Source organism: Alkalihalophilus marmarensis DSM 21297 (assembly GCF_000474275.2).
Taxonomy (GTDB): Bacteria; Bacillota; Bacilli; order Bacillales; family Bacillaceae_D; genus Alkalihalophilus; species Alkalihalophilus marmarensis.
Genome location: NZ_ATAE01000011.1, coordinates 1 through 48,995, shown reverse-complemented (window position 1 = coordinate 48,995; position 48,995 = coordinate 1). Strand labels below are relative to the sequence as shown.

Sequence of the window (48,995 nt, the reverse complement as noted above, 5' to 3'; positions counted from 1 at the left end):
ACTTCATTTATATTTTAGATGTCTAACTCAGTAAATGAGAAACCCCACTTTTTTAAAAAGTGGGGTTTCTCAACAATCTGTAGCTACTCCTTTAAGAGTAGCTTTTTTATTTACATTTGAATCTATTACATTTACAATTTTAGGTATAATAAGAACAGAATGGTGATTACATGGATAATATCTTAACTAATTTGCAAGAATCGATCTATAAAGGGTTTATTGACCATTCACAAGGTCGATCTTCTAAACACAAGCCAAAATTACTCGTAAATAATCCTAATACTAAAGAAACAATCTTATCAGCGGTTCAAGAGGAACTTTCACAATGTGAAGACTTCTTTTTCTCTGTTGCTTTTATAACCGAAAGTGGACTAGCTACATTAAAGTCTATTCTTTGGGACCTGCACCAAAGAAAGGTTAGGGGAAGAATTTTAACCTCAACTTTCCTCCAATTTAACCAACCAAAAGTATTTAAAGATTTATTAAAGATACCTAATTTAGATGTACGATTAACAAATCTAAAAGGATTCCATTCAAAAGGTTATATTTTTAAACACTCAACTCATTTTTCACTCATAGTAGGCAGTTCCAACTTAACTGCCCAGGCACTTAAAGCAAACTACGAATGGAACGTTAAATTAGATTCGCATGAAAATGGTGAGATCATTCGCCACTTTACTCAACAGTTTGAAGATGTTTGGGGGGATGCGATTCCTTTAAGTTTACCTTGGATTACGGAGTATGAACGTATATTTAAGAGCGAGCAATTTAGAAACAAAGATAGCATTGTTGAAATGCCCTTAGATTATAGAATTAACTCTATTGAAGATGCGCTTTCTATTAAACCGAATAAAATGCAAGAAGCTGCTCTAGAAAATATAGAAGCTGTGCGAGTAGCGGGGAATAAGAAAGCTCTTATTGTATCAGCCACTGGTACAGGAAAAACGTTTTTGTCGGCTTTTGATGTTAGGCGTTTTACTCCCAAGAAAATGTTATTTATTGTTCACAGAGAGCAGATATTACATAAAGCAAAAGAAGATTATCAACGTATACTCGGAGGCCCTGACAAAGACTTCGGAATCCTCTCTGGTAATAAAAAGGAGACAAATGCTAGATACCTTTTTTCAACAATTCAGACACTCTCAAAAGAGGATGTATTATTAACATTTACACCTGAAGATTTCGATTACATTTTAATTGATGAAGTACATAAAGCAGGGGCAAATACTTATCTAAAAGTAATGGATTATTTTCAACCAACTTTTATGATGGGAATGACAGCGACTCCAGAACGAACTGATGACTTTAATATATACGAACTTTTTGATTACAACATTGCATACGAGATCCGTTTACAAGAAGCATTAGAAGAAGATATGCTTTGTCCATTTCATTATTTTGGTGTCACTGAATACGAATATGAAGGAAAAATGATAGATGAAACAGCTGCTTTGTCTAAGTTAATAACCGAGGAACGCGTTCAACATATTCTAGAAAAGATAAATTATTATGGTCATTCAGGCGATCACGTCCGTGGATTAATGTTCTGTAGTCGAAAAGAAGAAGCAGTAAAATTGTCGGCGGCGTTGAATGAGCACAGATTAAGAACGGTTGCTTTACTCGGAAATCATTCTCCTGATGAGCGGTTACGTAGAGTTAATGAATTAGAGAATGGAGGATTAGATTACATTATTACTGTTGATATTTTTAATGAAGGAGTAGACATCCCAAGCATAAACCAAGTAGTTATGTTAAGACAAACACAGTCAAGTATTATTTTTATTCAACAGCTTGGTAGAGGTCTACGCAAACACAATTCCAAAGAATTCGTAACTATTATTGATTTCATTGGTAATTACAAAAATAATTACCTCATTCCAGTAGCATTATCTGGTGATCGTTCGCAAAATAAAGATTCAATTAGAAAAAATACCAAGGATACATGTTATATAAAAGGGGTATCATCAATAAACTTTGAGGAAATTGCCAAGAAGCAAATATTTAAGTCTATTAGTGATTCTAAGTTAACATCCATGAGGATATTAAGGGAAGCTTATATTGAGTTAAAAAATCGGCTAGGACGAGTACCTTCTTTGCTTGATTTTTATACTAACAACTCCATTGACCCTACTGTGATCATTGCAGAACATAAAAATTATTATCAATTTCTTGTTAAACTAAAGGAGGAAGTACCAATGCTTACCTCATACGAACAGGGAGTTTTAACTATGCTGTCCCAGGAAATCCTCAACGGAAAACGAAAGCATGAGATATCATTACTACAGGTATTATTGAAAGAAGGAATGGTTGAGGAGAGTACCCTACTTAAGAGATGGAAAGATAGTGACTATCTAACAGATAAAAATACATTACTATCTGTTCAACGTGTGCTTGATCTTTCTTTTTATACTTCAGCAACTATAAAAAAATACGGGGACAAGCCTATAGTAGAATATGAGATGAATCGATATAAATGGAACCGACATGTTATGGAATCGCTGCAAAATAACCCACATTTTAATGAACAGATTAAGAACATTTTACAAGTAGCTGAACATAAGAGTAAGCAATATGATAGCTCTACTCCACTTACACTTCACCAGAAATATTCTCGTAAAGATGCGTGTAAACTACTCAATTGGTTAAATGATGAAAGTTCAACAATGTATGGGTACAAAGCAAAACATGGAACATGTCCTATTTTTGTAACGTACCATAAACAGGAAGAAGAAGGATCAAGCATTAATTATGGTGATGCATTTTTAAGTCAGGATATATTTCAATGGTATACAAGAAGTAACCGTACCTTACAATCTGATGAAGTAAAAAAGATCATTAACTCTGAAGATGATAACCTTGCTTTGCATCTATTTGTGAAGAAAGACAATGCAGAAGGTACAGATTTTTATTATTTAGGAGAAGTTACTCCGGATAGAACGACCATCGAGCAAACAACTATGCCAGGAAATGACTTACCAGTGGTTCGTATGCAATTCAAGTTAAAAGAGACGGTAGAAACGTCCCTATATCATTATTTAATAGAAGAGTAGATAAAAACTATTGAATCTATCTGCTACTTATTATAACCGAATAGGTATTAGTAGATTAAATACTGAAGAATAAATTGTATTCATGAAACTGTTTGCAGAAAACTACAAGCCTTCAAGTTTGTAGTTTTTCATTTTAAGTAAAAATTCAAGCACAAGAAAGGAGCACCATTATGCAAAACACCAAATGCGCATTCTGCACCATCCAAGATTATTTATTTGAAAACAACCATGCTTACGCGATTTACGATCGATACCCTGTTACCGAAGGGCATATCCTTATCATCCCTAAGCGCCACGTAGCTGATTACTTTGAAGCAACGAGCACAGAACAGGCCGCTTTATTTGAGCTCGTGCATACTGCCAGAGCGTTCCTGAATGACACATATTCTCCAGATGGTTTTAACATCGGCATGAACTGTGGTGAGGCTGCTGGCCAGACAATTTTTCATGCCCACATCCACGTTATTCCAAGGTACAATGGAGATATGGAGAATCCTCGTGGCGGAGTTAGAGGGGTTATTCCAGCAAAACAATCCTATTAAATAGTAAAGGTGAGTGCCATGCCTATATATAACAAACTAGTAAGAGATAGAATCCCTGAGATTATAGAGAAGACTGGAAAAGAATTTCGTACGGATATTTTAAATAAAGCAGACTATGAAGGGCAGCTTAAAGTAAAACTGAGAGAAGAGATGGGGGAATTGCTTGAAGCTGATACGAAGAAAGATATTATCGAAGAAATGGCCGATCTATTAGAAGTCGTCTATGCGCTTGGTGTGATTCATGATATTTCACCAGAAGAAATGGAATCAGTGAGAAAAAGAAAGCAAAACGAGCGCGGAGGTTTTAACGAGCGAATCTTTTTAATTGATGTAGAGGATGAGTAAGAATGCGTCTAGTAACAGAACTATTAATTGATGAAATAAAAGAAACAATTGAAAAAGCTTCTTCCGTATACATAGTAACGGCTTTTCTAATGAAATCAGGTATAGATTTGTTAAAGGAACCATTAAAACAGGCACTTGATAGAGGAGCAGAAGTGAAAGTGTGTACAGGTGATTACATGTATATCACCCACCCTGATGCCCTGCGCATTTTATTTGAATTGCATGAACGTATTGAGATTAGGTTATGGAAAAGCAATGGGCGGTCGTTTCATCCCAAAGCTTATTTATTTCAATTTGAGGATAAGACAGGTCATGTAATTATCGGCTCTTCTAATATGTCCAAATCCGCTTTAACATCCGGGGTTGAGTGGAATGTTTCCATTCCATCAAAAGATAACCACATCATATATGAAGAAGCCATACACGAATTTATGAAGCTATTCTTAAGTGAACAAACCATACCGGTGAATGATGTAACGATCAAAGCATATGAAGAAATGTATCTATTACAAAACCATTCAAGAGATAATCGGTTTGTTGAATGGGACGCAGATGATGAAAAGGAATTGATGTTTGGTCAGAAGGAGGAACATACACCTATAGTTCATGACCCTCCAGAACCTTATCAAGTGCTAAAGCCAAGGCAAGCTCAGCTCGAAGCTCTAGAAGAATTAGAGAGAACCCTGGATGATGGATATGACAAATCATTAGTGGTCATGGCTACAGGGTTAGGAAAAACGTATCTTTCAGCCTTTTTTGCACGTCGTTTTAAGAGGGTGCTCTTTATAGCACATCGAGAAGAGATCTTATATCAAGCAAAGAAGACATTTAATCATGTGATGCCTGATCGAACATGTGGTATTTTCAATGCTAGAGCGAAAGAAAGGGACGCCGATTTTGTATTTGCATCAATCTTCTCAATAGCAAACCAGAAACAAGTTGAAAAATTTGATAAAGATGCCTTTGATTTAATTATCATTGATGAATTTCATCATGCAGCTGCAAGGTCTTACCAGCATGTGCTTGAATATTTTTCTTATTCATTTTTATTAGGACTTACTGCAACTCCTGATCGCATGGATGGGAAAAATGTTTATGCAATTTGTGATGGAAATGTAGCTTATGAAATAGACTTTTTGACAGCCATTGAAAAAGGCTGGCTTGCTCCTTTCCGTTATCACGGTGTCTATGATGAAATCGATTATTCATCCATAACATGGCTCGGGACACGTTATGATGAAAGTGAGCTGTTAAATAAACAGTTAAGTGATGATGTTTTTAACAATATTTATGATGCATGGCTAAAGTACAAACAAACTAGAACGCTTGTATTCTGTTCTTCTATTAAGCAATCTAACTATTTAGCAGAGTGCTTTCAACAAAAAGGTGTGTCTTGTATTAGCTTAAATTCAAATACATCTTCCACTGATCGAAAAGGGGCAATCCGTAAACTTGAGACAGGTGAGCTTGAAATTATCCTAACAGTTGATCTTTTCAATGAAGGTATCGATATTCCGACTGTAGATACATTGCTCTTTGTTCGCCCAACTGAATCACTGAGTGTATTCATTCAGCAGGTTGGAAGAGGATTGCGTTTAGCGGAAGATAAAGAAGCATGTGTGATTATTGACCTTATAGGAAATTATCGTAATGCAGACGTAAAGTTACGAGTTTTTAGACAAGAAGAAGAGGATACGAAATCAGCTAAGAAAACAGCTGCCATTCCGTCTGTGCCAGATCTATGCTCGTTTGATTTAGAAACAAAGGTAATAGACCTCTTAAATCAATTACAGTTAAAACGGAAACCTCGTCGAGAACAGATGATAGCATCTTTCCATAATGTGGTTAGAGAAATAGGTAGAAGAGCAACTTATAAAGAGTTACACTTACAAGGGAGCTTCGATGGCAATCAATATAGAGTTGAGTTTGGCTCATTTTATACTTTTCTAAAAGAAGCTAATGCTTTAGACAAGGAACAAATTGAAACATACGAACTATATTTAGATTGGTTAAAAGAAGTTGAAACTACCGATATGAATAAGAGCTATAAGATGGTTGTTTTGTCTTATATGCTTACCCGTGGTAAAGATGATTGGTTTAAAGCAATTACTCCAAGTGAGGCAGCTCCTTATTTCCATTCCTTTTTCATGGCAGAAGAATACCGAAAAAAAATAGACTTCTCAGCCAAAAATACTAGAGCTATGTGGGAATACAATGAAAAGAAGGTTGCTAAATTGATTGCAACTATGCCAATGACCATGTGGGCTGGAAAATCTAAGGGCTTAATCGAATTTGACCGAGGTCATTTCAAAATGACGTTTGATGTGCTTGATGAACATAAGGAAACTCTATTTGACTGGACAAAAGAGATTTGTGAATATCGATTACATAGACATTTCGAAATGAAAGCAAAAAACAAGTAATGATGTGGAGGAAGTGTAATGTATCAACCAGAACCCCAATCTATGACGTTTAGTACGTTAATTAGTGACATAGACAAAGGGATTATTAAAATTCCGCAATTTCAACGTGATTTTGTATGGACAATTAATCAATCTGCTAAATTGATTGATAGTATTCTAAAAGGCTATCCGATCGGAACATTCATACTCTGGGAGTCAGGAGAAGAACTGCGATCAATAAAAAACATTGGCGGGGCAGAATTACCGCCTACCCCAATAGGCTCTAAAGCTCAATATGTATTGGATGGCCAGCAAAGAATGACAAGCCTTTATGCAACACTAAAAGGACTATTGGTACAACGAGAAACTAGGAAAGATAATTTTGCTGAGCTGTACATAGATTTAGAAGCTGAGGAAGACGGCCAGCTTGTGGTTACAGACATAGAGGATCGTAATCCTAAAGAAGTAATCTCATTACGAGATTTACTAGAGGGTGATATTTCAGTTCTCATTGAGTATCCGAAGAGTTATCACAGTAAGCTAACTGATTACAAAAATAGAATGAACACATACCGCTTCTCCACGATTTTATTAAGAGATGCTACAATTGATGTGGCAACTGAAGTATTTACACGTCTGAACGTCGGCGGTAAAAGCTTAACTGTTTTTGAAATTATGGTAGCTAAAACATACGATGCTTCTAAGAACTTTGACCTGTCAGAGAAATATGATGATCTGTTAACAAGGCTGGAACAGGTCGAATATGAGACCATTCCAGAAAGTACCGTTCTACAAGTGGTTTCTACAATTCTAGTTAAAGAATGTACTAGGCAGCATATTTTACGTTTAGAAAAAGCTGATTTTATTGACGTTTGGGATGAAGCAGTAGACGCTATTGAAAGAGCTATTGAATACTTTAGAAACTATTACAGGATTCCGGTATCAAGACTCTTACCATATAACGGCTTAGTGGTGACATTCGCATATTTCTTTTACCACCATAAAAGCAAGCCAACCGGATATATGCGTGAACTATTAGATGATTTCTTTTGGAGAGTATCTCTATCAGAAAGGTATTCAAGTGCCTTAGAAACTAGATTAGGTCAAGATATTAAGCGGATTGATGTTATCTTAAAAGGTGAGCTGCCTAAATACGATTTAAAATTGAATGTAACGAAGGATTTAATTATTAATAATGGTCATTTCAGTGTGAATAGAAGCTTTATTAAATCTATCCTATGCTTGATGGCGTATCATGAGCCTAAATCATTTAGTGATAATTCAGTCGTTCGTATCAATAACAGTTTCTTGAAGCAGGCAAATAGTAAGAACTATCATCACTTTTTCCCTAAAGCATATCTTCAAAAACAAGGTGAGGATATGTTCTATATCAATCATATCGTAAATATTACAATTGTTGATGACTTCTTAAATAAGAATATAATCAGAGCAAAAGCGCCGTCCGAATACATGAAGGATTTTGTTGAGCAAAACAGCAAACTAAGAGAAACGATGAAGGATCATTTAATAGGAGATTTAAATGAGTTTGGTGTTCTTAAAGATGACTATGAAACATTCTTTGAGAAAAGAGCAGAATTGATTGCAGAAGAGCTAAATAAATGGTTGATTACTAGTAAGTCTAATCTTGTAGAAACTATGTAGTAAATAAATAAATCCCCTTACACTATAGAAAGTGAAGGGGGTTTGTTTTTACCACGTACCTAAATTTTCGCCATACTGTTTTACGTCTTCAGTCATAAACTCAATTTCTGAAGCTTCCAATACAACATCAGACATTGGAATATCATCTTGTGGAACAAATTGATCGGTATTAACTGTGAACATTGCGATTTTTACCTCGCCTTGTTTTACATTAACTGAAACCGTCTTTGCATCTTGAATCTCTTCTTGTTGCAAGAAATCATATGTTTGGTTTACCACATGTTGGGTAGCTAATCCAGGCTGGGTTTCTTCACTCATATGTACAAAAAGAGTAACATGCTCATTAATATCAATTGCGTCAGTGACATCGACTTGAGTCGCGTATTCAAAGACCTCTGTATCAATCTCATTTGATTCTACGTCCTCTGAATCAGTATTCGTTTCCTCTGAAGAAATCTCTTCCTCTGTCTGGTCTTCATTAACAGCTTCTGTTTGACTTTCCTCACTTGTTTCTGTAACTGCTTCATCCGATCCACAAGCAGATAATACAATAATTCCTGTAAAAATAAAGAATGATAGTATGTATTTTTTCACTTAAAATATCCTCCTATAATTTTATAACAAGACAATTATAACATATATCTAGAACTAACTTATAAAATATAACAAATTAAATAATATCAATATAATTAATTCCCCCTCATTAGACAGACACTCTTACCATCTTATCCAATATATAGTAGGATAAAGAGGGAAACTACAAATCACTTAGAAAACGAGGAAAAAACCATAATGAAAAAAGCAACATACACCGGACTTCTGACCAGTCTATTACTCTTAACATCTTGCAGCGAAAGTGATAAAACTAGCTTGGCTGAAGCAGAAAATATACAAATTGAACAAAACGAGTTTCTAGAGAATCCTGACTATCAAGTCATTGCAGAAGATTATAACAAGCTTGAATACATGGCAGAACATTTGCTTATACCCAAAGTGTTAACAGATATAAATGAACAATTCATTTCTACAACAATTGAAAAGCATGGCTATCTGGGACTTTCTTTAAAATTCAATACCTATGAAGGAAACGTGAGACTTTCTTATGAGGTAATTGATGACACGGAATTAAGTGAGAGAATTATTTATGATGGGCTTTATCCAACTGATAATATAAATGGTTTTACTACTTATACAGACGGGGTTGAGACATTCCATTTTAAAGATGATGAGCAAGGTCTCTATATGACTCTTCGCACTAATGACTTGAATGTAACGAGCTATGATGATTTAATTTCTTATACAACGGAATTTGTAGAGTCAGAGTTAACGTTCTATCAGCGATTAAAAGAAGAAACAAACAGTCTTTCACTGCCAAGTTATACAATAGGAAATAGCGAAATTTCGGATTATACAATGTACCATGTTCTTAATCAAGTTCAAGGTCAAACACAATCTCAATTGAATAAGATTTTAGTATATGAGGAAATCCTTTTAAGTGTCTCTAACGACATTACCAGACTTGAAAGTATTAAAGCGGAAGGTCAAGAGATCAAACTAAGTGGCGAAGCAGAATCTTTATATTACGAGCCTCACTCGCCAAGCATAAGCTTTGTTAAAAACGGATCTACCTATTTTATCCTTCCTGGTTATTCAGCTAATGAAACATTACATACAGACCATGACTATATGATTGATGAATTTATCAAAGTGTATGAATCAATAGATAATTAACGAACTAAACGAGGGGCCACATATGAAAAAATCAGCTGCAATCATCACTTTACTAATAGCCATACTACTAACCGGCTGCCTAAACCGCGGCGAGTCGATGGTGCTGCTTGAAGAGCCTATCGTCCAAATTGATGTCTCCTACCCAAGAGGGGGTATCGTAAATGCGGATGATGAAAGTCTGTATTCGTATACAGATGAAGCAACCATTCAGTCCTTTCGAAAGATCATGAAAAACACAAGGGAGCGGCCAGTTGAGGTGACTACCTACCCTGATTATGAAATCGTCGTTACCTATGCTAATGGATTGCCCATGCATGGCGTGTATGTCTGGCTTGGTGAGGAAGGTGAAGAAAGTGTCCTTACCTATTTACCTAATTTTGAAGAGACCTACATCACGAATGCAAATACAACGAAGCAGCTTCGTGAGTTAGTAGAAAGAGAATAGGGGGCCATTTTATGAAAGACCCAATTAAAGTAATGCTGCTAGGTATTTCGATCATGCTTTTAGGTTTATTTATACAAAACACTTCAAGCTGGGATGCTGGCCCAACGAATGCGGTGCAGCTTCTTATTGCTGCTGGGTTTATTACAGTACTAATTGGATTTTTTATGAATAAGGGGAAGTAGTGTCTGAATTTTGGCTGCCATTGCTAGTAAATAGAACATGGAAACAAATCACTTTGACATCATTCTAAATATTCTGTATATTCAAACTTAAGTTAATCGTTTGTGCGAAGATGTTGAGAAGCTCATTGAAATACTGCCTGGCAGTCATTTTGTGAGCTTTTTTGTGTGAACGAGCAGCTTAATTGATGGAAAAGGGGAATGTTAGATGGCTAAAAATTTGTTTCAACTCTTTATAGCAATCGCTTTCTTTTTCGTTTTGCCAGATCATTTTAAGGCTGGAGAGGCATTCTTGCTTGAACAAGGAACACCGCCACTAGGTGCAAACCTTGCCTCGTGCAAACCAGCCTCAGACAAGCCTAACCCAGTAATTCTTGTTCCAGGTACATTTGAGAGAAGTGCTCAAAATTGGCTGACTCTCTCACCCGAGCTTGCTAAAAAAGGATACTGTGTCTATGCAATGAATTACGGGTTAACTCACGCTGGACCATCCACAGGAGATATCAAAGAGTCAGCTATAGAGTTGAATGAATTTGTAGATAATGTATTGCAATTAACCGGGGCAGACAAAGTCGATATTATAGGTCATAGCCAAGGCGGGATGATGCCTCGATACTACTTAAAGTTTTTGGGCGGAGATAAATATGTGGAGAATCTGATTGCTTTTGTACCTTCTAACCACGGAACAACCGGTTTCTTTGGATTAGAACAGATCAATTCAGGAGCAGCAGATATTACCTCGTGTTTAGCTTGCCAACAGCAGCTCGTTGGATCTGAGTTCTTAGAGGAATTGAATAAAGGGAACGAAACCCCTGGGAATGTCTCCTATACTGTCATCTCTACAAAAACGGATCAAGTTGTGATTCCCTATACATCTGCATTCTTAGATGGTCCTGAAAAGCAGGTATCAAATATCACCATCCAAGACTATTACCGATTCAATTTAATTGGCCATCAGGGAATTGTTTACGATCGATTATCGTTTTCTTTTGTTTTTGATGCACTAGAACATGAAGGTCCTGCAAATCCTGAGCGCGCAGTAAAAAGGTAAGTAGAGTATGTTCATATTTCTTTGTATAATGAAGAAGAGACATACATATATCACAAAGAATTTAAGAACAAATAGTAGACGAGGAGGGATCTATGATGGCTGATAAGAAAATAAAGGTTTGTGAGAAGGGGCATGAATTTGTGAAAAGCAGTGATTGCCCTAGCTGCCCGATATGTGAGAAAGAAAATAAACCGGACAGTGGCTTCCTATCGAAACTAAGCTCACCTGCAAGAAGTGCTTTACTTCATGAAGGCATTGATACATTGACGAAGCTTTCAACCTATACAGAAAAAGAAATCCTGAAACTCCACGGCGTTGGGCCAGCATCCCTGCCAACGATGAGAGCTTCATTAGTGGAAGCAGGCTTATCGTTTAAGGAGAAATAGTATGGTCAATGAAAAGCTCATCTAGGAATGAGCTTTTTTGTTGATTTCTAAATTAAATATTGCATGCCTCTTACAATCAGTAACGTTAAGGCTCCCACAGCTAATAAAAAAGAAAACACAGCCGACCATCTATGCTTATCTTCAATCTCAATCCACATTTGATAAAGGCTTGCGACCACCTGTAATCCAAGCAGGGTGAACCAGCCGAGATGAACGTTATATGGATTGTCATCAAAGAAATAAAAACTACAAAAACGATATTAAAGAAAATCCTGACTCCCCTTTTTCTCGCTATGCTTTCATGATTAGTGTTGTCATCCATTCTCTAGGTCTCCTTCACATAACGATTCTACTCTAGGTTCAGCATAACAAAATATTGGGAATATTTGTAGGTAGTGAAACGTTTTTCCGGCTTCGTTCGTATTATAATAAAGAAACAAGGGGTGACTTCATGTATAAACGCTTTATAATAGCTTTGATTGTGCTCACCAGCTGTCTGCTCGCAGCGTGCAGTAATGAGGATCAGATACCAAATGCTGCTTTTTCAGGAACGATCGAAAGCATCCATAATGACAGTGCGATTATTGCGATTGAAGAGGGGGAGATCTTAAGCTCTGGTGATAAGGTGAGCGTGAATTTGTCAGTAAATGAAGAAGACACATTTGCGGTTGGTGACCGGGTCGTTGTTGAGTATGACGGGGCCGTGATGGAGTCTTACCCTTTGCAAGTGCACACGATTTCCGTTGAACATGTGAGTGATTAAGAATACGGACAGAGAGGAGGCTAAGTTTGTTCGTCATCATTTATATTATGGCTGGTATCCTTATCTTGGATCAATTGATTAATAGAAGACTTATAAAGAGATTACATATCACAGAAGCTGAATTGGAAAAGAAGTATGTGAACAATCCCCATAAATATGGCGAGAAGCTCCTGTACAGTATTAGTTTTATTGTCATGTTCTTTGCCATATATGAATTTCATCAGCTCAGAATATTTATTTTTATTGGAATGGCCGCATTATTTGCGTTTCGTACGTTGATGAAATGGAAGCATGCTGAGGGAAATAGAAGCTATATCTTAAGTTCAGTAACTTGTGGATTGTTTGTCGTTGGCGCGGTTGTGTATGCAGTCAGTCATGTTTTGATCACGTAGTCTAGTAAGCTAACTAAATTGAATAAGGGGTTAGATCGTGTACATAGTAAATGTTGTATTTATAGGGAGCATTTTAATCGTTGCGTATTTCATTTTTGATTTACTTAAGAATCGCAACAAACCGTTTATAAGAAGAGTCCTGTTCGCTAGTTTTCTATTTTATCTTTTTAATGTACTGCAGCAAATTACCGGAGGCATCCATATACCACCTCTTGCTGAGATGAATTACTGGAGTGTGGAATATCATATTCAACTAGTACCTTTTTATTTTATAGCTGATTTAATAAATCATTATAGTCATTCTGGTCTTAGTTGGTTCTTTTGGAATGCAGTAAAGTTATCTTTCTTTAATGTTCTACTGTTATTACCACTTGGGATTTATCTATCCATCTATAAAGTTAACAGCTTCAAAAAAGCAGGTATAATCATCATTGGTGTAAGTTTTGCATTAGAGACATTACAAATTGTATTAAGTTATTCCGGACTCACTTATCCACGTAGTTTTAATGTCGATGACTTGTTATTGAATACATTAGGCGGTTTAGTGGGGTATACCTTATTCAAACGTGTGAAAAAGCTTTTTCCTTCTCATGATTATAAAAACGAAAAAGTAGCTAGTTAATTTCAACCTAACCACCTCAGAGCCAGTAACTTTGAGGTGGTTAGTCGTGTTTATGTAGAAATGCTTATGATATTCGTGAATACGATATAAAAAGGGAAGAATGCAATCGCCATAAGTAAGCAGATTTTCCCCATCTTTTTCTTCTCCAAATCCTTCTCACCTAACCAAATCAGAGCTAAAATCACACCTATTAAAGGGAAGAGGAGGCACACAATATAAAGCAGTATTCGATCATGCCGAGATTTCAACGCAGTTCCTCCTTCAAAAAAGATTATCCTTACAACACGATACCATCTATAGGAAAATTAAGGAACTGAGGTCATGAAAGTATTTACTCTCTAATTTGAACCTTATAACCAGCTGGATTATAATGAAGAAAACGATAAGGGAGAGTTCTATGACGACTAAACATAAGATCTATACGATGAGCTTTGCAAAAGTATACCCGTGCTATGTAGCAAAAGCAGAGAAAAAGGGACGCACGAAAGAAGAAGTCGATGAAATCATCCGCTGGTTAACAGGGTACAGCCAAGAAGAGCTAGATACCCATATCGAAAAAGAGACTGACTTTGAAACATTCTTAGCAGAAGCTCCTGAGATGAATCCATCCAGAAAGCTAATCAAAGGTGTTGTATGTGGCATTCGAGTAGAGGACATTGAAGAGCCAACGATGCAGGAGATTCGTTACATGGATAAACTGATTGATGAATTAGCAAGAGGGAAGGCGATGGAGAAGATTTTGCGCGGTTGAATACAGGTTCTCGAAAAATTATTAAGGGCGGGGGATGAGTCTCCCCACATTAGTTGTTGATTTGGGCTTCAGGTACTCGCTTTCCGCGGGCGGACCGGGAGTCTCCTCGTCGCTTTTGCTCCTGTGGGGTCTCCCATGGTCAACGCTAATCCCGCTGGAGTCTCGGACCTTCCGCTCCAATCAACGTAGCGTGATGTTGTATAGTGCCCCCGCATTATAAGTAGCACTTAGTAAATAGAACTGAGCCTATTAACTACATCAATCCACTCAATTCGGGGAAAAAGCAATAACTCGTGAATGCTCCAGCGGTGTCTAGAGCAGGGCTGAGATCCCACAGGGCCAAAGCCCGAGGAAGCTCAGCAGCTCACCGCGGAAAGCGAAGCATAATTCAGAAGCGGCGAGTATACTCTGCACATCCCTACTTAACTATCGCCAAATACTTCTTCTTATACTTAGCATCCTCAACTGTTTCAATTAACTCTAGTGCTGTTTGCTTGATCTCTTCATCCTGATAATGATCATAGAGATTTCTCATATTTTGAATAATATCATTTCGAATTAACGTGTAATTTTTCTCATCTGTACCCAGTTGAAACCGTTCCATCATCGCTTCCATCACCAGTTCCTTTTGAGGAGCACCAGCAATACCAACCTTCCAAATGGCTTGAAGACTGTGCCTTGCTGTGACAAATTTTTCATCCTTGGTAACCTGCCACAGCTTAGCGAAGTCTTCCATCATCCTCATCTCAGGATCGCTTATCGCTAGATTCGCTAAATACTGTGCAGCACGTGAGCGTTGATGGCCGTCTTTATGAGTTAAATCCTCTACTAATTGATCCCACACCTCATAAGCCCAATCCACTTTTTCGTTCGTAACCGTTAATATCTTTTGGTAGGCTTCATATCGTTCATCTTTATCGCCTGATCTTGACTTTTCAAACGCAATTTTAATTTGATTGTCCATTTTTTCACCTGCCTGTTTACTGTTGTACGATTTGGATAAGGTTGCCACATGTATCATCGAAGACAGCCATCGTAATCGTTCCCATTTCTGTCGGCTGCATCGTAAACTCAACACCTTTTTCAACTAACCGGTTATATTCCTCGTGAATATTTGTCACAGCAAACATCGTTGCGGGAATCCCGTCGGCAAAGATCTTTTGTTGATACTCTTTAGCAGCTGGATGCTCATTTGGTTCTAGCAGCAGCTCACATCCGCCTTCATCTTCCGGGGAAGCAAGGGTAATCCACCTAAATTTCCCAGTAGGTATGTCATGCTTTTTTATAAAGCCCAATTTGTCGGTATAAAAAGCTAGTGCTTGGTTCTGATCTTCTACAAAAATGCTATTCACAATAATTCTCATGTCAATTCCTCCTAAGTTTCATCTATAACTGTGATAACTAAATTAGTCGACCCATCCTTTCAACAGATTTTTAAGTGGTTCGTTGGTGAAGATCAGTACTCGATATTTCCCTTTTTTCTCAGATTGCACAAGCCCGGCTTCTTCTAAAACGGAAAGGTGCTTTGCTATCGCTTGCCGTGATATAGAAAGGTTATGTTTCATAATGAGCCGAGTCGTAAGCTCATACAAAGTTAATTCATTACGATCAGATAGCTCATCTAACATAAGCCGTCTGGTGGAGTCACTAAGTGCTTTGAAAATCAAATCTTTATTCCGGTTCATGAATTAAGTATAAGCAACCAAAAAGTTGCATGTCAAGTATGAGCAACTAAATGGTTGCTCATGAAGTGAACGAATCCTTATATGTAATTTCCCTTAATAACTTAATTTATTCTGTGCATAAAGCCCATTAAATCAACCCTAAAGAAGGGAGGCAGGGTACAAATTCGAATGCAGCCATAATAAAAAACACCGATCCATTTATTAACGGACCGGCGTTTAGTCTAGCGGGAATAGCCTTAGTGATATGTATGATTCAAGTAAGTGTGTTGAGTAAGTGATCATTTTATAGATATTCTTTTAACGTTTCTTGCAGCGTCCCTCTAATGTCTGTATCATTTTCAAAACGAATTCCTGCTTTCACCATATTCTTTACGAGGTCTGGTCGTAATCCTGTAAGAACGGCCTTACATCCCATCATAGAAGCACCCGCTAAGATCTGATCTAATTGATCGATCACATTTTTCTCCATTACTGCTATTCCGGAAAGGTCTAGAATAAGTGTTTGAATTCGCGCTTCTGCGATTTCGTGTAATACTTTTTCTGCAATCACTTGAATTCTATAGCCATCAACGCTTCCTATAAGAGGTAAGACGTATACATGTTCTTGAACTGGAATAATCGGTACCGATAAATGCTCCACGATCTGTCTTTGTTTATTCAACATCTCATCTTTATAACATGAATACTTTATGAAAAAGGTGTTAAGAAACTGGTCTACCCGGTCATTGATCATTTTCTCTAATTCAAAGAAATCATTACGCGAGTCTGTATATCTTTTCGTCGAATCCAAATCATTAACAAACTTCCAGATCGTTCTTCTAATAGCCTGTACCCATTCTAATTTTAATGACAATGTTAAAGAGTGTGAGGCCCAGGCTTCACCTTCTTGATTAGCAAAAGAGATTAGCTCTTCATCTTTTTGCTCTAAAACATAACGAGTCAGTCGTTGAGCATTTTTTAATAAATCAATGTTGCCTGTCATTAAAATATCACTGATCTTACTTGATACATTCACCGCTTCTGAGAGCAGCATCTCTTTAAATTCTTCAACGTTCTCTTGAATGTAAGTATTTGCTTCCTTACCCATTCTAGATATTTCCATGTTGGATCCTCTCCTAAAATTCTTTTAGTTGTGTATTCCATAGATTGAGTGAGAAAGTACAAAGAGTGAACTTAATTAGAGGGTCTATAGAAAAGTCTATACTGAATATTCACTTAATTCAATACCAATTCGGTAACTTTTTATATAAGTATGTTGTATAATTGAAGTGAAAATAAAGTATTTACAAAAGTCAGATCATCCCATATGATAAGATCTAATTCCATATCAAAAGCGATGAAAAGAAGAGTAAGCTCATTACATTATCGACAGAGACCTCTGTTAGCTGAGAAAGAGGGATAAGAGTGTGAGTTGAACCAAGGCTTTGAGCTGTGCTTCGGATTTATGTAGTCCATAATGATGCGGCATCGGGTTCTCCCGTTACAGAGATAAGGTATCGCAGGCAGAATTTAGCCATGCCGTACTTGATAAGGCTTCTTTAGTGATGAAGAAGTGAATGGGGTGGCACCGCGACATAATCTCGCCCCCAAAACGATTAGGTTTTGGGGGTGGGATTTTTTTGTTCTTTTTCAACATTTATTGAAGGGAATGGTGTCGGTGCTGAAATGGAAAGATCCACTATTATTATTAGGCGGGATAGGCATTTCAACGATTGGAGGCTGGGTGTATCTTATTGCGATAAACCTCATTGTCTTACATGAAACAGGGTCGCCCCTTGCGATGGCGCTCCTCTATATCCTAGGCCCGATCGCAGCCGTTTGCTCAAATGCGTGGGCAGGAAGCTATATTGACCGGATGAACACGCGCACGTTAATGATCTATCTCGATGTATTTAGGGCGATTGTAATTTTCCTCATTCCATTTGTACCGTCATTACTCTATGTCTATGTGATGGCATTCATTATCCATATGGCCAGTGCCATTTTTGAGCCTGCATCCATGGTTTATATGACAAAGCTGATTCCCAAAGTTGACCGTCAGCGTTTTAATGCGCTTCGAAGCTTTATTCAATCAAGCGGAACGATCATCGGTCCATCTGTGGCAGGTGTTTTATTTATCGTCGGTACACCTTATACGGCAATCTATGTCAATGCGGCTGCATTAGTTGGATCTGCCTTTATCATTCGTTTGTTACCAAATGTCGATTCTTTGTTAGGTCAAGGCAGTTCACCAAAGGTCACATGCTCAATGATTAAAAATGATATGAAAACAGTCGTTACCTTCTGTAGATCATCTTCCTATGTAGCTAAGATCTACTTGTTAGGCTGCGGGGTAACGATTTTTATGACAGCGATCGACTCACTAGAAGCGGCTTTTGCAAAAGGGGTCTTACTGATGACGGATGCAGCGTATGGATTTTTCTTAGCAGTGTTTGGCGCAGGAATCATCGTAGGCTCCATCATTAATTCAGTTTTCGCGAAGCAGTTACGTGTGAAGTTTTTAATTGGATTCGGAACTTCGGCTGCAGCTATTGGCTATTTTGCTTTATATAGCTCGACTGATTTTTACTATGCGGCTGTTGGCTGCTTTTTAATAGGGGCTGCGATTACGTTTTCTAATACCGGTTTTTTAACCTTTTATCAAAACAATGTTCCAGTAGAAATGATGGGGAGGTTCGGTAGTATTCTAGGGATTGTAGAAGCTGTTTGTATTGTTATTTTAACGCTGACGATAGGCCTTCTAGCAGAGTTAACGTCCATACGCCCTGTAGGGTTAGTTGCGTCCTTAGGATTTTTCATGCTAGGTACCGTTACTTTACGTACGGTTATGAAACGGAAGAGTGAGATTTACTTTAGGAGCGATGGTGGGAAGGAGGAAAAGGTGATTCGCCATTCTGTGTAGCGGTGGAAGTGGTTATTATCAATTTATTCATTTACGGTAAGTAATAAATGGTCCTTTCTATTAGAAGAAGGGACCTTACTTCACTTTATAATCACGACAAGCTGATAATGTGTTTAAGAAAGAAAGTATACGTTAGCCAATATAACGGTAAATAAAACAACGCCAATAAAAACGAGATTAAAGTATACATTTTTTACTGATATATTATAGTCCCTTTTACTGAGCAAGTAATTTAGAAATACAAACGAAGCTGACCAAATAAAAAAGATCGAAGGGGTCAACCAATTAAGATAGATAAGAAGCATTAAGCCTATACAAAATAAAATATAACGAATCCCCTCAACTTTTATAAGCGACACCTAATGTACCCCACCTTTAAAAATAGCTTTTCGAATTATACCACAATTGGATTAAAGCTAATATTACTTGATAAAAAGGACAATTATTGACAATTAAATGTTAAAATATAGTAGATCGGTAGTTAAGGAGCGAATATTAGATGAAATACACTTGTCCTTGTTGCGGCTATAAAGTATTAGATGGAGAACCTCCTGGAAGTTATGAGATATGCAGTATCTGCTTTTGGGAAGATGATGGAGTCCAATTTGATGATCCTGATTTAGAGGGTGGTGCAAATATCCCGTCTTTGAGACAAGCGCAGAAAAACTATATTTCATTTGGAGCCTGTGAGAAAGGCTGTATTGAGTTTGTGAGACCACCAACTATAAATGATGTGAAAGACCCTGATTGGAAGATGCTACCTGATGTTTAGGATGATTTTTAGTATAGTAACGATTTCTTAACAGGGTATTAGCGGCTTCTTATCACCTAAATAAGGTCCATACGAAAGGAAAACATAGATGACTCAGTATATTTATATTGCTTCACCAATGAGACTGCCCAGCGGTTCATATGGTTCTAACCCCATATCAGCAGACCAGCCGAATGTATATAAAAATGAATTGGATTTCACTCATTTATATTTCGAGAATAATTATGACAGCAGCTCAAAACAAAGATTCTCATATAGCCCGCATTTTACATATAAACATCAAGTGGCCGCATTTTCTAACCATATTCCATTACCCTATCAACTAAAGGGAACAGCTGAGCAAGATAAATGTCTATCGATCCTCTATACCTACCTCGAAGAAGCGATTCAACAATGTGGAGTAGTAGAGTACTTCACTTCTTTGAACGGTGAAGAAGACTTGCCGCTTTTGAAAAAGAGAACCATTCATTGGCCAGATGTAAAGAAACCTTATGACTTGGTAATAGATGACCGTGAATTTTGGGAGATTACCTTGTGGAATGCAAATTGGTTGGAACATACGTAAAACTTATTGGATTTGATGAGGATAAGAATAAGCTGTTAGCTTGAAAGGAACCATCTATGGACATCATTACAGACAAAGTTATATTAATTGCACTATTTATCTTAATCATTCATTGTATCGAAACCTTAGCTTATTCGGTGCGGATTTCTGGCGCAAGAGTTCGGTTAATTGCATCTGGCCTCGCCTTATTTAATGTGATGGTCATCGTTTCACGTTTAGCCAATATGATGCAGCAGCCGTTTACCGGAAGCTTAATTGATACTGCTCCTCCAGAACAAGCTCTAACGCTTGTTGAGAGCCAGTATAGAGTCATTATTGGGGCTTCAACCGTTGGGACGATCGTAGGGATTCTTCTTCTGCCTACTTTTATAGCTATCTTCTCACGTTCTATCATTCATTTATCAAGACTAAATGGTTCCGTACCAGCCTTGGTTCAACAAGGCCTCAAATGGCGAATGATGAAAAGAGGCATTCGACATATCCGTTTGCCGCGGCTTACCTATCTTAACGGAATGAAGTTAAGAGACTTCCCAATAAAATTATTTCTTATAAACATGATCGTGACTTCGGTTTATACGATTGGTGTGCTGTCGGCATTATATGCATCTTTACTTGCACCGGAGAGAGCATCAACCGCTATTATGGCTTCTGGTCTTATCAATGGTGTGGCTACGATTTTACTCGTCATTTTCATTGATCCAAAGATTTCAGTGCTGGCTGATCAAGTGGTTAATAAGAAAGGGAGTTACTTATCTCTTAAAACCATCTCCATTATGATGATCACATCTCGCCTTTTAGGCACGCTGCTTGCTCAGGTGCTATTCATTCCTGGTGCTTATTATGTTGCTTGGTTTACAAAGTTTATTGTGTAAGGAGGCAGTTATGTTATCAGAAGAAGAGATCCTATGTATGATACAAGAAGATGAATGGATGATGGATACTCTCCAAACCGTCCGTACGCTGAAACTTGAAGATTGGTGGATATGTGCTGGATTTGTTCGTTCTATAATTTGGGATGTGATGCATCAGTATGAAAAAAGAACGCCCTTGCCAGATATAGATGTTATTTACTTCGACCAGCAACATGCTGATGAAAAAACAGATCGTGCATTGGAAGCCAAGTTACATACATTAAAACCTGATCTGCCCTGGTCCGTTAAAAATCAAGCAAGGATGCATACAAGAAATCAAACGCCTCCTTACAAATCGAGTGTTGATGCCATGTCGAAATTTCCGGAGACAGCCACAGCACTAGGGGTTACTCTAACTCCTCACGGCAAGCTTATTCTTGCAGCGCCTCATGGCATTAATGATGCTGTGACGCTGCAAGTAAAACCGACGCCATGCTTCCAAGAAGATCCTAAGCGCAAAGAGATCTATAGAAATAGAGTGACAAAGAAAAATTGGAAGAAGGCCTGGCCAAAGATATCAGTATATTCAATTTAATAAATCCTGATGGGGAGAAACATAAATGAAACTTTATAAATGCTGTAAATGCCACTCAATAACCAGCTTTAGTGACCGCTTTAAATCGATGTTTTTAAATAAATTTAAATGTGAGATGTGTCATTTTAACAATGAAATCTCTATTTATTCGAGAGTCATCATGAGTGTACTCACTTCATTAAGCATATCTGGTTTTGGATATTTACTTTTTAGTAGTCTGGAATCTATTTTCTTGTCTATGGTTGGATCTATCGTTTTCACACTGCTGCTCATGCCGTTGTATCCATTTTTGATTACGTATGATTGTGAAGAGATTTCGAATTCATAAAGGGATGCACTTCAAACATTAATAATAAGGGAGGATTCTCTTTGTCTAAACAACCCAAAACCCCCTATATAATCCGGCAAGCTGCAAAAGAAGATGCCGCCCAATTATCAGAAGTACGGCTGCAAATAGATGGTGAAACTGAATTCATGGATCGAGAACGAGGAGAAGCCTTCTTAAGTAAAGCTGACTTCGAACAGATCATTGAAAAAGATAATAACCAAGATACAAATTTGTTTTTGGTAGCTGAAGCCGAAGGGAAAGTGATTGGCTTCGCGAGGTGTGCAGGGAACAGCCTGAAAAGAACCTCTCACAAAGTCGATTTTGGAATTTGTGTACTAAAAGCTCACTGGGGCCAAGGAATTGGAAAATGTCTTCTACAAGAAGCGATCGAATGGTCTGATGAAAACAATATTAAAAAGATCGCTCTTCAAGTAATTGAGACAAACCATCAGGCCATAAAGTTGTATAAACGTCATGGGTTTCAGGTAGAGGGAAGGCTAAGGTTTGATAAATGGCTATCCGATAACAACTATTATGATACGTTATTGATGGGGAGGATTACCAAAGTATCAAACAACAATACTTAAGGAGGCCCAATTTGTTTAAGAAGTACAAGCTTCATATTTTGGCTTTAGTTGGATACATACTATATCTCATCATTAGGGAAGAGACGGTTACTTTTACAATGATCCTAATGATTATTTTTTCATTTGCATTTGTTGCTTGGATGCTCGAGGAGTTGGATAAACAGAATGCAAACTAACTGCGCGCGGTACATAGACCATAGTCACATTAAACATAGTCAGCTCGTCTGCTTTATATACTACATAAAGCACATATAAAAGGGGGACTACGATGAGAGAAGTTTGGAAGTATCTAGGCTGGATGCTGTTGATCGGGCTGGTTTTATGGGGCGGCTTAACCTTTCAGCACCATTTAAGATTGGAGGCCTCGAGAAACTTTGAGATGTGGCCGTTTTTTCTATTTTCAACTTTGTTTCCTATAATTCTAGGAGTTCTTCTACGTCTACCAAGGTTCATTAAAGAACACAAAGCAGGGAAAGGGTGGAAGGTCAATTGGGTAAAGCTGCTTATTGCAGGCATCCCGTTGTGTTATGTGACCGTCGTCCCGCTGCTTGCCCATTTTATCCCATTACAATATCTTCCGTTCACACTCGAGATTATGCATATTGAATCAATGGCTATCACAGGAATTATTTTAGGGTATATAGTGCTCGATAGTTTGGTTGAAAGATAAGGTTGGTGGTTATTCAAGTGTTAATTATTTACATCATTTCGGCCCAGCATAAGTAAAAAAGTTCCTTCACCTGTAAACATTACACGATGCATCTCAATAGTTCCTTTCATAGTTTAGGAGCGTTTAGTTGCTTCCTTACTAAAGCCAAACTCAGGTCTCATATAAAAAATAATAGAAAGAAAAGAGGAAATCAAATGATCACATTAACCCCTGTTGGTATTGCTTATAATCTGAGAAATGAGATTGAAGATGATTACTGGGGTGAGGTAGTTAGTAAGATCGTATTGGACTCTACCTTCCCAGAGGAAGCTTTTAATGAAATTGATTCTTTTTCACATTTAGAGATTATCTTTTATTTTCATAAGGTGGCGAAAGATAAAATAATTACAGGTGCAAGACACCCTAGGAATGATACGTCCTTACCTAAAGTAGGGATCTTTTCGCAGCGTGGAAAAAACCGCCCTAATCAATTAGGACTTACAACGGTAAAGGTAGTTGGAAGAAAAGGTAGAGAGCTAACTGTTTCAGGCCTTGATTGTATTAATGAAACGCCAATATTAGATATCAAGCCAGTAATGCAAGAATTTCTTCCTAGAGAGAAGATCTCTCAGCCAGGGTGGACAAGGGATATCATGAAGAATTATTGGAAGTAATATTGGTCATGAACATTCATATTAACGGGCATTCATATCTATTTAAATGGAGGACGCACCATGGCAATCATTTTTATTACAGGCTTATCTGGAGTCGGTAAATCAAGTGCATTGATACAGTTAGAAAAAGAAGGATACAATGTTGTCGATACGGATAATGGCTACGTTAAGTCAATAGGAAATGAGGGGGTAGAAGAAAGAATCTGGGACGTGGAAAAGATAACTCGTCTGTTAGAGCAGTATAAACATTCACATCTTTTTATCTCAGGATGCTACTCTAATCAAGGAAAATTTTATCACTACTTTGATTATGTAGTGCTGCTAAAAACTGATTTGAATGTAATGATTGATAGAATCAATAAGAGAACTCCTCATGATTATGGTAAGAGTCCAGAAGAACGAGCAGAGGTGTTAGATAGTTATGAAAACGTACTCCCCTTGTTAGAAAAAAGGTCTGATATCATCATAGACACTACCAATAACGGAATTAACGAGGTTTGTAGGAGACTTAAGGAATTAGTATAATTTCAATTTTGTCCATTTTGTTCAGGAACAAGCAGGGTTCCTCGGGATATGGCTCAAAACTATATGTGAAATGAAGGGGGGCCAAGTACAATTTGTCCCGCCCTCATCATAATGATTTTCGCTAAGAACCGTTCCTACACCTTAATGACTTGAATGAACAGTATCCAACCAATTAACAATGGTTTCTATGATTATCTCTTGCTGTTCACTAACCGTTATTTTTGCTTCATTATCTCCAGATTGGCTACCATAAACACCAAAATAGGCGTGGTTACCTCCTGGAATTTCAATAAATGTAGTTGTTTTGGGTATGTTCGAGCTGTATTCTTTTATTTTTTCAGGGGTGCTTAGACCATCGACTTCCCCGCTTATAGATAGAACCGGTAAATTTGATTCACTTAATACATCATTGCTTGCTGCATATGCGCCAAGTAATATAAGCCCGTTTACCTGGTCTAAATTTCGGTCTGCATACATAGCAGCTGCTGCCCCTCCCATTGAATGTCCGGCAATATACCATTCAATGTTCGTATCATTTTGGATTAGTTCATTTGCTTTAGACACATCAAAAATTGCCAAATTTAATCTAACCGAGGGTATCGCCACTGTAATATCTTGCTTTGATAACTCTTGTGCGAGATAAGCATACGCTTCGGGTTCAACCTTTGCACCAGGATAAAGAATGATACCTTTATCAGCATTTTCAGCTCGATAGATAGACCATCCGTCTTCTATATCCTCCATTTCCTCTATGTGGATTTGTTCTGAATCTATTGCGCTGTAGGTGATTTGAGTCCATATAAGGAATATAGATAATATCAAGATTACTAGCATACTTAAAGTGATGAATGCCAATAATACCGTTTTTTTAGTGAGAATTTTTTTCATCATTATACCCTTTTATTCACAAGCCAATTAAGTAGAGAAGCAGAGGATCTACTTAAAAATATGAATAAGAATCCTTTCTTAAATGATATTTCATAACTCAGTTCATAAGCGTACCAAAAATTAAATTAGGATCTCGTTCGTAACGAATTTCTTCACTTTATCAAATTCACTTTCCTCAATTAGTAATTTCTCAAAAGGACTTATGGCCAAGAAACTAATCGTTTCACAAACGTAGTCTTTAACAGATTCTCTAAGATCCTCTTCAATCATCGAAATTTCCTTCCAATTTCCCCAACTCATGATATCCGCTTTATCGAACTCAAATTCTCTCACTTCACTCGTTTTAGGAGTAGCAAGTTTTTGGTCGCAACAGCGACAATATTCTTCACGTGTTTGAAATTCAATAACAATTGTTTTGTCCATGAGCTCAACTCCTTATAAAAAATAATATACTATTTCCTCTAAAACATCGATATGGGTATGAAAAACAGTCATGTTCCAATTTTTCATATGTCAATTTAGACATATGAAGCTATAGATATAGTAAGCAATGATAAAACTTTGGTCAAGTAAATATGCTATAATTTTTTCATATAGACAAATTTTAAGGAATTGATGTTTATGAGCTTACGATACGCTTTATTAGGGATAATATCTAAAAAACCAGTAACCGGATACGATGTGGTAAGAATATTTAAGCAGCAGATGGTCTATTTCTGGAATTCGACCCATAGTCAAATCTATACAGAATTACACAAAATGGAAAAAGATAACTTGATTGAACACGAACTAGTTATTCAAGGAACCTCACCAAATAAAAAAATATACTCTCTTACAGATTCAGGGAAGAAAGATCTAATACGCTGGGCAATCGAGGAACCTTTAAAACAAACAAAAATTAAAGATGAATTTTTAATCAAAACGACTATTTTTCCTGTACTGTCCGTGACGGAAATCAATACCTTGTTAGACGAAGTTATAGAGAGGGAAGAGAGAATTCTAAAAATGACAAAACAATGGAAAGACCATTTTGTTAGTCAAAAGGAAAACGACACAGGCACTATGTTAACCGTTGAATATGGGATAAGGTATTCAGAAATGTACTTGGAATGGTGTAAGTGGGCAAAACAATATATAAACGAAAAAGAGTAAAAATTTATGCACATATATTTGCCATGGATTTAGAAGGGTTAAAGACCTATTTGGAGAAATAAGGACCCTTCCAGACTCAACTAAAGCAGCGTATCCCATTGTGGATACGCTTTTTTATTGTGGGAGGCAAAGGAGGATTTAAGGTTAAAGTTATAGCTAACATGGCAAAAAGAAAGAAATTTTGCGAAACGAAAAAATTTTTCACTTTTCTTTTTATTAAAATTTCAAAACCCTTAATAGAAAAGGGTTTCACTTTGGAATAAATCTTGCACTATTTAAAAATACGTTTAGCTCAATTTTCTGATTTTACAAATATCTTATGAGGGAAGGGAGATCTCCGTATGGATAGTTACAGATAAGGTGTACTTATATAGATTAATGTATCCGCTTACAAATGGAAAGGTGTTGAATGTATTAATTAATAATCACTAGAAATCACGATTAAGAATTGACAATGGATTTGGTTAAGTACATAGAGATATTAAAAAAAGGAACGGTACATTATTTAATAAAAATAGGAGGGGGCATAGTTATTATGTCTGCTATTCAAAAAGAAAAGAGAAAAATAGAAACGACCTATCAATTAAAAGATTATATGAAATTTATTATTCCCTCTTTGTTTGGAATTTTTCTATTCATGATTCCTTTAACTTATAACGGAGAGATTACCATTCCAGTGGCCTTTATGGCTAAGCAAGTCGAAGGACTATTAGGCGGAATGATACCATCTTTAATGACTTTCATTCTTCTTTTTGTAGCAATTATGACAATTGTCGTTACAAAACTCGAACCTAAAGCTTTGGTAAAAAAACCTTTAATGAAAACTCTATTTCATGTGAAGCCTGTTTGGGTTTATGTGCGAATTCTAGGTATGCTTTTTGCCGTAATGACTCTGTTTCAGATCGGACCTGAGTGGATTTGGTCAGACTACACAGGTGGTTTATTACTTTATGATTTACTTCCCATTTTGTTTACAGTATTTCTATTTGCCGGATTTCTCCTGCCATTACTATTGAATTTTGGCCTGCTCGAGCTTTGTGGTATTCTTTTAAACAAAATTATGAGACCTTTATTTACACTTCCTGGACGCTCATCGATTGACTGCTTAGCCTCTTGGATGGGAGACGGAACAATAGGTGTACTACTAACGAATAAACAGTATGAGGAAGGGTTCTATACTAAACGCGAGGCGGCAGTCATCGGGACAACCTTTTCTGTGGTATCCATTACGTTTAGTATCGTTATTTTATCGTATCTGGAATTAGAGCATTTATTTATACCGTATTACATGACAATAGCAATAGCTGGCTTCGTTGCTGCTGTCATTCTTCCTAGAATCCCGCCTCTCTCACGTAAGAAAGATGAGTATGTGGTAGAAAATAAGCAAATAGTAAAAGACAGTGATATGAAAGGTGTACCAATATTTAAGCTTGGAATGGAAAAGGCGTTAGAACGTGCCGCAACGAAAAATAATGGTATTGGGAACACAACGAGAAATGGGTTGAAAAATGTTCTTGATATGTGGTTTGGGGTCATTCCAGTTGTAATGGCTTTAGGAACCATCGCCTTAATTACTGCAGAACATACATCATTTTTTGATCTATTAGGTATGCCTTTTATACCTTTATTGGATATCATGCAAGTTCCAGAAGCGGATCAAGCTGCACAGGCAATGGTGATTGGATTTGCCGATATGTTTTTACCAGCTGTGATCGGTAGTGGAATTGAAAGTGAATTTACGCGGTTTGTTATTGCCTGCGTGTCCGTAACACAGCTGATCTATATGTCCGAGGTTGGTGGATTGTTACTTGCTTCTAAATTACCAGTTAAATTTACAGATCTTGTGGTTATCTTCCTGGAACGAACTTTCGTTACATTACCTATTATCGTATTGATCGCACATATTATTTTCTAAACTAAAACCCCTTCTTAGGGGTTTTTATCATTTAGACACCCTTAAGAAGAAGGGGCCTGTGTTCTACATTATTTCATTTAAATTAGTATTCCGTGAGAAAGTTGTAGAAGAATATTTCAAACAAACAAATGGATTTTCATGTTAATATTTACCTTTATAAGGTATTTTTCGATAGGTGTCTTTTTTTAGATACAGCACAAATTGATCTATAAGGAGAATGTTCATGAAATTATTTTTGTCTATTCGTTTATATAAAGAAATAATTCAAGTAGCGGGGGAGAAATCTTAATTATCGCCTTTTTTATAAAGTAAGTAACGAAGCAGATAATTTAATAAGTTTATTGCGCGCTTTTCACCAAATAGGAAAGAAAGTCTAAAAAAATAGTAATGTTAGATATTTTGTCAAATTAGTTCGGTAATCGAATTCATAGGATAAAATGATAGTAAGAAATATATTTATTGAGGTGATTCGGTTGATTAATAATGTACAGATTGAACAAGTGATAATTATGGATAAACACGCGGATGAACTTTCCAAACTTCTGGTAAAGGTAGTAGAAGATGACGCATCGCTTGGCTTTTTACCACCACTCCAATTATCTGATGCGAATAAATATTGGATGAATGTCTTAAATCCCCAAGTACTTTTATTCGTGGCTAAAATAAACAACCAGATTGTTGGCAGCGTACAACTACAGCTATGTACTAAGCAGAATGGTGCTCATAGAGCTGAAATTGCAAAGCTGATGACAGACCCTAATTATCGACGCAGTGGTATTGCGCGTTCACTTATGAATAAAGCAGAAGAGAGAGCCAAGCTGGAAGGGAGGTCATTATTAGTTCTCGATACAAGAGAAGGAGATCCTTCTAATCTTCTTTATTCTTCAATTGGTTATATCCAGGCTGGTAAAATCCCTCATTATGCTAGATCGGCAAATGGAGAGCTACATTCTACTGTTCTTTACTACAAATCTTTTTAATTTATCCTAGGGACTAAAAAGGTTGTAGTACAGGCAGGAGTTTCTTTTATTGGGGTACTGTTATTTACGGTATATTACTTTGAAATATTTCATGCAGGCATTAGAGAAAAAAGTGTTCTAAAAAGGGAGAAATGTTATGGCCAGTTGCAATAAATCAATATTGGATCTAGTAGAATTCGTTGAACGTGATATTCCACAATTAGTTGAACTATCTACATCAGTGGGATGGGACTATGATGAAAGAGAACTTAAAACGGTCCTTGCATCAGGTAATATCTTTGGACATAAGGATTTAGAGGAAAGAATCGTTTCAAGTGCAGCAATCATCCCCTATGGCAGATCTTTAGCTTCTATTGGCATGGTTATCGTGCATGAAGACTATAGAGGGATGGGATTAGGAGAAGAAGCCACTAAAAGGTGTATTGAAGATGTTACGACTGACACTCCAATTATGCTAATTGCCACGAAAGAAGGTTCACCCCTTTATAAAAAAATGGGTTTTAATTCGGTAGGTTATGTTGATAAATACATTTGTGATCATTATATGTTTGATCATGACCCGTTGCTTGGAAGTAACACCACTATCGAAGAGTATAGTGGTGTTGATATGGATGCAATTTATAAACTTGATGAGAGAGCTTTCGGTGCTACGAGAACTCGCTTTTTAAAAATTAGAATGAAGCAGGCTGAACAAATCTTCGTTGCCAAGGATGATCAGGGAGCTATTGTGGGATATGGTCTTTCCATTTCAGGGCCAGTTCATCTTATATTAGGCCCGATTGTAGCAAGGGATTTTCAAGTTGCTTCTGGTTTGATAGATAAACTTGCTATTAATCATCAAGGAAAAATAAGAATTGATGTTCCGTTAGAAAATAATGAATTTATGATGTTTTTGAATAGGAGAGGATTTGTTAATGTGAACCGTCCTCCAATCATGGTCATTAATTCTGATAGTCTACCTACCAGGAACAATACATTGTTCAGCATTGCAGCTCAAGTATTTGGGTAGTTTGCGTTTAGTTCAAATAGATAGATAAATAAACTTATTTGCTTACATAACTTTTCCTATAATGCAGTAAAAAAAGTACCCTGTCAGCAACTAGTATGGCAGGTGTTATAAAAGTATCTTTCATTCTCTAAAAATTAATAGTAAACTAAATATGAACTGGAAAATTGTAGCTAGGGTTCCGCTATTCAGATAGGTCAGTGACCAAGGGCTACATCTTTTACCATATGTAAAAGGCACCTATTGACATAGAAGGTCCGAGGGGAAAGGTTCAGCGTATTTGGCATGCGTTGAAATCTTTCCAATCGGTCCTTTTTTTATTAGTTAAAGGAGGACGATTGAATGGAGAAGGTTGATGATTTAAAAGCTGCTGTTGCAGTAATTATTTTGGATAAGGACAACCACGTTTTGTTACAAAAAAGGGCAGATGTTGGATTATGGGGTATTCCTTCAGGCCATATCGAAATAGGGGAAACTGTTTCAGAAGCAGCTATTAGAGAAGTCAAAGAGGAAACGAATTTGGATATAAGAATTAAGAAGCTTATTGGTGTATACTCTGATCCTCATTCACAGGTATTTACTTATCCCAATGGTAAAACAGTACATTTTATAACCACATGTTTTCTCGCTGAAATAACCGGGGGAGAACTATGTTGTAATTCGTCTGAGTCACTAGAAATTAAATTTTTTGAACAACAGAACTTACCTAAAGACTTATTGAGGATGCATCCCAGGTGGTTAGAAGATGCCCTTGCTGACAGAGAAGCCGCTTTTGTTCGTTAACTAAATTCTTCTTAAAATGCACGACTAAATAATTATATAAAAACATATAACCGCATTAAATTCTATTATTAAAAAGTGGGAATCCATAGAATTAAAAGATAACGAATGGAACATTAAGTGTAGGATGTTTGCTTTTCCACACTAGGAAAAAGCTGCCGTTACTATGATAAATTCAGAATTAGATTCTCATAGATTAAAGGGAAATTATAGGGGGAGATCTAATAATGTTTTAATTCATAAAAGTGGAAATAAAGTATCTTATATAATTATAAACACTGCTAATAATGGTGTAAATTCACGGTAAATTCTAATTACTCTTCGATTCATATTTGTGATTCTGTAAATAGCTTATCATGTTGAATAAAGACTTATAAAATTTCCCTTTCGGCTCAGTCACTTTCAGTGGCTGTTTTTTTTATAAAAAATCTGTTTACAAATTATAGAAATAATATATATACTTAGTATATAGTTTTTTTTGTGATTTTGTTTATATATAAACATTTTTATAAAAAAAAATGACTACTTAGTATAAGTATTGGAGGGATTTGATGATTAGGGTACAGAACGTAAGAAAGAGCTTTTATCAAGGAAAATTAGAATCTAAAGTGTTGAAGGGTGTGAATATTGACATTAAGAAAGGAGAGTTCGTAGCTATTATGGGCCCTAGTGGTTCAGGAAAAAGCACACTTCTTCAACTTCTTGGGGGGCTTGATGTTCCAGACGACGGAACAATAAAAATTGACCAACAAACCATTGAAAAAATGAAAGAAAAAGAAAGAACAATCTTCCGTAGGAGAAATATCGGGTTTGTCTTTCAGAACTACCAGCTGCTTCATAATTTGAGCGTAGAGGAAAATATTGCATTTCCGCTCCATGCAGATGGGAAGTTAAATCAAGAGGGTCGCCAAAGGATTTCTGAAATGATTGAAGCAGTAGGGTTGGTTGGTTTTGAAAAAAATCGTGTTTCCCTTCTAAGCGGTGGACAACAACAAAGGGTTGCAATAGCAAGAGCTCTGGTGAACGAACCAAGGGTCCTCTTGGCAGATGAACCGACCGGTAATTTGGACCGCGCAAAAGCTGAAGAGATATTAGCCTTAATGGTTTCCTTTCATCGTAAACACACTCAAACGATTGTGATGGTTACCCACGATATCTTTGCAGCTGGGTTTGCCGATCGCATTATTCTTTTTAAAGACGGAGGAATTGAACGGGTGATTTCTAGAAAGGAAGATGACTATGCTGAATATCTGGCAAATTTCATGGCGTAATTTCATGCATAGAAAAAAGAGGTTTCTCTTTACACTTACTGCGTTGGTAATGGGGGTTGCCATTACGACTTCGATGCTTGTAGCTGACAAAACAACCGAAGATGTATTTACTTACTACGAGCAAATGTATGTTGCCAACGCAGATTATTGGATACTTAGTGACAGCCATACTTTTTCAGAAGACATCATACGCGATTTGACAACTCACCCTGAAGTAAGAGAGGCCCTCCTTGCTTTAGATAAACAATCTTTCATCGAAATGGACGAAGATCGGTCGCGATATGAGAGGTCTGTTCGTATTACAGGGGTGAGCGATTTTTCTAGCTCTCTACTAAAACTTCCAGTTACCGAGGGGAGTTTGGAAGATCCAGGATTGATCTTACCGGAACCTGTTGCTAAGCTTCTAGGAAAAGGAATTGGAGACACTATACGTTTTGAAGGTATGGGTGAACTTGAAGTTTCTGCAATAGTAGCATACGTGCAGGTCTTGGCTAGTCCAAGTGATTGGGAGGCTGCGCAGTCGTCAGGATTCCGAGTGATGGTTCCCCTTGATATATTGCAGGATTGGACAAATTTGAACGATCAAATCTCTTACATGCGCTTTCAAACGGAAGGGGATGGAGAAACGCTTTTTAGGGACCTTCAGAAGGAATTTCAGGAGACCTCGCCATTCATCCAGCCGGTAGTGGCTGATGATCGACAGAGCAACGACATTGCAGGGCTCTATACGTTCTTTCATTTGATTGCAATCCTTGCAATTTTAATTAGTGGTTTTATTGTCTTTAATATGATTTATACTAATGTTATTGAAAGAAGAAAGGAATTCGCAATTATGAAAAGCCTTGGTTACCAGCAGTGGACGGTATCTAAGCTGGTTCTGACCGAAGTGCTACTTCTGTCCATAATTGCTGTGATGATTGGAGTACCTTTTGGTGTTTGGCTGGGAGACCTATTTATGGTGGCACTTCTAAGCGTGTTTGCTTTTGATATGGTATATTCCCTGAATTGGGTGATTCCAGCTTTTATTTCGACTGCAGCTGGGCTCGTGTTTCCCGTTCTCTTTACTCTTATTCCCATTTACCGTGCAGGCACCACCTCAATTTTGCTAACTTTAAAAGGAGAAGCTGCTGATGGAAAAAATACCAGTAAAAGTGTGTTTCGTTTGGTTGGCGGTTTAGCGCTACTTACTTTTTCATTGGTAGATCACTCTCTTTCCTATGCTGCAATTTTATTCGGGGTCATTCTCCTGTTTCCGTACATCCTTACCGTTACCGCATTTTTCCTTCGATCGACTTTTACATTTTTGTTTGGTTACGGCGGAACTCTAGCATTGCAAAACCTTCTATATCAAATCGGCCGTAACGCTAATACAGCCGCAATATTGGCCATTGGCATTTCTGTTGTACTGCTTCTCGGTGCAGCGGTAGAGTCAGCACCAGTCGGGTATGAGAGGGAAATCAGAAGTACGTATGGCGGGGATGTAAGAATCTCTTCTGAGACCCCATGGACCATAAATGACCAGTCTAAGATCGCATCATATGTAGGAGTGAAGGAGGTATATGAGTTATCGGAAGCAACACCTATAACGTGGAAAACGTTGAATGGAGAATATAGGCAATTTTCCATTCTTTCTGTCAGCTCGGATGGTCCAAATCTTTACGGATATCATGATGATATACTTAACAGTAAACTAAGCGAAAAAGCGTCAGTCATTCTCGGTAATCGCGCTTTTGATGAATGGGGAGGAGAAGTCGGGGACTCTATCGTCATAAATACTCCAAAAGGAGAACAGGAATTAAAGGTAGTAGCAAGTGTGTCAACCGCCCATTATTCAGGGTATGTTGCATTTATGGAGCAAAATTACATGCAGGAAGCACTTGGATGGAATGGAAGTTTCGACTTGCTTTTAACATTAGAGGGAGAGGGTACTGAGGTTATGGCAAGCGTATGGGATGATTTCTCAGACCAGCTTTCTGGTGCGGAAACAGTAGAAGATAAAATTCATTCTACAACCTCAGCGATATCTGAAATGTATAGTCTCATTTATATCCTCATGATTATGATGGTTGGTTTGGCTAGCATTGGAACTGCTAATACAGTGCTTATGAATACTTTAGAACGAACTAACGAAATTGGTACAATGAGGGCAATTGGATTTACCCGAGCGCAGGTAAAACAGATGATCCTTGCAGAAGGATTGCTTATTGGACTGACTGGTGTTGTAGGGGGCATTTTAACAGGGGTTCTCCTTATCTTCACTGCCAGCCGTTCTGAACTGATGGAAGGATTCCTTGCCTTTCATGTTCCTTTGAATTATGTATTAATTGCAGTTATCAGTGGATTAATTTTCAGTTTGTTTGCATCTTGGTCTGCCGGGAATCATGCCTCTAATGTTAAACTTCAATCATCACTTAAAGAAGGGTAATTGCTTATGTCAGTAAAATACGGGATATTAACCATCCTCTGGAATGGAAAGCATCATGGATATGACTTAAAAGTTGGAGTTGATTCTCTAATTGGAATGAAAGGAAAAATAAACCCGGGACAAATCTACACCACACTTGACCGGCTGTCCCGTGATGGTATGGTAAGCTCAGCGGGGACTGATAATCAAGAACGAAAACGGTATGCTATTGAAGAAAAAGGTAAAGAAGCCCTCGAGAAATGGTTGCTTGACCCTGTTCCTTATCATTCCACAAAGGAAGATTTCTTTTATAAATGGAATTGTGCAAGAAACATCCAATTCGATGAAGAAAAACAGATGTTGGATCAGCAGAAAACACTTATTATTAAAGAGACATTGGAACTTTCCAAGCTAAAAACAGAGTTTCTTATAAAAGGTGAAGAAGACAAGTATCTTCTGGTTACTGGAACGCTGTTACACCTTGAAGCAGACTTAAATTGGATCACAAGGGTAGAGAACCGCCTACAATAATGTAAGTATTCCCCGCCGTGCACAAAAGGATGCTGGCGGGATTTGCATGTAACGAGCCTTCTAAAAATCTCTAAACTAGACAGAAATGCTTTAGATGAAAGCGAGAAAGCAAACGAAGGTGACCTATGGATTTATTACGTAATAAAGTGACCCTACAGGCTATGAGCTATTTGTTCTTCTCATACTGTATAACCCAATTGAGTACAAAGCCTTGATATCTCCTTAAATCAGTCAATAATTGCTTCTCATATACATGTAAATGACATAAAAACGCATTTTGATTTCAGGTAATCAAAATGCGTTTTTTGCTTTAATAAAGGCTGTTTTCGTATAGATTGTTGCTTTCCTGACCATACTGTATAAAGGTTGGTATAATAGGTTTAAGGAGGCGTTCGAGTATGTGGAAAGATGTATATGAAGAGTTCAGCGAATTAACAAAATCAGAGCAAATGGCTTTATTTGACGCTATGAAACAGGATTTGTTTCCAGAAGAGCCAGATAAAATCACAAAACTACTAAAAACCATTCGTGAAGCACGATTTTCTTCGGGTATGGCTTGTGTTCATTGCGGAAGTACATCGGTTAAGCGAAATGGCAAATATCGCACTCGACAACGCTATCTATGTAAGGATTGCAATAAAACATTCAATGATATGACAAATACACCATTTTCAGGCTCACGCTACCCTGAAAAATGGGTAAAATATATAGAACTAATGGTTGAAGGTTATACCTTACCAAAAATCGCTGAACGCCTTAAAATACACATCTCTACTGCATTTTATTGGAGACATAAAATCTTGAACGCATTAGGAAGTCTTGGTTTTAATCAATTGCAAGGTATCGTAGAAAGTGACGAAACCTTCTTTCGTGAGTCATTAAAAGGTCGCAGAGAAATCACTCACAGAAAAGCCAAGAAGCGTGGAGAAAAGGACAAGAAAAGAGGTATTTCTAACCTTAAAATTGCTGTTGTAGTAGCACAAGATAGAAACGGCAATATGATTGCTCGAAAAGCAGGAACAGGGCGTGTTAGAGCCGAAGAAATTGACACTGTGATAGGTGAGTTTATTCACCCGTCTGCTTTGTTATGTACAGATACAGCAACCAACTACAAAAAGTTTGCCAAACTGAAAGGTCTCTTGCACGAAACAGTTAATGAACGCCAAAAACAGCGTGTGAAGAAGGGTATTTATCATATTCAGCACGTTAATAACTTTCACAATCGTTTAAAAGGGTGGTTAGAGCGTTTTCAAGGTGTAGGTACTCATTATTTGGATAATTACCTCTATTGGTTCCGTTGGCTCGAATTAGGTAAGGATTTAGCATTTGATAAACGAGTAGAGCAAATGCTTATTTCAGCGTGTCAAAAATCCAATCATACTACGGTAGAGATGCTTAGAAGTGCATAATAAAAGACCCCTAAACAGAGATCTTCTTTAATTAAGCGTTAGTTCATACTGTTTCTTACTTTTTGAGGTATCATAACCACTTCTGTCTTTAAGTCGAATGGTTTAAAAGTTTCATCTATACATTCATCCCAGAACTCTAAATGCCTTTTATCTATCCAATGTTCTGATTGCTCTACTTCTTGTCCACCTTCACCTTGGACTGAAAACCAATATAAAAACTCGTCACCGTTCAGATGCTCTCTAAAAATGGTTTCAACATACATTTTTTCTCCATCTAACGTAACGAGAACATCTTTCATATTATCATTCAGAAACTTTAACCATTCATCAACTCGGTCCGATTTCCCTTTCTTAACCCTAAATCTCGTTAATTCTACGTTCATATTATATCCTCCCTGTTTAATACGCTTCATCATCTACCACATTTTAACAGAAAATTGGAGAGTTGCAAATAATATTAAAAAACAACAATCTTTGAGAAACAGCCTTAATAAAAGAGGACATTCAAGCAATATTGGATATATTATTCAAAAAATATTGAACCGGATATAATTTCAGTGTAAAATTATTCTTATCAAACACATAATTTCGAGGTGATCTTATGGAGGTAATACACTCAACAGGCAGAAAAAGAGAAACGTATGAAGTGCAGTTTGCTTTTTCTCCATTATGGGAATGCGCTCTAGGAATAGCGGCGGTAACGAATTCTCGTCTCATTAATACCTTAGAAAAATCCGTAACATTTTGGGATGAACTTAAAGGATCATTACCGAAAAAGTTATTAAGTCAATTAGAGTTTGTGGAAAAAAACAATACTTGGAAGGCTCTTTTACAATTACTCCATCGATTTAAAACTGATAACTTGAATGACTTTTGTTTAAGTATTGAAAGGCTAGATGAATCTAAACTTAAATTTAATTGCCTTCCTTTTATTGGTGAGCAGTTTCAACATTTAAGGGAAAGAGCTGCAGCAGGGGAGAGGGATGCCCTGATAAAAATGAAACGGCTAACAAATGAAAACCCTTTTTTTCCTCAGTACATAGAATTTATTAGTTTAGCTGACGCAAATGAACTTAAGGTTCATTTAATTGAAGTAATGACTTTATGGTATGAAGAAGTAATAACACCAGAACTAGAGCTGATTAATCAGATTTTATCCACCGATTATAAATCTAAAAATCAAATGAAAAGAGAGATATCTCCTGAAGAACTTGTCCAGTGGGCAACAGGTGGAGTTAATTATCTCCCTGAACCAAGTGTTCACAACGTTTTACTCATTCCACAGTATGTATATCGCCCTTGGACTATTGAAGCTGACATTGAAAATACAAAAGTCTTTTACTACCCAATTGCAAATGAAAGTCTTTCACCGAATGATAAATATATGCCTAATAACTTCCTAGTGCAAAAACATAAGGCATTGGGGGATGAGATAAGACTTCGTATCGTAAAATTATTATCAGAAAATGACCGTTCATTACAAGATCTCACAGGACATTTAAACATGGGCAAAACGACTATCCATCATCACCTTAAACTTTTACGAGCTGCTAAACTAGTTGAAATGAAAGGAGCAAAATATTCGTTAAAAGCAAATATTATAGACCTGCTTTATAAAGAACTTGATTTATACATTAAACAATGAGTAGGTGAGATGATGAATGGGTCTATATTTAGAAACCGATCGTTTGTTTCAACGTGGTTAGGAAATGGAATATCGGAACTAGGGGGAGCCTTTGGTACATTTTGTAACTCAATCTTAATTTACCAGCTCACAGGCTCTACTTTGGCTTTAGGAAGCATGTGGCTTTTATATTTTTTACCCTCATTAATTCTTCAACTATTCATAGGTCCTTATATTGACCGTTGGAGTAGAAAGTGGATTATGGTACTTTCACAATGGACAAGGGCTATTGTATTTATCATTCCGTTAGTCGCCTTACTTTCAGGCAGCCTTGAGGTGTGGCATATTTATGTGGTTCAATGCGTGGTTGGTTTAATCACTCCTTTCTATGTACCTGCTAATCACGCCATAACACCGACTCTTGTAAAAAAAGCGCAATTACAGACAGCGAATTCCTACATTGAGGGGACTGCTCGCCTAATGACCTTTCTCTCTCCACTTATAGCAGGAATAATCATCGAACTTACTGGTGTTTTCTTTACTCTTATTTTAGTGAGTACTTTACTAATGTTAAGTGGTTTTACTTTATTATTTATTCAGGAACATAGAATGAAATTAAAAGTAAGAAAAACATGGTGGGCCGATTTTTCAGAGGGAGTATCTTTCTTCTTCACTCAAAAATTAATATTGTGGTTAGGAGTCTTTTTAGCTTTTGTTCAATTTGGCGTGGGGGTAACTATGGTAACGACTCTGCCATACATAACGGACGAGTTAGGAGGGTCTTATGCAGAATACGGTTATTTTATGGCTGGATTTCCTATTGGATACTTGGCAGGTGCATTTGTAGTAACAAAGATAAAATATAAAAGTCGTAGGTATCTCATGCTCGGTTCCCTTTTTATAGGAGGACTAACCTTTATAGCCCTTTGCTTTAACTCTAGTATTCCTTTAGCAATCATAATAGAAATAATCGGAGGAGTTGTCATGGCTGTTTTTAGTATCCATAATACTACCATTTGTCAAAAAATTGTCCCAAATCATATTATGGGGAAAGTATTTTCAGTTCGCCTGCTTATTATAAGAGGAGCAATGCCTTTGGGGGTGTTAATTGGCGGACTGTTAAGTGAAATCTTTGGTGTACAACTCTTGTACCTCCTCATTGGTTTAGTGATTAGTTCTGTATCATTGATAGGAATGTGTTTGCCGTATTTCAAATTTATTGATGAAAAGTACCGTGAAGAAATGGTTTCATAAACTAACAGAATACAATTTATAAGAAAATCAGTCATTTTACTAAACTGCCAATACGGTAAGTTTTGTTTATTATGAACCTCCTTTAATCTTTACATAAGAATATATCGTATTATAAGATATAAATGAGAGGGGGTTGTTATTATGTCTCTTAACGATACCATTAATAACATAAATCAAAATTGGACTGACATTTATCATCTACTCCATTACGCTCATCAAGAGAATATCTCGCACCAAGCTATACGATTATTGCAGCATGTAGAAAAAAAGAAAGAAACAACGATAGGTGATCTAGCAACATACTTAGGTGTGACCCATAATACTGCATCTGAACACATTAAAAGATTAATTCAAAAGGGCTATGTAACCAAAGAAAGAAGAGTTGAAGATGAAAGAAAAGTATATGTCATATTAACTGCAGAAGGGAGGAAAGTGTTATTAAAGAACACACAATTGGATCATGAAAAACTCAAAGATGTATTAGAAAATCTTGATCCATCAGATATTGTAATGATAGAAAAAGCATTTATGCTTCTTAGTCAGGGGGCGAAAAAATGTTTTTAGTTTTTAAGATTTTGGTCTCTGCGATTATTATTGGCATAGTAACAGAAGTAGCTAGGTTCTTTCCGAAGTATGGAGGCATCATTGCTGCATTGCCCTTAGTTAGTCTACTGAGTTTATTCTGGCTATATATGCAAGGTGAACAAACTACCAGCCTAAGCAAATTCGCCTTGGGGGTCCTTTGGGGATTCCCAGCAACTGCTGTCCTATTAATTGTAGTGGCATTTTCATTAAAAGCTTCTTTTTCATTATTTGTCTCCATAGGATTTGGAGTAGTAGGGTGGATCATATTTTTATCGATTCAAGATTTTCTTGTAAAGAAGACTTCACCATTTTTCTAAACTCAAGTTGCTGCATAAAGAGCACTTCTTGTTGTACTAACAAACAGTCTTTTGCCAACAGAAATAAGTTCAACCTACTTGTTTAAACACGTTATCAAAAACATATAACATTATTGAGGAGGTAAATTTGTTTGGAGAAAAACACCACACATAGGTGACTCAACCAAGGCGGTTACTTTAATAGCAATCGCTTTTTGTATTTAAACCATATCGTATAGGGTAAAAACATGGAGATTTATGTTAAAATATACTGACTTTGTTAAATGGGTTTTTGAAGGAAGAATGTAGGGGAATAGTAAAATTCAATCCATGTTAAAGGAGCGGATTATTAATGAATTGTTCTAGTGAGCAAATAGACACCTGTAATTTAAAAGTAGAAGGTGATGTCGGGGCAGATCCTATTTGGTGTGATCTCTGTGGCCATAATTTAGACATAGAAGAAATCCCTCTATCCAAATGAATTAAAAAACAATTTAATAGAATGGGCAACAAAGTACGGTGAATGGATCAATTGGGATGTAGATTTATTATTGCCTAACGGTGTGGAGATAGAGGAAGAACATAACAAACAAGGAGAGCAGTTGACGGAAAAAATGAAGGAAGAACTTATAGGAAAATACAGAATTTGTTTTTCTCCTTCCACCATGGCGCGAAACTATTCAATAAATCTATACGTAAATACAAGTAAGAAAGGGGTGGTCAACGTGGATGTTTTTGATGCGATGATAAACCTTGTATTCTTAATGCTTATCATCTTTCTCCTCTCAAGAGTCGCTCATTTTATGAAATATACTAAAAATAGATTAGATGAGATAGATGAGAAAGTGAATGAAATTAAAGACTCTATGTCTAAAAAGAATTAGAACATATACTACATTAATTCAATCATTAATTTAATAGAAACCTCCCTTGAATAAGGCAGGTTCCCTCTGTCGTATGAAGGAAATCAAAGTTTAAATAGAAGAGGGAGATTTAGTACCGATTAGAAGGAATTAAAGGGGAGGAGCCATATGAATTTAGAAAGATTAGCATCCCAAATATCCAATTTCTATAAACAAAACCAAAAAATAGAAGCTGTTTTATTAGGAGGTTCCGTTTCACGAAATTGGCATGATAAACATTCAGATATAGAGCTGTTTGTTTTTTGGAAAGGAGCTCCTACTGACGATGAAAGGAAAGCACCAATCATAGAGTTAAATGGTAATATTATAGATTTTCACCCATACGAGGAGGAGGAATGGTCCGAATCTTACATAACCCAAGGTGTGAAATTTGAAATAAGCAATTTTCTAACAGAGACTATTCACAAAGTTATAAGAGATGTTATTACTTCTTATGATACGGATTTAGATAAGCAATGTATTTTAGCTACAGTTTATAACGGGGTTACCCTAAGCGGTGATTTAGTTATTAATAGTATGAAAGAGAAAGTAAGCAAATATCCTTATAAATTAAGCGTAGCTATGGTAAAGGAAAATTTATATTTAGGAAATAGATGGAATAATCGTGAGGCTTTACTTGAGCGAAAGGATTGGTTAATGCTTTACAAAGTGATGACAGAGGTTCAAACCAAATTAATGGGAATCTTATTTGGTTTAAACCGACAATTCGTTCATCATCCAGCCTTTAAGTGGCAAAAGCAGACACTTGATTCAATGGAAGTTACTCCTGAAAATATAGTAAATCGCTTAGCATCTACTTTTCTTGAAGACCCAAATGTATCAGTAAGAGAATTAGAAGCAATAATTCAGGAAACATACGAACTTATAAAATGTGAACTTCCCCAAATAGATGTATCTTTTGTTGTTGATAAATCGTTATATCTGAGACCGAGAAACGATTAAGAGATACTCTTTCAATCTGGCTCACAGGGCAAATTGATTATAGTGGAAACGTCCTCAGATATTGATGAAAATATATGAATAATATAAATCAATAAAAATAAACATGGGTGATATATTCATTAGGTACCTATTAATTTAAAGGAGACTTGAGCATTTGAATGAAATACTTAAACAATTATTAGAAGAGGACCAACATGATCTAAAAACCATGCCCATTGATAAAGTTGAACGTGATAGAGAAAGGCGAAAGGATGTTCTACGTATTCTTAATAGTGGTGGTGCTGCAGCTGCAATTGACTATATCCATGCTGCTGTTATCTTTCAACATGGTGAAACATTAGAAGATTGGTGGCAAGCATACATATTAGGTGTGAAGGCCATAGATTTAGGTTTTAGACCAAAATGGGTAGCGGCTGTTGCTATGGATAGGTGGTTGTTACATAAAGGGAAACCCCTTAAATATGGAAATCAAGTTATCCCTTTTGGTGGAATTTATCGAATCCCTCCATTAGAACAAAATACATCAGATGAAGATAGACATCTATGGAATTGCCCATCGTTGTTAGAATTATTTTCTTTTAAAAATCTGCGTGGATTCATGGCTTATGAAGGTGTCAGTACACTAAAAAATGAAGATTTATAAGTGGATGTTATAAAACTAGAAAGACATCCTGCACATAGCCCTACTCTCGCTGGAAGTCCTTGTGATACAACAAGGGATCATCGCATAGTTTATGAAAACTCTTATGGATGGAAATGGATAGAAAATAACAATGGTTTATTTCAGTTAGGCTGGTTACTCATGCCTGATGTCCCACAATTAGCACATGCAGTAGCAGATGAAGGAGTACTTACTATGGAAAAAGTAGTTCTAAATGAACAATCTTGTATTTTGGTTACATATGATCGGAGTCATACTCTTTATGCTAGAAGTAATGAAGGTATATGGGCTATAACAGGTTTAGATTACAATGATGTAATAGAAAAAGGGTTAAGTTTATTAGCCGGTTCTAATTAAAATGAGTTAACAACGGTCCAAAGTTACAAAAATTATTATTCGATGATCATCCTTTTTAATATTTTGTGTAGTGAACCAAGCAGCTTAATAAAAAAAAATAACGACTGAAATAATGAAGTTGTAAGTGTTGCTCTGACTACCTTTTTCTGGGGGATTAATATGAAATATATACATATCTGGCAAGAAGATAATGATTACGGCAAATTAGAACCATTAACAGATGAAATGGTAAAAAAAGTAGAAGATGATTTAGGAATTAAGTTACCCCATCCATATATACAGCTCTTAAAACAGCAAAATGGCGGGTATCTCATCTTTAATGCCCACCCAAAAGATGTACCAACCTCTTGGGCTCCTGATCATGTTAATGTAAATCACTTATTTGGTATTGGAATGGGGACGGAGAAAGGAATACTAGATAGCAGCTATCTTATTCAAGAATGGGACTTGCCTGAGAACATCGTGCTTATTTCTGGAGATGGACATGCTTGGATTGCCCTTGATTACAGAAATACCAAGTCAGAGCCTTTTTTAATGTGTTGTGCTGAAGGAGAAAATAAGGGAATGATTGAAGATGATTATTTAGATGAAGTCTTGCAGGAACTATCTACTAGTAAGAATAAGGATGTTAAAGAGTTTGCTCTATATTCCTTAGAACAATTACAAAACAGAATTCATAAATAAAGCGAGGTGCATTTAGATGAGCTTTTGGACTTGGGCAGCAATTGTTATTGCATTAATAGGTGGCGTAGTTGGAGGCTTGATTGGTGCTAAATCAAAGCGGAAGAACTGATTTTTTATATGAAGGGAGGTAATTTAGTTGAATAGTAAAACTAAGGTATTGATTACATTCGTTTGTAGTTTACTCATTTTTGCCGTTGGTATGTTTAGAATTCTTACGGAATCACTCTCTTCAACACCATTGTTTGTTGGCTATATTTTTGTGATTGCTGGGTTAATAGGAGTTGTAGCTAACGGTTTGATTTTAAGAAAGGTACGAGTGAATTAACTATGTGGAAGAGCGGTTCAAGAAGTAAAAAAGGCCGTACATATGCATCCTACAAACCTGAACGTAATTTGTCGGGGCGGTTCTTCTTTATCTTGTTATCCTTATAAGCGAAGGGAGGTTAGCTAAATGGATTTGCTTAATAAGATGAACGCAGCAATAGACTATATTGAATATCATTTGGATGATCAAATTGATTACAAAAAAGTTGCAAAGATCACCCATTTCTCTGAGCATCATTTTAAACGAATGTTTTCATTTATTGCGGGGATAACCTTAGCTGATTATGTACGGAGAAGACGATTGACCTTAGCTGCTTTTGATTTAAAAGAGAACGAGATGAGGGTAATTGATATAGCTATTAAGTATCGTTATACTTCTCCTGATTCATTCTCAAGAGCATTTCAAGCATTACATGGGGTAAACCCTAGTACTGTGAAAAACTCAGACGTTCCTTTAAAAGCATATCCTCGAATGACCTTCCATCTTTCGATTAAAGGAGATGTTGAAATGAATTACAAATTTGTTGAGAAACAGGCTTTTACTGTAGTTGGCAAAAAAGAAACGGTAGCTTCTACAGAAGAAGAGTTCAAACCGAAAATGTGGGATCCTATTGATGAAATTGAAGAAGCTGTTAAGCCCTGTATATATTATGAATTCCCTCCTTTCAAATCCCAATTATCCAGTAGCTGTTTGATTTGAAGTATACCCAACTCAATTTTCTCCATGGATTCATAAGAAAAAGAAAACCTAATAGAATTATTTTCAGAATCCCCATATATAGAGCCTGGATTAATTAAAACGCCACGTGAATAAGCTAATTTAAACAGTTTGTACATTGGAATGTGGTATTCATCATAAAATGTAAACCAGATAAAAAATCCTCCACTTGGTGTCTGAAAGCTGCCGTATTTGCTTAAATAAGTTTCTAATAGGTTGATTAAAATTGCACAACGTTCTTTTAATTTGTTATTCAAAATAAATAAATGATTAAAATATTCTCCCGATGAAAGTAGATCGTGAAAAACTAATTGTGATAATATGCTTGATCCATAATCAGTATGTAATCTAATGTCACTTAATCTATTAATTACTTTTTCAGCTCCATAAATAAAGCCGACTCGGAAAGAAGGGCTAATTGTTTTTGAGAAGCTACTTACATACAATACCCTTCCTTGACTATCGTATGACTTTAAAGGTCTTGAGATCTTATGGTCAAAATTTAGATCTCCATAAATATCATCTTCAATTATCAAGGTGTTATTTTGATTCGCGTATTCTAATGATTTATTAATTATCTTCTCTGAAAAACTATATGTAGTTGGATTTTGATGATTGGTATTTAAATAAATCGCATCTACATTTTCCTTCATGTCAACGAGATTAGATGAATTGGCATTAAACATTAATTTAGGTACTAGCTTGATATTGATTTGATCGAGAAAGTCTAGAGAGTTGATAAAAGAGATTTTATCAGAGACCAAATTCGTGCCGGTTTGTAAAATCCCTGTGGATATAAGCTGTATACCATTTAATGCTCCCGAAGTAATCATAATAGATTCAGGTGATGCTTTTATCCCCTTCTTATAAAGATAATAAGAAAGTTCAGCTCTAAGCTTATAATTTCCTTTTCCATCTCCGTATTCGTGATCTATCGGCACTTTAGAAATATTGATTAAGGACTTATTGATCATTTCTACAGGTAATAGGTCATTACCAAGTGTCCCCTTACTAAGCTGAATCAAACCTTTATCTAACTCAAATTTATTAATAAGTTGGACTAGCTTTTTATTTTCGTGAAAAAATGACCATTTAGTAAGACTGTCCCATTCGAAGGAACTCGTTTTTTTAGCTACAAATGTCCCTTTTCCTTGCACACTATAAATAATTCCTTCCGCTTTAAGGGTATCTAAGGCCTTTATAACAGTAGTTCTATTTAGTTTAAATTCCTTTGATAATTCACCTTGTGTGGGGATTTTATCATTAACTGACCATTCTCCAATTTTTATTTTATCTCTTATGTATAAGACAATGTCTTTGTATGTTTTACTCATCATTAATCGCACTTACTTCCTTTTAAAATTTGTTGAGTAATAAAGTATCTTATTTGTTGATCCCAAAGTCCTGTTTTTTAAATATACTTCTCTTTGTAACACATCACCATGAATGTAAAAACAAGGAGGAAGTAAAATGAGTGAGTTAAAAAAACACGGGTTTACAAAATTTAATCTAAGAAAGACCTTAAAGACACCTAGTCTTGATAAGGACCTAACATTGATAACGGAAGCCTTTGAATACTTACCGGAAGATTCATATGCCAAAGGGTTAAATAGATATCGTAGGTATTCTAGAGCAATTATTAACCCAGCAAATAAGACTTTAGATTGGTTACCTAACATTGAAGAAAATGGAGTAATCTATAGTGATTATTTCCAAGGTGCATTTAATCCAGAGTTCATAGATTCATATCGTCGATTTCCTTCCATTACACAAGACATTAAAGAAACTCAATTATTAAAAGATATCATTATGAATGATTACAATTTAACATTTTGGAAAAAAGAAGAATTATTAATGCCTATTCACGTTGGAGTCCACTTTGTCAAATTGCTTGTAAACACTGAAGGTGAGATAGCCATCTCCTCACCGAACCATTTGCATCAAGATGGAGAACCTTTTACTTTCGCTCATTTGGTTTCCAGAGATAATGTATTTGGTGGTGTAAATGCTATTGCTACACCTGCTAATGCTGGTAAGCAGCCAAGTGATGTTGGTTCAGAAGATCTCATTGTAGAATTTACATTAGATAGCCCGTTAGAATCTTATGGAGTATTTGATGCAAAAGTAAGTCACTATGTTGGAGAAATCATAAAAGGAACAGAAGATAGACCAGGGGAACGTTCCGTTATACTTATTGATTTCCAAACAACAGTGGTTCCTGAACCATTAGACGAAGAAGTAAAAGAAGACTTATTGATGTCAGTGTAGGGATGCTATGAATTATAAAGTATTCTTAGCTTACTCAATAGCTGTTGTCCTTTGGGCCTCTGCTTTCCCTGGAATAAGAGTAGGGCTAGAACATTATTCTCCTCAACATCTGTCATTATTAAGGCTACTGATTGGATCAATTGGGTTAATACTATTTGCCTTAATAGCCCGAATAAAACTACCAAAATTAAAGGATGTACCAGTTATATTATTATTGGGGTTTTTAGGTTTTTCTGTTTACCATACTGCATTAAGTATAGGTGAGCAGTCTGTGAGTGCAGGCGCAGCAGCTTTATTAGTTTCAACCACTCCAATTTTTTCTGCTTTATTAGCATTAATGTTCTTAAGAGAAAGAATGGGTAAATTCGGATGGAGTGGTTCATTTATTGCATTTTTAGGTGTAGCAATAATAATGCTTGGAACTGGAGATACGCTAAGCTTACAGTTAGGCGCTTTAATCATATTAATTGGTGCTTTAGGTGAAAGTTTTTATTTTGTGTTTCAAAGTAAATATTTAAAGAGTTATGGATTTTTACCTTTCACAATCTATACAATAGTTTCAGGTACCATTTTTATGTTATTCTTTTCACCTGGTCTCACTTTGGCTATTAGTGCAGCCCCATTAGACATTACTCTAACCGTGATTTATTTAGGGTTATTACCAACTGTCATTCCTTATTTCTGTATCGCCTACGTCACTTCAAAAGTTGGGGCGTCTGAAGCAACAAGTGTACTATATTTAACACCCGCTATAGCTATATTTATATCATGGGTTTGGTTAGGTGAGATTCCAACGTTTCTAACAATATTAGGCGGTATAATCACGTTACTTGGTGTAACAGTGACAAGCTTGCAAAGTAAACAAATCACTGAACAGGTTCCCGATAAAAGTTATATTGTTTAAGAAACAGAAAAAAATAATCTATTATTTTACTATTTCTGATAAATATACAATAAAATACAATGTAAATCCAATAAAAAACAAAAAAATTCGTCTGCCCTCATTCTTGAAAGGCGGACGAATTTATATATTATTTAATCTATTTGTTACATTTGTGCCTGATTGGGTAGTATCTATCTTTATAGACAAACAGGTGGAATGGAGAGTAGTGAAAATAACTTTTACTTGTATTTATTAATGAAGGTAAGGCTGTTCAATATACATTTATATATCGGTAGGGTGGGATGCATTCACAAAAGAAATTAGTAATTACTCCATCTAGTGAATTAATTAAATTAGAGAATAAGTGGTAAAACAAAAAATCAATGATATAGCTGACTAATGGTTATCGCCATTTTTCAATGAATTAACGAAGCAGCATCCTTCAATAAGGGATGCATTTTTCTTTGTTAACGAAAACAAAATTAATATTAAACCAAAAGGGCAATATTGTTAAATATTGGATTGAATTGAAACCTAAATCCTAGCTGTTTCGTAAAAAATTAAAAGGGAGGGAATAAAATGAAAAAATATATTGTATTTATATTCAGTTTTATGCTTCTATTTATCGTATTACAAATTATATCAGGTTGGGTTCTAACGATTTTCTATACTCCTGATTTTTCTTC

At 36.4% G+C, this 48,995-nt stretch carries 56 protein-coding genes and 1 other annotated feature; of the genes, 46 read left to right on the top strand and 10 right to left on the bottom strand.

Translation table 11 applies throughout. From position 1 onward, the window contains the following. The first annotated feature begins 170 nt into the window (after positions 1-170). The 5 genes from A33I_RS05980 (at position 171) to A33I_RS05960 (ending at position 8,001) form a co-directional block, all read left to right on the top strand. Positions 171-3,050 carry a DEAD/DEAH box helicase gene (locus A33I_RS05980; RefSeq protein ID WP_022627573.1) on the top strand — a complete coding sequence of 960 codons (2,880 nt, stop codon included), beginning with the start codon at positions 171-173 and terminating at the stop codon, positions 3,048-3,050. Positions 3,051-3,220: 170 nt separating this feature from the next. Then, on the top strand, positions 3,221-3,592 hold the full coding sequence (locus A33I_RS05975; RefSeq protein ID WP_022627572.1) for an HIT family protein: 372 nt from the start codon (positions 3,221-3,223) through the stop codon (positions 3,590-3,592). Between the two features lie 18 nt (positions 3,593-3,610). Continuing rightward, a complete protein-coding gene (locus A33I_RS05970) occupies positions 3,611-3,937 on the top strand; it encodes a nucleoside triphosphate pyrophosphohydrolase (RefSeq protein WP_022627571.1) in 327 nt (108 codons plus the stop codon). 2 nt (positions 3,938-3,939) lie between these two features. After that, entirely contained in the window at positions 3,940-6,360 is a 2,421-nt protein-coding gene (locus A33I_RS05965) for a DEAD/DEAH box helicase family protein (protein WP_022627570.1), read from the top strand. Positions 6,361-6,378: 18 nt separating this feature from the next. Next, positions 6,379-8,001: a DUF262 domain-containing protein gene (locus tag A33I_RS05960; protein ID WP_022627569.1), complete on the top strand. Its 1,623-nt coding sequence runs from the start codon at positions 6,379-6,381 to the stop codon at positions 7,999-8,001. Between the two features lie 48 nt (positions 8,002-8,049). On the opposite strand, the gene A33I_RS05955 is transcribed toward A33I_RS05960, so the two are convergent. Then, positions 8,050-8,595 (bottom strand): hypothetical protein, encoded by a 546-nt coding sequence (locus A33I_RS05955; RefSeq protein ID WP_022627568.1) that lies wholly within the window; start codon positions 8,593-8,595, stop codon positions 8,050-8,052. Between the two features lie 198 nt (positions 8,596-8,793). Here A33I_RS05955 and A33I_RS05950 point away from each other — a divergent pair, with 198 nt between their 5' ends. The 8 genes from A33I_RS05950 (at position 8,794) to A33I_RS05920 (ending at position 13,570) form a co-directional block, all read left to right on the top strand. Continuing rightward, entirely contained in the window at positions 8,794-9,732 is a 939-nt protein-coding gene (locus A33I_RS05950) for a hypothetical protein (RefSeq protein ID WP_022627567.1), read from the top strand. Between the two features lie 22 nt (positions 9,733-9,754). After that, positions 9,755-10,177, top strand: a complete 423-nt coding sequence (locus A33I_RS05945) for a YhfM domain-containing protein (protein WP_022627566.1) — start codon at positions 9,755-9,757, stop codon at positions 10,175-10,177. Between the two features lie 11 nt (positions 10,178-10,188). After that, positions 10,189-10,359, top strand: a complete 171-nt coding sequence (locus A33I_RS20785; RefSeq protein WP_012958824.1) for a hypothetical protein — start codon at positions 10,189-10,191, stop codon at positions 10,357-10,359. Positions 10,360-10,564: 205 nt separating this feature from the next. Next, complete coding sequence (locus tag A33I_RS05940; protein ID WP_022627565.1) at positions 10,565-11,407, top strand: esterase/lipase family protein; 843 nt, start codon at positions 10,565-10,567, stop codon at positions 11,405-11,407. 92 nt (positions 11,408-11,499) lie between these two features. Then, positions 11,500-11,793: an RNA polymerase alpha subunit C-terminal domain-containing protein gene (locus A33I_RS05935; protein WP_031311458.1), complete on the top strand. Its 294-nt coding sequence runs from the start codon at positions 11,500-11,502 to the stop codon at positions 11,791-11,793. A 451-nt stretch (positions 11,794-12,244) separates the two neighbouring features. Next, positions 12,245-12,556, top strand: coding sequence for a DUF3221 domain-containing protein (locus A33I_RS05930; RefSeq protein ID WP_022627562.1), 312 nt, complete (start codon positions 12,245-12,247; stop codon positions 12,554-12,556). Between the two features lie 26 nt (positions 12,557-12,582). Beyond that, entirely contained in the window at positions 12,583-12,948 is a 366-nt protein-coding gene (locus tag A33I_RS05925) for a DUF4181 domain-containing protein (protein ID WP_022627561.1), read from the top strand. Positions 12,949-12,985: 37 nt separating this feature from the next. Beyond that, entirely contained in the window at positions 12,986-13,570 is a 585-nt protein-coding gene (locus A33I_RS05920; RefSeq protein ID WP_022627560.1) for a VanZ family protein, read from the top strand. A gap of 50 nt (positions 13,571-13,620) precedes the next feature. Here A33I_RS05920 and A33I_RS05915 read toward each other — a convergent pair whose 3' ends face one another. Then, positions 13,621-13,818, bottom strand: a complete 198-nt coding sequence (locus A33I_RS05915) for a hypothetical protein (protein WP_022627559.1) — start codon at positions 13,816-13,818, stop codon at positions 13,621-13,623. A gap of 149 nt (positions 13,819-13,967) precedes the next feature. Between A33I_RS05915 and A33I_RS05910 the strand changes: the two genes are divergently transcribed. Next, positions 13,968-14,321: a DUF2200 domain-containing protein gene (locus A33I_RS05910; RefSeq protein WP_022627558.1), complete on the top strand. Its 354-nt coding sequence runs from the start codon at positions 13,968-13,970 to the stop codon at positions 14,319-14,321. 418 nt (positions 14,322-14,739) lie between these two features. Here the strand turns inward: A33I_RS05910 and A33I_RS05905 are convergent, their stop codons facing one another. The 4 genes from A33I_RS05905 to A33I_RS05890 all read right to left on the bottom strand — a co-directional run bounded on the left by A33I_RS05905 (position 14,740) and on the right by A33I_RS05890 (position 17,108). Next, positions 14,740-15,285, bottom strand: a complete 546-nt coding sequence (locus tag A33I_RS05905) for a hypothetical protein (protein WP_022627557.1) — start codon at positions 15,283-15,285, stop codon at positions 14,740-14,742. A gap of 16 nt (positions 15,286-15,301) precedes the next feature. Further along, entirely contained in the window at positions 15,302-15,685 is a 384-nt protein-coding gene (locus A33I_RS05900) for a VOC family protein (RefSeq protein ID WP_022627556.1), read from the bottom strand. A 42-nt stretch (positions 15,686-15,727) separates the two neighbouring features. Further along, complete coding sequence (locus tag A33I_RS05895; RefSeq protein WP_022627555.1) at positions 15,728-16,006, bottom strand: ArsR/SmtB family transcription factor; 279 nt, start codon at positions 16,004-16,006, stop codon at positions 15,728-15,730. Between the two features lie 283 nt (positions 16,007-16,289). After that, a complete protein-coding gene (locus A33I_RS05890; protein ID WP_022627554.1) occupies positions 16,290-17,108 on the bottom strand; it encodes an STAS domain-containing protein in 819 nt (272 codons plus the stop codon). A 225-nt stretch (positions 17,109-17,333) separates the two neighbouring features. After that, positions 17,334-17,597, top strand: a binding site (T-box leader). A 57-nt stretch (positions 17,598-17,654) separates the two neighbouring features. On the opposite strand from A33I_RS05890, the gene A33I_RS05885 reads away from it, so the two are divergent. The 10 genes from A33I_RS05885 (at position 17,655) to A33I_RS05845 (ending at position 24,454) form a co-directional block, all read left to right on the top strand. Next, complete coding sequence (locus tag A33I_RS05885; RefSeq protein ID WP_031311455.1) at positions 17,655-18,908, top strand: MFS transporter; 1,254 nt, start codon at positions 17,655-17,657, stop codon at positions 18,906-18,908. Between the two features lie 499 nt (positions 18,909-19,407). Further along, positions 19,408-19,680: a CPCC family cysteine-rich protein gene (locus A33I_RS05880; RefSeq protein WP_022627552.1), complete on the top strand. Its 273-nt coding sequence runs from the start codon at positions 19,408-19,410 to the stop codon at positions 19,678-19,680. A gap of 88 nt (positions 19,681-19,768) precedes the next feature. Continuing rightward, positions 19,769-20,245, top strand: coding sequence for a hypothetical protein (locus tag A33I_RS05875; protein WP_022627551.1), 477 nt, complete (start codon positions 19,769-19,771; stop codon positions 20,243-20,245). A gap of 56 nt (positions 20,246-20,301) precedes the next feature. After that, positions 20,302-21,117 carry a lipid II flippase Amj family protein gene (locus tag A33I_RS05870; RefSeq protein WP_022627550.1) on the top strand — a complete coding sequence of 272 codons (816 nt, stop codon included), beginning with the start codon at positions 20,302-20,304 and terminating at the stop codon, positions 21,115-21,117. Between the two features lie 10 nt (positions 21,118-21,127). Next, positions 21,128-21,691 (top strand): nucleotidyltransferase family protein, encoded by a 564-nt coding sequence (locus A33I_RS05865; RefSeq protein ID WP_022627549.1) that lies wholly within the window; start codon positions 21,128-21,130, stop codon positions 21,689-21,691. A 369-nt stretch (positions 21,692-22,060) separates the two neighbouring features. Beyond that, positions 22,061-22,606, top strand: coding sequence for a GNAT family N-acetyltransferase (locus tag A33I_RS05860; RefSeq protein WP_022627548.1), 546 nt, complete (start codon positions 22,061-22,063; stop codon positions 22,604-22,606). 11 nt (positions 22,607-22,617) lie between these two features. Beyond that, complete coding sequence (locus tag A33I_RS20780; RefSeq protein WP_022627547.1) at positions 22,618-22,782, top strand: hypothetical protein; 165 nt, start codon at positions 22,618-22,620, stop codon at positions 22,780-22,782. A 92-nt stretch (positions 22,783-22,874) separates the two neighbouring features. Continuing rightward, positions 22,875-23,276 (top strand): hypothetical protein, encoded by a 402-nt coding sequence (locus A33I_RS05855; RefSeq protein WP_022627546.1) that lies wholly within the window; start codon positions 22,875-22,877, stop codon positions 23,274-23,276. Positions 23,277-23,470: 194 nt separating this feature from the next. Further along, positions 23,471-23,929 (top strand): SAM-dependent methyltransferase, encoded by a 459-nt coding sequence (locus A33I_RS05850; protein ID WP_022627544.1) that lies wholly within the window; start codon positions 23,471-23,473, stop codon positions 23,927-23,929. Between the two features lie 60 nt (positions 23,930-23,989). Further along, positions 23,990-24,454, top strand: a complete 465-nt coding sequence (locus tag A33I_RS05845; protein WP_022627543.1) for an AAA family ATPase — start codon at positions 23,990-23,992, stop codon at positions 24,452-24,454. A gap of 141 nt (positions 24,455-24,595) precedes the next feature. On the opposite strand, the gene A33I_RS05840 is transcribed toward A33I_RS05845, so the two are convergent. Further along, complete coding sequence (locus tag A33I_RS05840; RefSeq protein ID WP_083477597.1) at positions 24,596-25,345, bottom strand: alpha/beta family hydrolase; 750 nt, start codon at positions 25,343-25,345, stop codon at positions 24,596-24,598. A 117-nt stretch (positions 25,346-25,462) separates the two neighbouring features. Continuing rightward, positions 25,463-25,765: a hypothetical protein gene (locus A33I_RS05835; RefSeq protein ID WP_022627541.1), complete on the bottom strand. Its 303-nt coding sequence runs from the start codon at positions 25,763-25,765 to the stop codon at positions 25,463-25,465. A gap of 198 nt (positions 25,766-25,963) precedes the next feature. Here A33I_RS05835 and A33I_RS05830 point away from each other — a divergent pair, with 198 nt between their 5' ends. The 9 genes from A33I_RS05830 (at position 25,964) to A33I_RS05790 (ending at position 36,790) form a co-directional block, all read left to right on the top strand. Next, the gene (locus A33I_RS05830) at positions 25,964-26,494 is read left to right on the top strand and encodes a PadR family transcriptional regulator (RefSeq protein ID WP_022627540.1); all 531 of its coding nucleotides are present in this window, start codon (positions 25,964-25,966) and stop codon (positions 26,492-26,494) included. A 535-nt stretch (positions 26,495-27,029) separates the two neighbouring features. Next, positions 27,030-28,409, top strand: coding sequence for a YjiH family protein (locus A33I_RS05825; protein ID WP_022627538.1), 1,380 nt, complete (start codon positions 27,030-27,032; stop codon positions 28,407-28,409). A 509-nt stretch (positions 28,410-28,918) separates the two neighbouring features. Continuing rightward, a complete protein-coding gene (locus A33I_RS05820) occupies positions 28,919-29,389 on the top strand; it encodes a GNAT family N-acetyltransferase (protein WP_420796752.1) in 471 nt (156 codons plus the stop codon). 136 nt (positions 29,390-29,525) lie between these two features. Beyond that, positions 29,526-30,398 carry a GNAT family N-acetyltransferase gene (locus A33I_RS05815; protein WP_022627536.1) on the top strand — a complete coding sequence of 291 codons (873 nt, stop codon included), beginning with the start codon at positions 29,526-29,528 and terminating at the stop codon, positions 30,396-30,398. 339 nt (positions 30,399-30,737) lie between these two features. Then, positions 30,738-31,178: an NUDIX domain-containing protein gene (locus A33I_RS05810; RefSeq protein WP_022627535.1), complete on the top strand. Its 441-nt coding sequence runs from the start codon at positions 30,738-30,740 to the stop codon at positions 31,176-31,178. A gap of 548 nt (positions 31,179-31,726) precedes the next feature. Beyond that, the gene (locus tag A33I_RS05805; protein ID WP_022627534.1) at positions 31,727-32,446 is read left to right on the top strand and encodes an ABC transporter ATP-binding protein; all 720 of its coding nucleotides are present in this window, start codon (positions 31,727-31,729) and stop codon (positions 32,444-32,446) included. Then, positions 32,415-34,871 (top strand): FtsX-like permease family protein, encoded by a 2,457-nt coding sequence (locus tag A33I_RS05800; RefSeq protein ID WP_022627533.1) that lies wholly within the window; start codon positions 32,415-32,417, stop codon positions 34,869-34,871. The genes A33I_RS05805 and A33I_RS05800 overlap by 32 nt, the downstream gene beginning before the upstream one ends. 6 nt (positions 34,872-34,877) lie before the next feature. Then, positions 34,878-35,381, top strand: a complete 504-nt coding sequence (locus A33I_RS05795) for a PadR family transcriptional regulator (protein ID WP_022627532.1) — start codon at positions 34,878-34,880, stop codon at positions 35,379-35,381. Positions 35,382-35,779: 398 nt separating this feature from the next. Further along, positions 35,780-36,790 (top strand): IS1595 family transposase, encoded by a 1,011-nt coding sequence (locus A33I_RS05790; protein ID WP_022627531.1) that lies wholly within the window; start codon positions 35,780-35,782, stop codon positions 36,788-36,790. 38 nt (positions 36,791-36,828) lie between these two features. Here the strand turns inward: A33I_RS05790 and A33I_RS05785 are convergent, their stop codons facing one another. Next, on the bottom strand, positions 36,829-37,173 hold the full coding sequence (locus A33I_RS05785) for a DUF6176 family protein (protein WP_022627530.1): 345 nt from the start codon (positions 37,171-37,173) through the stop codon (positions 36,829-36,831). Positions 37,174-37,391: 218 nt separating this feature from the next. On the opposite strand from A33I_RS05785, the gene A33I_RS05780 reads away from it, so the two are divergent. The 11 genes from A33I_RS05780 (at position 37,392) to A33I_RS05730 (ending at position 45,140) form a co-directional block, all read left to right on the top strand. Next, positions 37,392-38,435 carry an ArsR/SmtB family transcription factor gene (locus tag A33I_RS05780; protein ID WP_022627529.1) on the top strand — a complete coding sequence of 348 codons (1,044 nt, stop codon included), beginning with the start codon at positions 37,392-37,394 and terminating at the stop codon, positions 38,433-38,435. A gap of 12 nt (positions 38,436-38,447) precedes the next feature. Further along, positions 38,448-39,668 carry an MFS transporter gene (locus A33I_RS05775; RefSeq protein WP_022627528.1) on the top strand — a complete coding sequence of 407 codons (1,221 nt, stop codon included), beginning with the start codon at positions 38,448-38,450 and terminating at the stop codon, positions 39,666-39,668. A gap of 141 nt (positions 39,669-39,809) precedes the next feature. Then, positions 39,810-40,232: a MarR family winged helix-turn-helix transcriptional regulator gene (locus A33I_RS05770; RefSeq protein ID WP_022627527.1), complete on the top strand. Its 423-nt coding sequence runs from the start codon at positions 39,810-39,812 to the stop codon at positions 40,230-40,232. Continuing rightward, positions 40,223-40,570, top strand: a complete 348-nt coding sequence (locus A33I_RS05765; protein ID WP_022627526.1) for a DUF3147 family protein — start codon at positions 40,223-40,225, stop codon at positions 40,568-40,570. The genes A33I_RS05770 and A33I_RS05765 overlap by 10 nt, the downstream gene beginning before the upstream one ends. Positions 40,571-41,100: 530 nt before the next feature. After that, the gene (locus A33I_RS21250; RefSeq protein WP_235806165.1) at positions 41,101-41,433 is read left to right on the top strand and encodes a hypothetical protein; all 333 of its coding nucleotides are present in this window, start codon (positions 41,101-41,103) and stop codon (positions 41,431-41,433) included. Between the two features lie 147 nt (positions 41,434-41,580). Then, positions 41,581-42,414, top strand: coding sequence for a DUF4037 domain-containing protein (locus A33I_RS05755; protein WP_022627525.1), 834 nt, complete (start codon positions 41,581-41,583; stop codon positions 42,412-42,414). Positions 42,415-42,568: 154 nt separating this feature from the next. After that, on the top strand, positions 42,569-43,057 hold the full coding sequence (locus tag A33I_RS05750) for a hypothetical protein (protein ID WP_022627524.1): 489 nt from the start codon (positions 42,569-42,571) through the stop codon (positions 43,055-43,057). Beyond that, the gene (locus A33I_RS05745; RefSeq protein WP_022627523.1) at positions 43,058-43,432 is read left to right on the top strand and encodes a hypothetical protein; all 375 of its coding nucleotides are present in this window, start codon (positions 43,058-43,060) and stop codon (positions 43,430-43,432) included. It abuts the gene before it with no gap. A gap of 159 nt (positions 43,433-43,591) precedes the next feature. After that, on the top strand, positions 43,592-44,116 hold the full coding sequence (locus A33I_RS05740) for an SMI1/KNR4 family protein (protein WP_022627522.1): 525 nt from the start codon (positions 43,592-43,594) through the stop codon (positions 44,114-44,116). Positions 44,117-44,252: 136 nt separating this feature from the next. After that, entirely contained in the window at positions 44,253-44,441 is a 189-nt protein-coding gene (locus A33I_RS05735; protein WP_022627520.1) for a hypothetical protein, read from the top strand. Positions 44,442-44,567: 126 nt separating this feature from the next. After that, entirely contained in the window at positions 44,568-45,140 is a 573-nt protein-coding gene (locus tag A33I_RS05730; protein WP_022627519.1) for a helix-turn-helix domain-containing protein, read from the top strand. Here the strand turns inward: A33I_RS05730 and A33I_RS05725 are convergent. Next, the gene (locus A33I_RS05725; protein ID WP_022627518.1) at positions 45,089-46,495 is read right to left on the bottom strand and encodes an aminotransferase-like domain-containing protein; all 1,407 of its coding nucleotides are present in this window, start codon (positions 46,493-46,495) and stop codon (positions 45,089-45,091) included. The genes A33I_RS05730 and A33I_RS05725 overlap by 52 nt on opposite strands. A gap of 133 nt (positions 46,496-46,628) precedes the next feature. Here A33I_RS05725 and A33I_RS05720 point away from each other — a divergent pair, with 133 nt between their 5' ends. After that, positions 46,629-47,426: a 2OG-Fe dioxygenase family protein gene (locus A33I_RS05720; RefSeq protein ID WP_022627517.1), complete on the top strand. Its 798-nt coding sequence runs from the start codon at positions 46,629-46,631 to the stop codon at positions 47,424-47,426. A gap of 7 nt (positions 47,427-47,433) precedes the next feature. Beyond that, complete coding sequence (locus A33I_RS05715) at positions 47,434-48,330, top strand: DMT family transporter (RefSeq protein WP_022627516.1); 897 nt, start codon at positions 47,434-47,436, stop codon at positions 48,328-48,330. Positions 48,331-48,995 lie beyond the last annotated feature (665 nt).

Excerpts from the sequence above, each read along its gene's own strand:
- A33I_RS05815 (WP_022627536.1), top strand. The coding sequence starts at position 29,526 with ATGGCCAGTTGCAATAAATCAATATTGGATCTAGTAGAATTCGTTGAA.
- A33I_RS05825 (WP_022627538.1), top strand. The coding sequence starts at position 27,030 with ATGTCTGCTATTCAAAAAGAAAAGAGAAAAATAGAAACGACCTATCAA.
- A33I_RS05800 (WP_022627533.1), top strand. The coding sequence starts at position 32,415 with ATGCTGAATATCTGGCAAATTTCATGGCGTAATTTCATGCATAGAAAA.
- A33I_RS05940 (WP_022627565.1), top strand. The coding sequence starts at position 10,565 with ATGGCTAAAAATTTGTTTCAACTCTTTATAGCAATCGCTTTCTTTTTC.
- A33I_RS05870 (WP_022627550.1), top strand. The coding sequence starts at position 20,302 with ATGGACATCATTACAGACAAAGTTATATTAATTGCACTATTTATCTTA.
- A33I_RS05900 (WP_022627556.1), bottom strand. The coding sequence starts at position 15,685 with ATGAGAATTATTGTGAATAGCATTTTTGTAGAAGATCAGAACCAAGCA.
- A33I_RS05730 (WP_022627519.1), top strand. The coding sequence starts at position 44,568 with ATGGATTTGCTTAATAAGATGAACGCAGCAATAGACTATATTGAATAT.
- A33I_RS05875 (WP_022627551.1), top strand. The coding sequence starts at position 19,769 with ATGACTCAGTATATTTATATTGCTTCACCAATGAGACTGCCCAGCGGT.
- A33I_RS05965 (WP_022627570.1), top strand. The coding sequence starts at position 3,940 with ATGCGTCTAGTAACAGAACTATTAATTGATGAAATAAAAGAAACAATT.
- A33I_RS05850 (WP_022627544.1), top strand. The coding sequence starts at position 23,471 with ATGATCACATTAACCCCTGTTGGTATTGCTTATAATCTGAGAAATGAG.
- A33I_RS05970 (WP_022627571.1), top strand. The coding sequence starts at position 3,611 with ATGCCTATATATAACAAACTAGTAAGAGATAGAATCCCTGAGATTATA.
- A33I_RS05935 (WP_031311458.1), top strand. The coding sequence starts at position 11,500 with ATGATGGCTGATAAGAAAATAAAGGTTTGTGAGAAGGGGCATGAATTT.
- A33I_RS05715 (WP_022627516.1), top strand. The coding sequence starts at position 47,434 with ATGAATTATAAAGTATTCTTAGCTTACTCAATAGCTGTTGTCCTTTGG.
- A33I_RS05830 (WP_022627540.1), top strand. The coding sequence starts at position 25,964 with ATGAGCTTACGATACGCTTTATTAGGGATAATATCTAAAAAACCAGTA.
- A33I_RS05755 (WP_022627525.1), top strand. The coding sequence starts at position 41,581 with ATGAATTTAGAAAGATTAGCATCCCAAATATCCAATTTCTATAAACAA.
- A33I_RS05885 (WP_031311455.1), top strand. The coding sequence starts at position 17,655 with ATGGTGTCGGTGCTGAAATGGAAAGATCCACTATTATTATTAGGCGGG.
- A33I_RS05910 (WP_022627558.1), top strand. The coding sequence starts at position 13,968 with ATGACGACTAAACATAAGATCTATACGATGAGCTTTGCAAAAGTATAC.
- A33I_RS05835 (WP_022627541.1), bottom strand. The coding sequence starts at position 25,765 with ATGGACAAAACAATTGTTATTGAATTTCAAACACGTGAAGAATATTGT.
- A33I_RS05845 (WP_022627543.1), top strand. The coding sequence starts at position 23,990 with ATGGCAATCATTTTTATTACAGGCTTATCTGGAGTCGGTAAATCAAGT.
- A33I_RS05780 (WP_022627529.1), top strand. The coding sequence starts at position 37,392 with ATGGAGGTAATACACTCAACAGGCAGAAAAAGAGAAACGTATGAAGTG.
- A33I_RS05865 (WP_022627549.1), top strand. The coding sequence starts at position 21,128 with ATGTTATCAGAAGAAGAGATCCTATGTATGATACAAGAAGATGAATGG.
- A33I_RS05960 (WP_022627569.1), top strand. The coding sequence starts at position 6,379 with ATGTATCAACCAGAACCCCAATCTATGACGTTTAGTACGTTAATTAGT.
- A33I_RS05770 (WP_022627527.1), top strand. The coding sequence starts at position 39,810 with ATGTCTCTTAACGATACCATTAATAACATAAATCAAAATTGGACTGAC.
- A33I_RS05890 (WP_022627554.1), bottom strand. The coding sequence starts at position 17,108 with ATGGAAATATCTAGAATGGGTAAGGAAGCAAATACTTACATTCAAGAG.
- A33I_RS05785 (WP_022627530.1), bottom strand. The coding sequence starts at position 37,173 with ATGAACGTAGAATTAACGAGATTTAGGGTTAAGAAAGGGAAATCGGAC.
- A33I_RS05840 (WP_083477597.1), bottom strand. The coding sequence starts at position 25,345 with ATGATGAAAAAAATTCTCACTAAAAAAACGGTATTATTGGCATTCATC.
- A33I_RS05895 (WP_022627555.1), bottom strand. The coding sequence starts at position 16,006 with ATGAACCGGAATAAAGATTTGATTTTCAAAGCACTTAGTGACTCCACC.
- A33I_RS05950 (WP_022627567.1), top strand. The coding sequence starts at position 8,794 with ATGAAAAAAGCAACATACACCGGACTTCTGACCAGTCTATTACTCTTA.
- A33I_RS05720 (WP_022627517.1), top strand. The coding sequence starts at position 46,629 with ATGAGTGAGTTAAAAAAACACGGGTTTACAAAATTTAATCTAAGAAAG.
- A33I_RS05855 (WP_022627546.1), top strand. The coding sequence starts at position 22,875 with ATGAGAGAAGTTTGGAAGTATCTAGGCTGGATGCTGTTGATCGGGCTG.
- A33I_RS05775 (WP_022627528.1), top strand. The coding sequence starts at position 38,448 with ATGAATGGGTCTATATTTAGAAACCGATCGTTTGTTTCAACGTGGTTA.
- A33I_RS20785 (WP_012958824.1), top strand. The coding sequence starts at position 10,189 with ATGAAAGACCCAATTAAAGTAATGCTGCTAGGTATTTCGATCATGCTT.
- A33I_RS05880 (WP_022627552.1), top strand. The coding sequence starts at position 19,408 with ATGAAATACACTTGTCCTTGTTGCGGCTATAAAGTATTAGATGGAGAA.
- A33I_RS05805 (WP_022627534.1), top strand. The coding sequence starts at position 31,727 with ATGATTAGGGTACAGAACGTAAGAAAGAGCTTTTATCAAGGAAAATTA.
- A33I_RS05930 (WP_022627562.1), top strand. The coding sequence starts at position 12,245 with ATGTATAAACGCTTTATAATAGCTTTGATTGTGCTCACCAGCTGTCTG.
- A33I_RS05795 (WP_022627532.1), top strand. The coding sequence starts at position 34,878 with ATGTCAGTAAAATACGGGATATTAACCATCCTCTGGAATGGAAAGCAT.
- A33I_RS05765 (WP_022627526.1), top strand. The coding sequence starts at position 40,223 with ATGTTTTTAGTTTTTAAGATTTTGGTCTCTGCGATTATTATTGGCATA.
- A33I_RS05810 (WP_022627535.1), top strand. The coding sequence starts at position 30,738 with ATGGAGAAGGTTGATGATTTAAAAGCTGCTGTTGCAGTAATTATTTTG.
- A33I_RS05725 (WP_022627518.1), bottom strand. The coding sequence starts at position 46,495 with ATGATGAGTAAAACATACAAAGACATTGTCTTATACATAAGAGATAAA.
- A33I_RS05975 (WP_022627572.1), top strand. The coding sequence starts at position 3,221 with ATGCAAAACACCAAATGCGCATTCTGCACCATCCAAGATTATTTATTT.
- A33I_RS05945 (WP_022627566.1), top strand. The coding sequence starts at position 9,755 with ATGAAAAAATCAGCTGCAATCATCACTTTACTAATAGCCATACTACTA.
- A33I_RS05980 (WP_022627573.1), top strand. The coding sequence starts at position 171 with ATGGATAATATCTTAACTAATTTGCAAGAATCGATCTATAAAGGGTTT.
- A33I_RS05820 (WP_420796752.1), top strand. The coding sequence starts at position 28,919 with ATGGATAAACACGCGGATGAACTTTCCAAACTTCTGGTAAAGGTAGTA.
- A33I_RS05905 (WP_022627557.1), bottom strand. The coding sequence starts at position 15,285 with ATGGACAATCAAATTAAAATTGCGTTTGAAAAGTCAAGATCAGGCGAT.
- A33I_RS05790 (WP_022627531.1), top strand. The coding sequence starts at position 35,780 with ATGTGGAAAGATGTATATGAAGAGTTCAGCGAATTAACAAAATCAGAG.
- A33I_RS05740 (WP_022627522.1), top strand. The coding sequence starts at position 43,592 with ATGAAATATATACATATCTGGCAAGAAGATAATGATTACGGCAAATTA.